The following is a 56,502-nucleotide window of genomic DNA, read 5'->3' on the forward strand; positions in this document are numbered from 1 at the left end:
GACACGCGCCCGCCCACCCGCGCGCTCGACATTCACCTGACCGCGAACATGGAGCGCTATATGTGGTCGTTCGACGGAGTGAAGCTGTCGGAGGGGGCGGAACCCATTGCCTTCCGCCATATGGAGCGGGTGCGCGTGACGCTGATCAACGACACGATGATGCCCCACCCCATCCATATCCACGGCCATTTCTTCCAGCTCGTGACCGGCGAGGACGCGGCGACCAATCCGCGCAAGCATACGGTCAACGTGCTGCCGGGCGGCAAGGTCAGCTTCGATCTGACCGCCGATGCGATCGGCGACTGGGCGTTCCACTGCCATATGCTGATGCACATGCATGCGGGGATGATGCGGGTCGTGACCGTCCGGCATGAAAGCGCCGCGGCATGATGCGCGCTCTGGCGATAACGCTGCTCAGCGTTGCGCTGCCGGCGCAGGCGCAGACGATGGACCATAGCCAGATGAACCATGGCGCGCATGAGATGCCGCAGGGCGAAACGCCTCCGGCCGCCGATCCCCATGCCGGTCACGCGATGGGCGATACGGACAGCGCCGTTCCCAATGGCACGCCCCCGCCCGTGCCGACCGATCATGCCGCCGACGCGCTCTACGATCCCGTCGTTATGGCCCGCGCCCGCGCCGCAATGGTCAAGGAAAGCGGCGGCATGATCTTTTCCCAACTGATGATCGACCGTCTGGAATATCGCGCGCAGGATGGCATCGACGGCTATCATTGGGAAGGCGAAGGCTGGATCGGCGGCGACGTTAATCGGCTCGCGATCAAGTCCGAAGGGGAGGGCGACATCGGTGGCGCGCTTGAAAACGCGGAGGTGCAGGCACTCTACAGCCGCGCCATCGATCCCTGGTGGAACATCGTCGGCGGCGTGCGGCAGGATTTCCGCCCGCAGCCTGAGCGCACCTATGCCACCATCGGGATCGAAGGCCTCGCCCCCTACTGGTTCGAGGTCGAGGGGCAGCTGTTCGTGTCGCAGAAAGGCGACGCGCATCTGCGGCTGGAGGGCAGCTATGACCAGCGCATCACCCAGCGGCTGATCCTGCAACCGGCGGTCGAGGTGAATCTCGCCGCGCAGGATGTGCCCGAAATCGGCGTCGCGTCGGGCCTGTCGGACATCGAACTGGGGCTGCGGCTGCGCTACGAGATAGCGCGCGAATTCGCCCCCTATGTGGGCATCAACTGGGAACGCAAGCTCGGCGACACCGCGCGATACGCCCACGCCGCCGGAGACCGGGCCTCCGCAACCAGCCTCGTCATGGGCGTCCGCTTCTGGTTCTGACCCCCGCGGCACAACATGCCGCCGCCTGACCCGATTTCATTACATTCGCGGCGACGAAGACGCAGCTTTATACGATAGCCCCGCGCGCATGGCCCTAGCTTCAGCGCGAACGGAAAGGGGTCGATGCTGCGCGTTTCAAGTCCATGTCGGCTTCTGCTCGTCTGCGCGGCGCTGTTCGCGACGCCCTCGCGGGCACAGGATGTGGACGGCGGCGCAACGCTGAGCGGCGGCTTCGACCTCATCGAAATGCGCGCCGACAAGGGCGGTGACATTTTCCTGTGGGACGCAACATTCTCCTATGGCGACGCGACTGACCAGCTGATGCTGGTCACAACAGGCGGAGGGCCATTGTCGGCGCAGATCGACCAGTCCGAAATCCGCGTCTTCTATGGTCGTACGGTAGGCAATTTGACCTGGCTGGCCGGGGTCCGCCACGACATCACCCCTGCCCCGCGCGACACCCATGCGATCGTCGGTGCGCAGGGATCGGTCGGCACGCGCCTGAGCTGGGAAACCTATATCTTCCTGTCCGACCGAGGCCGGTTGAGCGGCGAGGGGCAGGTGATCTACGCCATGCCGATCGCCGAGAAACTCTATATCGAGCCGCGGGTGGCGGCGGGATGGGCGGCGCGCAGCTGGATCGAACAGGGCGTGCGCGCCGGGATCGGAGAGGTGGAAGGGTCGGTGCGGCTACGTTATCGGCTGCGGCCCAAGATCAACGCCTACATCGGCGTCGCGCACGAGCGGCTGGTGGGCGGCACGCGCCGGCTGGCGGAGGAGCAGGGCGACACAGGGCAGGCGACCACGGCGGTGATCGGCTTCGGCTTCAGCCTCTAATAGCCCCTACCTCGCGCTACAACCCCGTCCATCGGCTCGTTCGCCTGATGCCGGCGAATATTGGCGATGAGTGCGCGCCCGGCGCTGTCCGCGCGGGTCATGCTGGCGACATGTGGGGTAAGCAGGATGCGCGGATGATGCCAGAAAGGATGACGGGGCGGCAGCGGCTCGGGATCGGTCACGTCGAGCATGGCCGCGGACATATGCCCTTCGTCCAATAGGGCGAGCAAATCCTGCGCCACAAGATGCCCACCCCGCCCCGCGTTGACCAGCATCGCGCCCTTGGGAAGGCGCGCGAGAAGATTGCGGCACACGATGCCGCGCGTGTCGGGGGTGAGCGGCAGCAGACAGAGGAGGATGCCGCAGTTCCTCAGAAACGCGTCCAGTCCGTCGGTCCCGCTATGACAGGCGACGCCCTCCACGTCATGCGGCGAGCGGCTCCAGCCCGACAGCGCGAACCCGAAGGGACGAAGCGCCCCAAGCACGGCCTTGCCCAATTGCCCCAGACCCATCACCCCCACCCGCCGCTGCTCGGCCGGCACGAGCTTGATCGGTGCCCAGCGCTGCTCCGCCTGTGCGGCGCGATAGGGGATGAGGTCGCGGTGCAGCGCCAGTACCGCCATCGTCGCATATTCGACCATGCCGGCGACGATGCCCGGCTCGATCATCCGCACCACATCGACATGCCGCGGCAGGCTTTCCATGTCGAACTGGTCCACCCCCGCCCCGATGGAGAAGAGCACTTCCAGGTTAGGGAGGCTGGCGATCAGGTCCGCCGACGGACTCCAGGCCGCGAGATAGCGGATGGTGGCGGGATCATAGGGTGTGGGCGGCGCGACGAAGCCGACGTCGGGCGCCTCCGCAGCGAAAATGTCGCGCCAGATCTGCCCGCGCGCAGGATCGGAGGTATAGAGCAGGGTCATGCGGGAGCCTTTCGGGGGATGCGGCGGCGCTGGGCGGTGGCGTGCCACCATATGATCGGGCCGCTGATCGCCAGAGCGGCGAGGGACAAGGCGACGACCAGCCAGACGGGTGGGCCAACTGGCGCGAGGAATTCGCCGCTATGGATCGGAAGCAGCGGCATCCAGAGCGCGCGGCTGGCCTGCGCGGGTTTCGCGCTGACGATGTGCGCCCCGGCGAGCGAGACAGCGACGACATGGACGGCGCGTGCATTGCGTTCGGGCGCATGGAAGTTGACGGTCAGCCGGTTGCTGCCGATCCTGATGTCTCGTAGCGCCGCGCCGGGAAAGGCGCTTTGCGCGAGCGCGAGTTCGCGATCGACCTGAGCAGCCGTCACGACAGCCGGAGGCGCGCTACCGCCGCTGGCGAAAAGATCGGGAAAGACGAGGAGAAAGCCCGTCGCGGAAAGCAGGATGAGAAAAGCTGCCGCGACGACCCCGAGCGTGCGGTGCGCCTGCCGCAGCACCAGGCGGGGCGACAGGCTCCAGCGGACCGCCAGCGCCTTCGCCGGATTGCGTTTCGGCCACCAATAGGCAAGCCCGCTGCCCGCCATCAGCAGCAAAGCAAGCCCGTTCAGCGCTATAACGGCCATACCGGCACGGCCGGATAGGAGCCGGTAATGAAGTTGTAGCGCCGCCTCTAGCGGGAAGCGCGAGAGGCCGCCAGCACGGAGCACCGCCCCGCCCGCCGGATCGACCGTCGCATAAACAGCTTCGCCGTCCGCGCGCGCCATGTGCGCGAACCAGGTCGATCGGCTCGTGTCTGGTGCGAACAGGCGCGTCACGCGTGCACCGGGAATCGCCACGCTCGCGAGCGCCATCGCCTGTCCCGCGCTGAGGATCGGACCATGGCCTCTGCTGGCCTGACCCGCCGGATCGAGCAACCGCTCCACCGGCCCGCGATAGAGGAGTAGCGCCCCGGTCATCGCCTGCACCAGCAGGAACAGCGCCATGATAAGGCCGGCATAGCGATGAAGGCGGAGCCATTGCGGCCGGGACATGGAATGCGCCTATAAACTGAAGCCATGCCGCCGGCGCAACAACGTCGGCGGCATGGCGCTTTATCAGAAGTTGAAGCTGGCCCGCACGCTGAACGATCGGGGCGTGCCGGGCGCGATCCAGAGCGCCGCATAGGAGCTGGCATAATATTTCTTGTTGAAGATGTTGTTCACATCGGCCGACAGCTTGATCTGGTCGGTGATGTTGAACGATCCCAGCACCTTGGCGATGGTGTAGCTCGGCAGGAAGAAAGTCGTCGCCGTCTCGCCCAGCCGACGGCCGACATGGGTGACGCCCGCGCCCAGCATCGCTTCATGATCGCCGACCGAGAAATTCTTGAACAGCAGAGCGTTGCCCTGATGCTTGGGAATGTTGATCAGCGGATCGCCCTTCCGGATTTGGAACCCGAAATTGGGATCGAGCGCGTTCGTTGCCCATTCGGCGTCGGTATAGGCATAGGTCAGGAACAGCTCGAACCCGGCGGGCAGCTTGGCATTGAGGTCGAACTCGATGCCTTTGCTCTTGGCCGAACCGACCGGCTTGGAGAAGCCCGCATTGGCCGGATCGGTCGTCAGCACATTGTCCTTCTTCATCTTGTAGAGCGATACGGTGCTGGTGATGCGCCCATCGGGCGTCACGAACTTCGCGCCGACTTCGTAGGATTCGCTGATTTCCGGCGCGAAGGGCTGGCCGTCGAAGCCCACGCCGCTATTCGGACGGAATCCCTTACCGTAGCTGCCGTAGAAGGACAGGCTGCGGCTCGGCTCGAACACTACGCCCGCCATCGGGCTGAATTTCGTGTAGGATTTTTGCGGGTTCGTGCCATTGGCGCGATTGGCGATGTCCTGGCTGAAATCATCATAGCGCCCGCCGAACCGCACCTTGAACTGCTCGGTGATCTCCACCTGATCCTGCGCGTAGATGCCCCAGGCCTTCTGGATTTCGGTCGCATTCTGGATCACCGTGGTCGGGACCGGCGCGGGGATGTTGTAGTTGGGGTTGAAGATGTCGATCGCATAGGACTGGTCGGCCGCGCTCGGGCGGTAGCGGGTCTGGAAGGTCTTGATCTTGAACTTGTCCCAGTCCGCGCCGATGCGGACATTGTGGACGATCGATCCGGTGTTCAGCTTGCCGCTGATCTCGCCCCGGAACACCATGTGGGTGGTGCTGTAATCGCGGAAGCGGCGCTGGCGCGAAAGGGTGCGGCCGTCATTGTCGAGCCGCTGGCGGCCGAGCACCAGTTCCGCGTCGCTGGAAAAGCCCTCGAACGTTGTGTCCTTGTAGCCAGCGCCCAGCATCAGCGTCCAATCCTCGCTGAAATCATGCTGATATTGCGCCTGATGGCCCAGCACCTCGACCTTGGTCGGGCCGTCATTGGGATTGCCCAGGAACCTGCTGTTGGGGACTGCGCCCAGATTGTAACTGATCGAGCCGTTGGCGTTGACGGTCGGGATCGCCACCACGCCGCGCTCGAAGGGCACTTCCTGGTTCACATATTCCAGTTCGTAGGTGAAAATGTCGGCGTCCGACAGCTTCGCCAGGAGGGACGGCGTAACCGTATATTTCTGCGTCTCAACCGTGTCGCGGAAGCTATCAGCCTGCTCGGACGATCCGTTGATCCGCACCGCCACGCTGTCCGACAGAGGCAGATTATAGTCGCCCTCAACCCGGTAGGTTTCCCAGCGCCCTGCCGATACGGAGAAGCTGCCGCCTTCCTTGAAGGTCGGCTTCTTGGTCACGATGTTGACTGTACCCCCCGGCTCGCCACGCCCGAACAGCGCGGAGTTGGGGCCTTTCAGTATCTCGACGCGCTCGACGTTCGATGCGTCGCGCGGGCCACCATAGCCGCGCCCGCCGTTGAAGCCATTGACCAGGAAACCGCTCGGGAAATTCTCGTCGCCGGCAAAGCCGCGAATGGCGAAGCTATCCCACAAGCCGCCGAAATTATTCTGCCGCGACACGCCGCTCGCCAGTTCGAGCGCGGTGTCGAGGCGAGTGATGTTGAGGTCGTCGAGCAGCTTTCCTTCGAGGAACTGCACCGCCTGCGGGATTTCCTTGACCGGCGTGTCGCCGAAATATTGCCGCTTGAGGCCGGTGACAAGGATGTCGCTCTCGGCGGCGGGCTCGGCCGGCGCCTGCGCCAGCGCGGCGGGCGCGGCGGACAGAGCGATGGCAGAGAGGGCGATGGCGGCGGAACCGGCAAGGAAGCCGAGACGGCTGACCGATGACATTCGCATGATGTGGTACCCCTTGTAAGATCGCTGTTCCCTGATGCCTGCGAAACGGGGGGCTGGCTCTTATGCCCGGGCGGACCTTTTTTAGGCCCTTCCGCGGAAGCCTTTGCCGGGGTGGCTTTCCACCTCTTGTTACAGATCAAGCTAGGGCCGGTTACGGAAATATTACCTCAAAATCGCATTACCCTCCGGCGCAATATTGTGAATCGGGGAAGTCCCACGGCACGAATATGCGGGGCATCAAAATTCCGAAACGTCAATCTTCCCGCCGCCGCCGAAGCGAGACAGACGATAGGGTTGGGGATCGACGATTGGGGTATCGCCTGACGCGATGTCCGCCACCAGATGCCCCGCGCCGGGACCGATGCCGAAGCCGTGACCGCTGAAGCCCGCCGCCAAAATGAAGCCTGGAATCTGCGGTATTTCGCCGATCACCGGCACGCCGTCCGGGGTGCTGTCGACGAAGCCTGCCCAGGAGGCCACCATGGGCACGGAGCCCAGCGCCGGTATCTGCCTGGCGGCGCGCTTCAGTGTCAGGCGCACCGTCTTGGGGTCGGCGAGCGGATCGAGGATGCGCACCCGCTCCATCGGTGTCGGGCCGTCGAGTTTCCAGCGCGACAGGCCCTCATGCCGACCGCGCACCCCGTGCAATCCGCCCGGCGACAAGCTGCGCCAGCGCTTGTTGAACATCGGCAGGAATTTATGCTGGTAGCGCAGGAATTGCAGCGTCGGATCGACTTTGGCCCGGCCGCTGATCGCCAGCGTGTGGCAGCCATCGTCGCGCCGGGTGAGGGACAGCGACTGGGTGTAGAAGGCGTCGGGCAGGTTGAGTCCGCTCGTGCCCACGGCCAGGATCGTCTGGCGCACCGTTGCCTGCGGAAAATCGACGCCCAGCTGGCGCATGAACGAAGATGCCCAGGCGCCGCCGGCGTGGATCACCAGCCGGGTCCGGATCGTGCCCCGCTCGGTCACGACGCCGCTCACCGCGCCGCCGCTGGTTTCAATCCCCCGCGCGGCGCAGGCCTGATGCACCGTGCTGCCCATCCGCATCAGCGCCCGCGCGACCGCCGGCACGGCGAGGCCCGGATTGGCGATGCCGTCATTTTGCGAATGGACCCCGCCCTTCCACCGCTCGCCGGTGAAGTTGGCATGACGGGTCGCCTCTTCCGACGACAGCATCCGCGTCGCCACCCCCACCGACCGCGCATAGTCGCCCCAGCGCGCCCAAGTGGCGAGTTCGTCGTCATTGTTGCTAACGTAGAAGAGGCCGCAGCGGCGGAAACCCGTATCCTCGCCCGTATCCTCGCCGAACGCCTGCCAAAGGTCGAGCGCCTTGGTAGCGAGCGGCAGTTCGCGCTCGTCGCGGTTCTGTTGTCGGCACCAGCCCCAGTTACGGCTCGACTGTTCGCCGCCCACCACGCCCTTTTCGACCAGCGCCACCTTGAAGCCGCGCTGCGCCAGATAATAGGATGTGAACGCGCCGATGATCCCGCCGCCGATCACGACGACATCGGCCTCAGCCGGAAGCGCGGGCGAGGACTCGATAAAACGCAGCGGGGCGGGCATGGAACGAATCTCCAGAAAGCGGGCAGTCAGGCGAAGCCGAGGATGGACTTCACCTCAAGATATTCTTCAAAACCGAAGGAGCCATATTCGCGCCCGTTGCCAGAGCGCTTGTAGCCGCCGAAGGGGGCATGCGAGTCCCAGGCGGGGTGATTGATATGCACCTGCCCGGTGCGGATGCGGCGGGCGACAGCGCGCGCTTGATCGAGGTCCGTTCCCTGCACATGACCGCCGAGGCCGAAGATAGTGTCGTTGGCGACTTCTACCGCCTGATCAACATCGTCATAGGGGATGATGACGAGGACTGGCCCAAAAATCTCCTCCTGCGCAATGCGCATGGCGGCGGTCACATCGGAAAAGATGGTCGGGCGCACGAAGAAGCCCTGCTCTAGGGTCAGGACTCGTTGATCACAGCCAGAAGATGACGGTGGCTGCGAGCGCGATGGCCGAGAAGAACGTAGTGGGGCATCGATCGTAGCGCGTGGCGACCCGGCGCCAGTCCTTTAAGCGGCCGAANCCTTACCGCCGATGCGATCGGCGACTGGGCGTTCCACTGCCATATGCTGATGCACATGCATGCGGGGATGATGCGGGTCGTGACCGTCCGGCATGAAAGCGCCGAAGCATGAGGCGCGCTCTGGCGATAACGCTGCTCAGCGTTGCGCTGCCGGCGCAGGCGCAGACGATGGATCATAGCCAGATGAACCATGGCGCGCATGAGATGCCGCAGGGCGAAACGCCTCCGGCCGCCGATCCCCATGCCGGTTGTTCATGGTGAAATTCAAGCTCAGCGCGAGGCGAACTGGCGTCCCCGTGCCGACAAGGCCCAGCGCTGTGGCGTCGCATCGGGCGCGGTCTCGCGCACGAAGCATTGCCCGCCCCGGCTGCGGATCGTCCGGCACATGGCGGTGGCGGCGTTCCTGTCGCCAAATCCGCTGATGGCCAGCCTGTGATAGGCCCGGCCGTTGACGGTCGCCTCGCTTGTCAGCACCGGAAAGGCGGCCAGGGTCGTGTTGCGGCCTGCCATGGCGAACCATTTTTCCTTGGCGACGGCGGCATTATCATAGGCGCCGAGTTGAACCACCCACTGGCTGGCGCTTGTACCCACCGGCCTCATGAAGGCTGCGCGCTGCATCTGCGCCACGGGCATGCGGCTGCCCGCCGCACGGATCTTGAGGCGGTTCTCTGAACCATAGGCCGCGACCCTGACCGGTTCAGGCAGTGCCTGGATGACCGGCACCGGCTGCTGGCCGGCCGTTTCCTCCGCCATTTGCATCGGCGAAATTGGCATCGCAGGTTCGCGCGCTGCACCAGCCATCTCGACTGGCGACGCAGGTGCCGCCAGCGCCAAAGCATCCGGCTGGCCGGGGTCGGCCTGGTTGATGGTCACGCCCACCAGCGCGGCGACACGAAGCGGTGCAAGCGAAGGCTCGGCAATCTGCGCCCAGTCCGAAATGCGCTTGTTGGCCGCAAGCGGCTCCATATCCATCCCCACGACCATGCGCGCATCTTTCCACCGCCCTGCCAGAGCATAGGCATAGGCAAGGTTCTGCCGCGTCCGCACGGTCGCGGACGGATCCTGGATCGCGGCGGACAGGATGCGTACGCCTTCAGCCGGATCGCCAGCAAGCGCCATGGCGAGGCCGTAGTCGCCGGCAGGAATGGTGTGGGCATGCGCGGCCAGCAGCTCGCGAGCCGCATCCGCCCGGCCCTGTGCCGTTTGCACGAGTGCCAGATTGACGAAGCTACCGGCATCGCCTCCGCCCAGCGAAATCGCATCCGAAAATGCGCTTTCGGCCGAAGCGAAACGGCCGGCAAGCAGATAGGCACGGCCCAGCGTCCGACGATAGGTCGCGTTCTGTGGGTCGAGGCGGACCGCGGTCTCCGCCGCCTCCACCGCTTTCCCGCCATTTCGGTCGGCCAGCGCCCTTTCCGCTGCGCCGGCTGACTTGGCGGCATCGCCCCTGGGCTCAACAACCGCAGCCGACGGGCGGAAAGCCGCCCCGGTGCAGCCGACCATCGTGGTGGCGACGAGCAGCGACGAAAGCGTCACGCTTTTGATTGTCTTGCGGTTCATCTTCCTACCCACTTCCATTATTGACCGTCGCCAACAGCTGGCAGCTGTTGAGCCAGCCGGTCGATTTCCGGCAGATCATCGAGATAATCGTCGAGCGCTTGCGTCACGATCTGCTGCGCCGATCGTCCGCTGACAGCGCAGGCGAGGCGAAGCTGCAGATGGCGATCGGCGTCCAGACGCAAGGTGAAGGCCGCCTTTCGCGACCGCGTAGGGGCCGGGGCGACAGCAGTCCTTCCCGCCAGTCGCCGCGCCAGCGTCTTGCGCTGCTGGATAACCTGCGGCTCGGTCACGGCAGCGGCCATGGGCGTCAGCCCGATCGGGGCGACAGCGTCTTCGACCGGCAACGGCGCGGGTTCGATGTCAAAGCCCATGTCGTTCCAGCCAAGATCGTCCTGCGCCATCCCGCCCGGCGCCCGACCGAACCCCAGCATCGGACGGCGCATCGCCGGTTGCGCGGCACCCTTGCGGGCCAGCAAGCCGGAGGTCAGGGAAGCGAGCGGTTTGGGTTCGGCCATGATGCGCGCCTCCTTCACTGGCTGATCACGCGGCGGCCGAAGCCCCCGCCGGTCGGACGGGCGGCGACGGTGCCGAGGCTGCCATGGGGCACGGAAAACACCGTGCGGCGAAAATTCTTCTCAAGCCGATCCGACACATAGGTCCACAGCGCCTGCACTTCAGCTGCCGAGCGACCCTTGGGATCGACCTCCATCACGGTGCGCCCGTCGATCATAGATGCGGCGAAATCCGTCCGGTGGTGCAATGTCACCGGGGCGACCGTGCCATGCTGAGACAGGGCCACGGCTGCCTCGGAGGTGATGCGCGCCTTTGGCGTGGCGGCATTGACGACGAAGATCAGCGGCTTGCCCGCCCGTTCGCACAGATCCACCGTAGCGCCCACGGCGCGCAGGTCGTGGGGGCTCGGCCGCGTCGGAACAACGATCAGTTCCGCAACGGATATGACGCTCTGGATGGCCATGGTGATCGCAGGCGGCGTGTCGATGACGGCGAGCTTGAAGCCCTGCTGCCGCAAAATCTCGAGATCGGCCCCTAAGCGGGCAACGGTGGTCTGCGCAAAGGCGGGATATTCCGCTTCCCGCTCGTTCCACCAGTCCGCAAGCGACCCTTGCGGATCGATATCGATCAGCACCACCGGGCCAGCGCCGGCCAGTTGCGCCTGAACAGCCAGATGGCCGGACAGGGTCGTCTTGCCCGATCCCCCCTTCTGCGATGCCAATGCCAAAATCCGCACGCGCGTCCCCCACCAAAATTCAGGTACGTCCGCAGTCGCACGACTGCGGCTAAAAATTGGTTAATTGCAGGCGAAGACCAACTGAGCCATCATGCCGGCGCGGAACGCATTGGCGCTAACGCGACATTAACTCTGATGGCGTAGGGCGTTGCTGGATGTCATGAGGCGCGGGAGCTTTGGCGCATGAAGCGGTTGACAGTGATCCTTGCGGCGACGGCTATGACCGGCCTGACCGCGCCAGTGCAGGCTGACGTCAAGACCGGCGTAGATGCCTGGCAGCAGGGCGACTATGCGAAGGCGATCGCCGAGTGGCGTCCCCTGGCGGAGGCGGGCGACCCGGATGCGCAGTTCAATCTCGGTCAGGCTTACAAGCTTGGCCGGGGCGTTCAGTCCGACATGCCAACCGCCATCAGCTGGTATCGCAAGGCGGCGCAACAGGGACATCTGCGTGCCGAGGACAGTCTAGGCCTGCTGATGTTCCAGCAAGGCGACCGGGCCGGAGCCATCCCCTATCTGGAGCGCGCCGCGTCTCGTGGCGAACCGCGCGCGCAATATATCGTCGGCACGTCCCTGTTCAACGGCGACGTCATCGGCAAGGATTGGGTCCGCGCCTATGCGTTGATGAGCCGCGCGTCGGCCGCAGGCTTGTCGCAGGCCACGGCGAGCCTCGAACAGATGGAAAAATATATTCCGGAGGACCAGCGGAGGCGGGGTGTAGCGCTTGCCGCCAGCCTCCAGACGGGCAAGAGCGTCAATACGGAAGCGGCTCCGGTCCCGGTGCGCATGGCGGCATCATCGAAGCCGTCCCGGCCCGCGCCGCAGAGCGCGGCGAACGCGCCCGCGTCGCCCAAGCCTCAGCCAGCTGCCACGCCAAAGACCCCAGTGCCGCCTTCATCCGGCAACTGGCGTGTCCAGCTGGGCGCCTTCAGCGAGGAGAGCCGCGCTCGAACCTTATGGAGCCAGCTGACGAAGAAGGTCGGCGGGCTTTCCGCCTATCAGCTCTATCTGGTCAAGGCCCAAGCAGTGACCCGCCTTCAGGCCGGCCCCCTTTCAAGCGCTGCCGAAGCGGCACGCTTGTGCGGCTCGATCAAGGCTGCCGGGTCCGACTGCATGCCCAGGAAGATGTGACCCGATTGCCCTTCTTCATGCCGCGCTGAACCGGTCGGCATTTGGCAAAGTGTCCTGATGCTGCAATAAGGACGGCCATGGTCGAACCTGTTACGGTGAAGGAAAGATGGGTCATATAGAGGCGCTGGTTGTCGCCAATTTGGGAGAGGAAGCCGGCCCAAGGACGCTGGCTGCCTTGGCGATTGACGGCGGATTGATGGCGGAACAAGGCGAAGCCGTTTCGCGCGCCGCCTTTGCCATGGCGCTCAACGTCGCATTGTTCCACGACCTGCTTGATCGGGTATCGAGCGGCGCAGCCTACGTCGCCGACGTGCTCGCAGGCGGGAAGAGGGTATTTTTCGATCATGGGGCACTGCGTACGGTGCGGTTCCCGGCCGGCCCGACCGGCGATCTTCCGCCTGGGGAAGACGCCTTCACCCGGATTCTGATACCGCTCGGATACGAGATGGCGGCAGTCTATCCGCTCGATCGATTGAGGATGACCGGCCGGGCGTACCGTCATCTGGATCATCCCGCCATCATCCCGCAATTCTTCCTGTCGGAACTTCATGTGGATCGCTTCGATGCCGAATTCGGGGACGTCGCCGAGCGGGTATTCGGAACGTCTCGTGATCCGCTCACCGGTCAGGCCAGGGATGTCCTGGTGCGCTATCGGGCCCAAGAACCTGTCTACTTCGCTGACGCGGTAAGCGCCCTGCCCTCCATCGTCGCGGCGTTCGACCGCCAGCACGAACCGCCCACATGGGAAGATTATCAACTGCTTCTGTCCCGATCCAACGAAGCCGCCTGGATTGCCACGGAAGGCAATGCGTTCAATCACGCCACCGACAGGGTCGATGATGTCGCGACGCTCGCCGAGCGGTTGAAGAGCGAGGACTGGCCCATGAAGGACAGGCTGGAAGTGTCGGCCACTGGCCGCGTCCGTCAGACTGCCTTCCGCGCCGACAAGGTGGAGCGCCTCTTTGCCGATGGCGAAAGCCGCTCCGTTTCCGGTTCCTTTTTCGAATTCATCAGCCGTGATCTCGATCCGGAAACCGGACGGCTTGATCTCGCCTTCGACACCGGGAACGCAACGGGTATTTTCGCGATGACCGCTATGCAGGAGAGCGTGGCGCGATGACGGACCTGCTGCAATCCTTTGACCCTGCGTCGGGCGAACTGGTTTGGGAAGGCGAGGTTGCACAGGCGAAAAACTGTCACGATGCCGTGGCGGCAGCTCGTCGCGCCCTGCCCGCTTGGCGGTCTCAACCGACGGACGACCGGATTGCCATAGCGCGCCGCTATGCGGATATCCTTCAGGAACGCCGCCGCGCGCTGGCAGAACTCATTTCGCGCGAAACCGGCAAGCTGCTCTGGGAAAGCGATGCCGAAGTGGGATCGATGATCGCCAAGGTTGAGGTGTCGGTCAAGGCTCATGCCGAGCGCACCGGCGAGCGGCAGAGCGACATGGCGTTCGGCCGCGCCGTCTTGCGCCATCGCGGGCACGGCGTGATGGCGGTGCTTGGCCCCTATAATTTTCCCGGCCACCTGCCCAATGGCCATATCGTCCCAGCGCTGATCGCCGGCAATGTCGTCATCTTCAAGCCGTCCGAAATCGCGCCCGCGACCGGCGCGGCCATGGCGGAAGCATGGCTGGCGGCAGGGCTGCCAAAGCATGTGCTCCAAGTCATACAGGGCGGCCGAGCCACCGGCGAAGCACTCGTCTCGGCGGACATTGACGGGCTCCTGTTCACCGGATCGGCGGGTGCAGGTTCGGCGCTGAGGCGGGCGTTGGTGGATCGCCCGCATGTCATCATGGCGCTGGAGCTTGGCGGCAACAACCCGCTGATCGCGTGGGATAGCCCCGAAGCCGCCGCATCGATCATCGTCAACTCGGCTTTCATCACGACGGGGCAGCGTTGCTCCTGCGCCCGTCGCCTGATCGTGCCCGATGGCGCTATCGGGGATGCGATCGTCGAGGCGACGGCGGCCATGGCGGCGCGGCTACCCGTCGCGGCCTGGACCGATGCGGGAGAGGCCTTCATGGGGCCGCTGGTGTCGGAACATGCTGCCTCCGCTGCGCATGCAGCCGTTGGCAATCTGGTAGCGCGAGGAGCCAGGAGCATCCTGCCCTTCTCGGCCATCGAGAGCCGCAGCGCCGCCTTCGTGACGCCCGCCATGTTCGACGTGACCGGGATAGACACGCCCGACGCAGAGATTTTCGCCCCTGTGTTGTCGGTCATTCGCGTTCCTGATTTCGACGCCGCGATGCAGGCGGCGAACGCAACCGCTTTCGGCCTCTCGGCGGGCCTTGTATCGCAAGACGAATATCTTTGGTCGCGCATGGTGGAGGAAAGCCGCGCGGGTGTGGTCAACCGTAACCGGCCGACCACCGGTGCGGCGGGCAACATGCCCTTCGGCGGATTGGGCGCATCCGGCAACCATCGGCCCAGCGCATATTATGCGGCCGATTATTGCGCGTATCCGATTGCCAGCTTCGAAGCAGAAACTGTGGAAGCCGTGCCGGTCAACGGGTTGAACATCCCGACATCATAGGGCATCGGCGGGCGGCGCACTATATGCGGAGGCGGCCGTGACCATGTCTGTTTTTCCATCCTGGGTTCTGACCCTGGTCTGCGCGGATCGCATCGGCATCGTCGCAGCAGTCAGTCGTTTCCTGGCGGAACGCGGCGGGTTCATCACGGACAGTCAGCAATATGCCGACCGCGAAGCGGGCCTGTTCTTCATGCGGGTCGCGTTCGAGGCAACCAATGATCGCGTGGCGGACACGGACACGCTGCGCGCCGATTTCGCGCCTGTAGGGTCTGCCTTTACGATGGACTGGTCCCTAACCGCCGCCGACCATCGCCCCCGCATGCTGATCGCCGTATCGAAAGCATCGCATTGCCTCGCCGACCTGCTGCACCGGTGGCAGACCGGAACCTTGGCGATCGACATCATGGGCGTGGTGTCGAACCATCCCCATATGCGCCGGATCACGGAATGGCACGGCATTCCCTATCATGAACTCCCCGCCAATGGCGACAAGGCCGCGCAGGAAGCGGCCCTGCTCGACATATTCGAGCGCACCCGGTCCGACTATCTGGTGCTCGCCCGCTACATGCAGGTGCTGTCTCAAGAAATGGTCGAACGACTCGCCGGACGCTGCATCAACATCCACCACAGCTTCCTGCCCGGCTTCAAGGGCGCGCGTCCCTATCACCGGGCCTATGACCGTGGGGTGAAGCTGATCGGTGCTACCGCGCATTTCGTCACGGCCGATCTGGATGAAGGTCCGATCATCGAGCAGGCGGTCGAACGTGTCGATCATCGCGCCAGTGCTGACGACATGATCCGCATCGGGCGGGATATCGAGGCGCAGGTGCTCGCCCGCGCCGTCGGCTGGATGGCCGACCGGCGCGTGCTGCTCAACAGGGGCAAGACCGTCGTATTTCGTTGATCGAGCGGTTACAGTCCGAGACGTGCCCAGAAATCGTCAGGTTCGATCGCCCGATCTGACTTGTTGAAAAGTTCGCGGGCCGTCCAGGACGAATGGGGCAGATATATGTGCCGGTCAGGCCGGAGGTCGCGTTGGCGACGGGCATTGGAACCATGGCGGATCATCGTCTTCTCCTTGGTAGGGGAACACGAAACCTGGCGTTGTCGCTTCGGAACCGTGCGCTTTAGCCGTTGGTGACGCGGAGCAAGCTGACATCCTTCAAAAGCCGCGGAGCACATTAAGCTCAACGCCCTGATCAGGCATTTCTCGGGAGAAGTCCAAATAGCTTTGCTTGGGAGCAGAGCAGGCGGGCTTGCACGCCGGCAACAGGATCGGGCCGACCGACCTACTCAGGCGATGATGCTGTAGAGAAACCAGCCGACGATGAGCAGGCTTGAAACTATGCAAACACGATCGCCGAAGATATCGATCCGGGACATCGGGCACCATCCTTCCACATGCGGGTGCTCTTCGTCACCTCGCAAAGAAAGATAGCGCAGCTTGAGCAAAACAAAAATTGCAAAGTTGCAAGTTCAATATTCGCAACATTGCAAGTGCCTGTGCGAGCTGCCTGCCGTTCAGCCTGCCGAATTGCGAACCAGAGCCTGCGTGGCTTCCTGCGGTCCGCGATAGGCCTGCTGCAGTTCCGCACTCCAGTAACGCAGATCCTCAAGGTCGATACGCGCGCCGGACACGGCGCACAGCACGAACTGTCCGGGCCGCACAATGTCGAAATCCGCGGCACCATAATGAAGCACCGCCAGTCCCTGAATGTCCGCCGCCATCAGTCGCCCGTCAGTATCCGATCGACCAATTGCTTAACGGTCGGCACGAACCCATTAGAATAGAAGGGGTCCTGCTTGAATTTGTATGCGCCATGTCCGGCGAAAAGCAGGTTCTTGTCCAAATCCCCGCCATGCACCGCTTCCTGGAGCGACTTCTGGATGCAGAAGCTCCGCGGATCGGCAAGGCGGCCGGTCGAATTGGTCTCGCTGTCCATCCAGCTGGAGAAGGCACATTGCGACAGGCAGCCCATGCAGTCGGTCTGGTCCTTCCGGATTTCCGCCTTTTCCTCCTCGTTGACGAAGACGAGCGTGTTATCCGGCGTCTTGAGCGCTGAGGTGAAGCCCTGTCCCACCCACTCGCGCGCCCGCGTGAGGTCGCCCAGCGTAACCCAAAAATTCTTGCCCTTCACGCCCACATCCAATTGATGGGTGTGATCGCCCGCCTGCTCGGTGCTAAAAGGAATCTGGCGTTCCGAACGCGCTTCCAGCTGCCGCAGGAACGGATTCCGGATCGCGGAACTGTAGAAGCCGGTAGGCGAAAAGCGGTGAAGCAGGACATCGCCCGGCTCCAGCTGCATCAGCCGTTCTTTCCACAATTGCGGTATGGGGCTTTCCTGCGTAAGCAACGGCCGGGTACCGAATTGGAAGGCGATCGCGCCCAGTTCAGGATTGTCGATCCAGTCGTTCCAGTCCTTCAGGTGCCAGACACCACCAGCCATCACGATGGGCACATCGTCCGAAATCCCGCCTTCGCGCATTGTGGCGCGCAGGTCACGGACGCGGGGGTAGGGATCCTGCGGCGCGTGGGGGTCTTCGGCATTCGACAGGCCGTTATGTCCTCCCGCAAGCCACGGATCCTCATAGACGACTGCGGCCAGCCATTCCGAAGCCTTTGAGTAAGCGCGCTTCCACAAGGCGCGGAAGGCGCGTCCTGACGAGACGATGGGAAGATAGGACACCCCATAGGATGCAGCAATTTCGCTGAGCTTATAGGGCATGCCCGCGCCGCAGGTGACGCCCGAGACCATGCCCTTCGTCTTTTCCAGCACGCCGTGCAGGACGCGCTGCGCCCCGCCCATTTCCCACAGCACGTTGATGTTGATCGCGCCTTTGCCGCCAGCAATCTCGAACGCGCGCTTCACCTGCTCAACCGCGCCGTCGATGGCGTAGGCGATCAGTTCCTCATGCCGGTCACGACGCGTGCGACCATGGTAGATTTGCGGAATGACGTTGCCGAAACTGTCGTAGCTGTCCGCATTCACGGCTGACACCGTGCCGATGCCGCCCGCCGCGGCCCACGCACCCGAACTCGCATGGTTGGAAACCGCAACGCCCTTTCCGCCTTCAACGAGCGGCCACACTTCGCGGCCACCATAGACGATGGGCTTCAACCCCTTGAACAACGACTTCTCCTGCAACAACAGCCCGGCCTCGCGACCGGATAAAGGCACGCCTATAGCAGCATTTGTCGACCATGACGAATTTTCGCGCGCCCTATCGCAAAATCATGGGGCTGGCCAGAGCTTGTCCGTAGAGCGCGGCATATGCCTCGAGCATGCCGGCTTCGGTAAAATCCCGGCTGGCTCTGAAGCGGTTTGCTTTGCCCAAGCGGAGCCTGAGATCGGCGCTCTCGGCCATCTCCGCCAGCGCATTCGCCAGTCCCGCTTCGTCCTGAACGATGTACGGGCAATTTTCCGGCGCCACCATGTTGGCGATGTCGCCGACATCCATCGACGCGACAGGTAGGCCGGCTGCCATCGCCTCTACCAGCGAGATAGGAAATTGCTCGCTGTCGGACGAGAGAGCGAAAATGTCGAACAGTCCCATGAAACGCCAGGGCCGATCCATGAAGCCCGCCATATGGATGTCGCTGAGCCCGCACGCGGCAGCCTCTCCAAGGATAGCTTCCCGCTCCGGCCCCTCCCCTACGACGACCAGCTGCAGCCGGTTACGGTGCGGCGCGACCGCGCGAACCAGGCGCGGGATATTCTTGACCGCCCTCAATCCCGCTAAGGTTCCGACCAGCAGTTTGCCCGGCGAGCGAATGAGGCCGGGGATGGCGTCGCTCGCTGGCGTACGGGCGTAGGAAGCGACATCTATGCCGTTGCGGATGAGGTGCAGCTTGTCCGCCGGCTGCTTCCAGATTGCGCGCGCGATTTCTTCCAGCCTGGCGGAGGGCACCACCATGCCATGCGCCGACTGCAGCGCCACGCGGCGGAACAAGTTTCGCTTGGTCTTCAGGCCATTGGCTTCATCGGCATTGAAGCCGTCCTCATGATGGATCAGGGGCGGCAAGCCGCGCTGCTTTGTCGCCAGGCGATGAGCCATGACCGCGTCCATCGCGCCCCAATTGTAGGTGAGGACTAGGTCATAGCGGCGCAGGAAAGCCCGGATGTCGCGATAGCGCGCAAGCCCGGGCTTGCCGGCAAAGGATGGACCTTCCGGAAAATCAACCGGTACGGCGGGATCGATCGCGTCGCGCGCGCTCATCGCCTCGGGATCGGCGCTCATGATGCTGTGCCGCAACCGGTCTCCCCAGACGTTCATCAAGCGAACCGCCCGAGCCTCCTTGCCGCCGAGAGAGAAACTGCCGTGAACGTGGAGAATATAGGGTTGTTCAGCCATGCAGCACGCGCGCCAGCAGCCGATCGATGGCGGCCGCGCTTTCCGGCTCGGCCAGCGTGGGTGCGTGACCAACCTCCGGCACGGTGACAAGCTCGGCGCTGTCGCCGATCTCAGACGCCATCCGGCGCGCGGTCGCATCACTCAGCAGGTCGGATCGCGCGCCCCGCAGCAGCAGCGTCGGGATGTCGCGAAACGCCTGCATCACCGGCCACATGTCCACCCCTGCTTCGCTGCCCATGGCGCGGATCGGCTCGGCGATCTTCATGTCGTAGTCCAGCACGATCCGCCCCCCGCTGTTCAGGCGATAGAGCCGCTTCGCCATGGCCAGCCAGTCTTCAAGATCATAGCCGGGGTAGACGTCCCCATTCGCGTCCGCCAGGGCGCGCGCCGCGTGAACCCAAGTCGGGTGCGATTGTCCCACGCCCACATAAGACCGGATTCGCGCCAGCCCGCCCTCATCCAGCACCGGGCCCACATCGTTGAGCAGCGCCCCGGCTAGCCATTCCCGATGCGTGGCGGCGATCAACATCGTGATGACGCCACCCAGTGAGGTGCCGATCGCGACGAACCGCGTAATGGCCAAGTCCGCTAACAGGCGGGTGATGTCCTGAAGATAGACCAGCGGGACATAGGTCATCGCGTCCTTGGCATAGGCGCTCTCGGCGCGCCCGCGCATATCGGGGCAGATGAGCCGCCACGAACCCGCAAGTCGGGCAGCCAATGGCTCGAAATCGCGTGCGTTGCGCGTCAGCCCCGGCAGGCAGAGCAAGGGCGGCCGGCTGTCGTCACCACCGTCATAGTCCCGGTAATGAAGCCGCAGGCCATCAGGCGACCACCAATATCCGTCTTTATAGCCGCTCAAGCTTGATCCTTCGGATGCCCACACCCCATATCGCCGTATGAGCCAGACCCTGCAAGCCGCCAATTACCGCCCGGCGACCGAAATCGATGCGCTGATGCCCGACATCGCAGCGCCGGTCGCGGCTGCGACGTTCCCGCAGACGATCCTGCGGTATCGAAACGACGCAGCGGCTGCATCCGTCGGGCTGGAAGGCCTGGACGATAGGGAGTGGATCGCTCATTTTGGGCGTTTTTCGCCGCTGGAGGGCAGTTTGCCCAAGCCGTTGGCCTTGCGTTATCACGGCCATCAGTTCCGTCACTATAATCCCGACATCGGTGACGGGCGCGGCTTCCTGTTCGCGCAATTGCGGGATGGAGAAGGCCGGCTCCTCGATCTGGGCACCAAAGGATCGGGCCAGACTCCCTATAGCCGGTTCGGCGACGGCAGGCTGACGCTAAAGGGCGGCGTTCGTGAGATACTGGCGACCGAAATGCTGCAGGCGCTGGGCGTCAACACATCCAAAACCTTGTCCCTTATAGAGACCGGCGAGTCACTGGAGCGCAACGACGAGCCGTCGCCCACCCGTGGGACGGTGCTGGTCCGGTTGAGTCACTCTCACATCCGCATCGGCACCTTCCAGCGTGCGGCCTTCCATGGTGACGGGCCGTTTCTTGAGCGTCTCGTGGATTACAGCCTGACCCGTCTTTACGGGCAGCATCCAGGACACAATCCGGCGGCGCAACTCTTGGACCATGTTGTCGAGCGCACAGCCGATCTCGCGGCCAGCTATATGGTGGCGGGCTTCGTCCATGGCGTGCTCAACAGTGACAATATCAATGTCACAGGCGAAAGCTTCGATTATGGTCCGTGGCGGTTTACACCGCATTGGGATCCGGGCTTCACCGCGGCTTACTTCGATCACGCCGGGCTGTACGCTTTTGGGCGGCAGGCCGAAGCGATCCATTGGAACATCGCGCAATTAGCCGTCAGCCTGCGAACGATCACGGAAGCCGAACCCTTGGTCGAGAGCCTTGAGCGCTTTCCGTCGCTTTATGCCGACGCCCTTCAGCGTCGCTTTTGCTGGCGGCTTGGTGTGGCAGGCGGCGACGCTGGCGGGATGACTGAGGCAGCCGTTCGCGGCATGATTTTGACGGACACGCCGATCGACCGCTTCTTTCATGATTGGCGTGGCGGACATCCGCTGGATTCCGCTGCCTATGGCGATGCTGCATGGAGCGCACTCCGGGACGCCATGGCAGAGTTCACCCCCTGCGCGGGTGCGCGGGATCATCCCTACTGGTCAGATCACACGCCCTGCTCCATGCATATCGATGAAGTGGAAGCGATCTGGAGCGCGATCGACGAGCGGGACGATTGGTCTCCACTGCATCACAAGGTGGCGGCCGTGCGGCGCATGGGCGACGCGCTCGGCGCTGTACCAGCTTTACCCTGAGGGCTGCCGATCCTCGCCCGTCCGTCTCGACTGGTGGAAGGAACAATAGCGCTCCGCGCCCGTTCCAAACGCTTGAAACGGGTAGGAGAGTGTCATGGTTGATGTACGTAACGATCCCTATGCAGACCGCGTCGTTGTGCGGCGGGGTGGCGCTGGACGCACCATCGCTATTATCGCAATCTTGGCACTTGCGGTCGTTGGCCTGCTGTTCGCCACCGGTTTCTGGAAGGCAGACGTGAAGGGCGGCGATATGCCCGAGGTGAGCGTCAAAGGCGGCGATTTGCCCAAGGTGGACGTGGATTCCAAGGCAGTGGTCGTCGGCACCAAGAAGGAAGAGATCGATGTCCCGACCGTTGGTGTAAAGGATAATGGCGGCGACTAATCCGCACTAAATCTCAAGTAAAAAGGCTCTTCATGTCGATGAAGAGCCTTTTTGCATTTTCGGGCGACCCGGACGGTCATTTTATCTTTAACTATTTTCCGCCATATCAGGCCCATGCCCGCTGACTTGCTGTCCCATGAACCTGCGACCGGCACCCTGTTATGGCAGGGCCAAGCGGGAGATGTGGACCAAGAGGTCGACCGTGCAACACGCGCGTGGCCGAAATGGGCAGCCCAGCCCATCGCGTACAGGATCGAGACGCTCCGCCGGTTCGTCAACGTCGTGCGCCGCCACGAAGAGGCTTTGGCTGACCTGATCGCGCGCGAAACCGGAAAGCCGTTGTGGGACGCCCGCAACGAAGTCGCCGCGGTGATCGGCAAGGTGGATATCAGCGTTGCAGCCTATTCGGAACGCACCGGCCAACGTCGCCTGGAAGCCAATCTGGGCGCGCGTCAGTCGGTGCGACACAAGCCCCATGGCGTCATGGCGGTACTCGGTCCCTATAATTCACCCGCGCACCTGCCAAACGGGCATATCATCCCCGCCTTGCTGGCCGGTAATGCCGTGGTCTTCAAACCATCGGAAAAGACGCCAGCGGTGGGTGAGATGCTGGTTGGTCTGTATCATGAGGCCGGCGTGCCCGCAGAGGCGATGAGGCTCCTGCAGGGCGGCCCCGAAATCGGCAAGGCCCTGGCCGTCCATCCCAATGTGAACGGCATACTTTTTACCGGCTCCGCGCAGACCGGGATCACCATCAACCGCCAATTCGCAGGGCAGCCCGCGAAGATCCTGGCTTTGGAAATGGGTGGCAACAACCCGATCATAGTCTGGGAAACGCCGGAGCTTCATGCCGCCGCGACGATCGTAGTCCAGTCCGCCTTCATGACCAGCGGTCAGCGCTGCACCGCCGCCAGTCGGCTGATCGTCAAGGACAGCATCGCGGACAAGCTCATTCCAGAGGTCAAGAAACTGGCCGACCGGCTCATCGTCGATCATCCTCATGCCGATCCGGCACCCTATATGGGGCCGGTGATCGACAATCAGACGGCGGATGGCCTCACCGAGAGCTTCCTCTACCTGATGAGCAACGGCGGCAAGCCGATCAAGCATATGGTACGCCCGCAAAAGGGGCTCCCCTTCCTATCACCGGCGATCATCGATGTGACAGCAATGAAGGAGCGGCCCGATGTGGAGCTTTTCGGCCCCCTGCTGCAGGTCATCCGCGTCTCCGACTTCGACACGGCAATCGAGGAAGCGAACAATACGCGCTATGGCCTCTCCGCTTCGCTGATTGGCGGCTCGCCGGAACAATATAATCAATTCTGGTCGAACGTTCGCGCGGGACTGGTCAACTGGAACCGCCCTACCACCGGCGCGGCGTCCAACGCCCCGTTCGGGGGTACTGGGATATCCGGAAATCACCGGCCCAGCGCCTATTATGCCGCCGACTATTGCGCCTATCCGGTAGTGTCCGCCGAGATCGAGACTCCACGCGCAGCCATCAGCCTGGGCCTGAAGGACATAGACGTCAGCGCCATGGGCGATTGAAGGCCAAAACTTTTCCTTACCGCCGCCATACCCATTCTGAATTGAACTGCCCCGCCGCTTTCGCCATGTGGCAACCATGGCTGATATTGCACCTGCTACAGTCTTTCTCGTCGGCGCAGGCCCCGGCGATCCGGACCTGCTGACGATCAAGGCCGCGCGCCTGATCGCGTCGGCGGACGTGATCGTTCATGATGGCCTGGTCTCGGCGGAGATATTGGCATTGGCATCGCCCGATGCCGATCTCATTTCCGTGGCAAAGCAGCGAAGCCGCCATTCCATGCCGCAGGAAGCGATCAACGCGTTGATCGTGGAACTGGCGCGGGAGCAGCGGAAGGTGGTTCGCCTGAAGGGTGGCGACCCCTTCATATTCGGGCGCGGCGGCGAAGAAGCGGCCGCTTGCCGAGCGGCCGGCGTACCGGTCGAAATCGTGCCGGGCATCAGCGCGGCGATGGGGGCCGCGGCGCAGGCTCAGCTCCCGCTCACGCACCGGCAGGCGTCAAGCGCAGTCAGTTTCGTCGCCGGTCAGTGCAAGGGCCTTAGTCAACAGGATTGGTCTGGACTGGCGGGGAAAGGCCGTACCCTCGTCATCTATATGGGTGTGGCGACGGCGGCCGACATCGCGGACAAGTTGATTGCCGATGGGGTATCGCCGTCGATACCGGTCGCCGTGCTGGAAAATGGTGCGCGGGCCGACATGCGGTCGCTTCGCACGCTGCTCGCCGATCTTGGTGACATGGTGCAGCGGGAGCAGGTAAAGAGCCCGGCGCTGATCGTGGTCGGCGAGGTCGCAGCCCATGCCATCGCGCAGGATGTTCTGACCGGCTGGTCGCAGGAATTTGGTTCGGAGATAGGTTCGTGAAGATACTGACCGGCAATGATCTGGTGACGGGGGACGTCATCTGGTGGGCAGGCGATGGCTGGTCGCGCCAGGTGAATGACGGCGTCGATGTCGGGCAGCATGGCGACGATCTGGCGCGGTCGGAGGAAGCAGCGCTGCGCGTCGTTGGCGCTTATGTGATCGACGCCACCCTCACCGAACAGGGCATTCGGCCGGCCCATATCAAGGACCGCATTCGCGCGCTGGGGCCGACCGTGCGCCCCGACCTGACCATCAAACCGAACGACGCCGATGCCGGCAATTGGGTGATCTGAGCCATGTATCGTTATGACAGCTATGACCAGTCGATGGTAGACGCACGGGTGGAGGAGTTTCGCGATCAAGTGCAGCGCCGCCTGTCGGGGGCGCTTACTGAAGATCAGTTCAAGCCGCTTCGCCTGATGAACGGCCTCTATCTTCAATTGCACGCCTATATGCTGCGCGTCGCTATTCCCTACGGCACCCTGTCCGCTCGGCAGATGCGCAAGCTGGGCGAGATCGCGGAAAAATATGACCGGGGCTACGGCCATTTCACGACGCGTCAAAACCTCCAATATAACTGGATCAAGCTGGCCGACGCGCCCGACATCCTGGCGGAACTGGCAAGCGTGGAGATGCACGCGATCCAGACCAGCGGCAATTGTATCCGCAATATCTCGTCGGACCAATATGCCGGCGTATCTGCCGACGAGGTAACGGACCCCCGCCCCTGGGCCGAACTGCTGCGCCAATGGTCCAGCTTCCACCCGGAATTCACCTATCTCCCGCGCAAGTTCAAGATTGCGGTGATCGCATCGGATGAAGATCGCAGCGCCATGCGGCTGCACGACATCGGCCTGAAGCTCGTCGCGCGGGACGGCCAGATCGGCGCGGAAGTCTATGCCGGCGGCGGTATGGGACGGACCCCCATGGTGGCCCCGCTTATCAGGGACTTTGTGGGCGAAGATGAGATTGTCTCTTATCTGGAGGCCTGTCTGCGCGTCTACAATCGCCATGGCCGCCGCGACAACAAGTACAAGGCCCGGATCAAGATCCTGGTCCACGAACTAGGGGTCGAGGAATATAAGCGCCAGGTCGAGGAAGAGTTCGCGCACATGCGGACCTTGGGGCTCAACCCGCCCATTGAGGAACTCGACCGCATTCGCGCTTTCTTCGCGCCGCCCGCCTATGAAACCGGACTTGCGGAAGATATCGACCGGAGCGACCCTGCCTTTGCTCTGTGGGTGGACCGTCAGGTCGCGGCGCACAAGGTGCCCGGCTATGCGATCGTCAACATCAGCCTGAAACCGCTGACCGGCATCCCCGGCGACGCGTCGGCCGATCAGATCGCGCTCATGGCGGACCTGGCCGAACGCTATTCACTCGATGAGATCCGCGTCACTCATGCGCAGAACCTCGTCCTGCCGCACGTCAAGAAGGCGGATCTCCACGCCATCTGGCAGGCGCTGGACGATGCGGGACTGGCGGAAGCCAATCTCGACCTCATCACCGACATCATCGCCTGCCCTGGGCTGGATTATTGCGCCCTGGCCAATGCGCGCTCCATCCCGCTGGCGCAGAAAATCGCGCGGCGTTTCGCCGATACGGAGCGGCAGGCGGAATTGGGCGAGCTCAAGCTCAAGATTAGCGGCTGCATCAACGCCTGCGGCCACCATCATGCCGGCCACATCGGTATCTTGGGGGTGGACCGTAAGGGCGTGGAGAATTTCCAGCTGCTGCTCGGCGGATCGGGTGCGGAGGACGCGTCGCTCGGCCAGATCACCGGACCTGGCTTCTCCGAAGACGGGGTGGTCGATGCGATCGAGAAGGTGACAGACATCTATCTCGCCCAGCGCGAACAGGGCGAGCGCTTCCTCGACACCTACCGCCGCATCGGCATGAAGCCCTTCAAGGAGGCGATCTATGGTTGAGTTCCTGTCCTTCCGCGATGGCGAAACGGCGCAGGAACCGGCGGTGACGGTCGAATCCTTTACCGGGCAATCCAACGCCACTGCGGTTCGCATCGAGCCGGGCGAGGACGCACGCGAACTGCTGCCGCATCTCGACCGGATTTCGCTCGTCGAGGTGAACTTCCCCGTTTACGGTGACGGTCGTGGCTATTCCGCTGCCCGTATCCTGCGCGAGGCGGGATATCAGGGCGAGCTTCGCGCGGTGGGCGACGTGCTGGTCGATCAGCTCAACGCCATGCGCCGCTGCGGCTTCGACAGCTTCCATCCTGACAAGGCGCTGGACGATGAAGCGGTGGCGCGTGCGCTCAGCCGCTACGCCGACGTTTATCAGAAAAGCATCGATGGCCGTCAGCCCGTATGGGCCAAACGCCATCCGGAGAAAATCAATGGCTGATCCTGCCCGCCGGATCGACGTCATCGATGCCCGCCCTGCCTTCACTCAGGCGGATGCGGACGCGTTGAACGCGCGCTTCGAAGGCGTGGATGCCCTCACCATGCTGAAGACTGTCTTTGCCGAAGGTCTGGCCGGCAAGGTTGGGGTCGTGTCCTCGTTCGGCACCGAAAGCGCCGTGCTGCTCGATCTCGTGGCGAAGGCTGATCCGACGGTTGACGTGATCTTCGTGGATACGCTCAAGATGTTCGCGGAAACGCTGAACTACAGGGATCTTCTGATCAAGCGCCTAGGCTTCACCAACAGCCGCACGGTTTCGCCTATTCCCGAAGTCATCGCCGCAAAGGACGAAACGGGGCTGCGCTGGTCCTACGACCCCGATGGCTGCTGCGAGATTCGCAAGGTCGAGCCCATGAAGCGGGCGAAGGCCGGATTGGACGCTTGGATTTCCGGACGGAAAGCCTTTCAATCGGTGACGCGGCAGAACCTTCCCCGGTTCGAGGTCGAGGACGGGCGCCTCAAGATCAATCCGCTCGGCGACTGGACGAAGGCCGACCTGGAAGCCTGGTTCACCGAACATGACCTGCCCCGCCACCCGCTGGAATCGCAGGGCTATCTGTCGATCGGGTGCGAGCCGTGCACGTCGAAAGTGCTGCCGGGCGAAGACCCGCGTGCGGGACGGTGGCGCGGCTGGGACAAGGTGGAGTGCGGTATTCATTCTCCCGTCACGCCGATTACCCCAGTCGATCCTGACGACCCGGCAAACCAGCCGGTATTCTGATCGGCCAATCCATTCAGGCTTCGCAATAGAGTTGCAAGGTGCTGGACGGACCATGGCGGACGCGCGATAGACTCGCTCCCTGTTTCCAAAGACATAAGGGAGTCGCCCATGGATCGCCGCCAATTTCTGACCAGCACCGGCGCGGTTGCGATAGCGGGTGCCATGCCGCACGCCCTTGCCCAGACCGCCGGCGCGGACGACGCGCGGCTATCGGCAACCTTCGCCGCCATTTTCGAACGGCAGCTCGACCTGTCTCCCACGATGGTCACCAGCCTCGGGCTCGACAAGGGCGGGCGCGCCGGAGCCAAGAGCCAGCTGGACGACAACAGCAAATCCGGAACGATGAAGAAGGTGGCGGCCGCTCAGGCGGCTCTGCAGGAACTGGACGGCTACAAGAACGCACGCCTTTCGGACGCACAGCGGCTCAACCTGGACGTCATCCTCTATTCGCTGGATCAGCAGACCGTGCCCGCCAAATTCGGGCTCAACAGCGTCCAGCGCCCCTATCGCATCTTCCAACAGGGCGGCAGCTATTTCCAGACGCCCGACTTCCTCAACACCGCGCACACGATCAACGCGGCAGCCGATTGCGATGCCTATATTGCCCGACTCAACGCCCTCGCTCGCAATTTGCGGACCGATACGGCGCTGCAGCGAGACGAGGCCGCGCGCGGCTATCTTGCGCCTGGCTGGTCGCTCGATCTGACGTTGGGCCAGTTGAAGAAACTGCGCGGGCAGCCTGCGGCGGACAGCTCCATCGTGCAGTCGCTGATGAAACGCGCGGCCGCCAAGAATATCGCCGGCGACTGGCAGGCGCAGGCGACAGCGATCGTGGAAAAGGCGATCTATCCAGCGCTGGACGAGCAGATCGCCGCCATTGAAGCGCTGAAAGGCAAGACCGCGGCCGGCGACGGCGTATGGCGGACGCCCCGCGGCAATGAAATCTACGCGGCGGCGCTCAAACAGGCGACGACCACGGACCTGACCGCCGACCAGATTCACGCCATGGGTGTTGAGCAGGTGGCCGACATCAGCGCGCAACTGGACGCCATCCTCAAGGGTGCCGGACGCAGTGGTGGCACGATCGGCGAACGGCTTGCCGCGCTCAACGTCGATCCCTCGCAGCTTTACGCCGACAGTCCGGAAGGACGGGCGGCACTGCTGGCGCAGCTCAATCGCGACGTCGACGCAATGCGGGCGAAGCTACCGCGGGCCTTCGCCACCATCCCCGACACGCCGCTGGAAATCCGGGCGGTGCCTGTGGAAATTCAGGATGGCGCGTCGAACGGCTATTATAACCGCGCCGCGCTCGATGGGTCGCGGCCCGCCATCTACTTCATCAACCTCAAGGATGTCGGCGACTGGCCGAAATATGGCTTGCCCTCGCTCACCTACCATGAAGGCGTGCCGGGCCATCACCTTCAGATTTCGACGGCGCAGACCGCGGGCGACGTGCCTATGCTGCGCAAAACGGCCTTCATGAGTGCCTATACCGAAGGGTGGGCGCTCTATGCCGAGCAACTGGCCGACGAGCTGGGCGGTTATGCGACACCGCTGGACCGCGCCGGCTACCTCCAGTCCTTCCTGTTCCGCGCCGCGCGCCTCGTTGTGGATACCGGTATTCACGCCAAGAAATGGAGCCGCGAACAGGCGACGGACTATATGGTCCAGACCACCGGGTTCGCCCGCCCGCGCTGCCAGCGGGAGGTCGAGCGCTATTGTACTCAACCGGGACAGGCGACCAGCTACAAGGTCGGACATGGAGTCTGGGCCAAGGCGCGGACCGCCGCCCAGGCGCAACTTGGAAAATCGTTCGATATCAAGCAGTTTCACGCCATCCTTGAGGAAGGCGCGATGCCGTTGTCGATGCTGGAAAAACGTGTCGCCGATCGCGCCAGGGCGGCGCAGGGTTGACAACCGCCATTCCCCGGCACCACCGGGGAATGGCCTTGCCTTCATTCGTAGCTCAAATCCTCATAGCCGTCATCGGCAAGGTCGGAGAAACGCGTGATCTTCGCGTCGAACTTCATACGGATGCGTCCCGTGGAGCCATGACGCTGCTTCGCCACGATGACTTCCGCCTTGCCGTAGATGCGATCCATATTCTCCCGCCACGCGGCATAGGCGGCTTCGTCTTCCACCTTAGGCTCCTTTGCCGCTTCATAATAATCCTCTCGGAACACGAACCAGACCATGTCGGCGTCCTGTTCGATCGACCCGGATTCGCGAAGGTCTGACAGTTGCGGCCTTTTGTCTTCGCGCTGCTCCACTGCGCGGCTTAGCTGCGACAGCGCCAGCACCGGCACATGAAGTTCCTTCGCCAACGTCTTGAGACCGCGCGAGATTTCGGAAATTTCATTGACACGATTGTCGTTGCCGCGCCCTGTACCCTGCAACAGCTGGAGGTAATCCACGACGATGAAGCCGATGTCATGACGACGCTTCAATCGGCGGGCGCGGGTGCGCAGCGCCGCGATGGTGAGGCCCGGCGTATCGTCTATATAGAGCGGCAGTTCCTGCAAGTCGCGCGCCGCGCGCGACAGGTTCTGGAAATCGGCGCGGCTGATCTTGCCCATGCGCAGGGCCTCGCCGCTGATGCCCGACTGCTCGGCAAGGACGCGGGTCGCCAGCTGATCGGCGGACATTTCGAGCGAGAAGAAAGCGGTTTTCGCGCCCATATTCTTTTCGGGCGGAATCCCGTCGGCATTATCCCGGACCCAGCGGGAGGCGGCATTATAGGCGATGTTGGTGGCGAGCGAGGTCTTGCCCATGCCCGGACGGCCGGCCAGGATCATCAAATCCGAATTGTGCAGACCGCCGATCTTGGCATTGAGGCTATTGATGCCCGTCGTGATCCCGGAGACATGGCCGCCGCTGTTCAGCGCACGCTCGGCGACTTGCACCGCCATGGTGGAGGCTGCCAGGAAGCTCTTGACCGATCCTGTTTCGCCCTCGCCCTCCGATACCTTGTAAAGCGCGACCTCGGCTGCCTCAATCTGCTCGCGCGGGTTGACGTCCTCACTGGTATCTAGAGCATTTTCAACCAGTTCCCTGCCGACACTGACCAGCTGTCGCAGCAGGGCAAGGTCGTAGATCTGGCTGGCGAAATCGCGCGCGCCGATCAGCGCGGCGCCGTTGCCGGTCAGTTGCGCCAGATAGGCAGCACCGCCCAATTCCTTCAACGCCGGATCCTGCTCCAGCATGGGCTTCATGGTAACCGGGTTGGCGACCATGTCCTTGTCCAACAGTCGCATGATCGCGTCATAGATCCGCCCGTGCAGCGGCTCGAAGAAATGCTCCGCCTTGAGCTTGAGCTGCACGTCTTCCGCAATGCGGTTGTCGATCATGATCGCGCCAAGCAGCGCGGCCTCCGCCTCGACATTGCGGGGCAATTCAGTGCCCCCCGCCTCGGGCGGCGTGATTTTCAGAAGTTCGACCATGCGCTCTCTTTCCTCCCCTGCACCCGCGCGCGCAAGGGGGCCGGAGGAAAGCTTTCTGTGGATAAGTCCCACTTGCATTTCATGGCGCACCGTCCCACTGACTGATCGCTCCATCATGGCCGATCCCCGCATCATAGACATTCAGCTCGATCAGCGCACGATTTTGTGGCGGAATGCGGATGTCGAGCAGGAGCGGCGGATCGCGATCTTCGATCTGCTCGAAGACAACCGCTTCGCACCGCAGCGCTCTCATGCGGATGGCTATGCGGGCCCGTATAAGGTGCTGCTTCGGGTAGAAGAAGGACGGCTGGTGATAGAGATCAGCCGGGAAGACGGCAGCGCTCTGGAAGCGGTCATCCTGGGTCTTGGCCGCTTTCGTCGGCCGATCCGCGATTATTTCGCCATATGCGACAGCTATTATCAGGCCATCAGCAACGCCTCGCCCCAGCAGATTGAAACCGTCGACATGGCGCGCCGAGCCATCCACAATGAGGCTGCCGAGCTGCTGAGAGAGAGGCTCGAAGGGAAGATAGAAGTGGATTTCGATACGGCGCGGCGCTTGTTCACGCTGATCTGCGTGTTGCACATCAAGGGGTAGGCTCATCAGGGTCACGACATTCGGGGGCATGCTGGTCCGCATGGGGGCGGGACTGGCGGTGATCGCGGTGCTGATTGCGGCGCTGTGGCTCTATACTCGCGCATGGGCACCGGACCGAGCCGACTACGCCGTACAAGGCGTGACCATCGACGGCGGCAATGGCCATGTCGATTGGGGAACGCTGGCAGCACAAGGCGCGGACTTTGCCTATATCGGCGCAACTGGCCGCAATGGCGGCCGTGATCCGACCTTTGCCGCCAACTGGCGAGGCGCGCGAGGCGTGGGCATACGATATGGCGCACTGATGGACTACAGCCTTTGCCGCAGTCCGACCGACCAGGGAACGACGTTCATGACCACGGTGCCGCGGGACAACGCCGCCTTGCCGCCCGCCATCCGCCTGGCCTTCGATCCTGCCTGCGGCACACGCCCGCGGCGCGACCAGTTGCTCTCTGACCTCAACACGCTGGTCAATTTGGTCGAGAGCCATGCCGGAAAGCCCGTGCTGCTCAACGTCACGGAAGATTTCGACGAGGTCTACGACGTCGGGTCGGGCATCAACCGGACATTGTGGCTGGACGCGAACTTCTTTCCGCCCGATTATGCGTCGCGATCATGGGTGATGTGGACAGCCACGGACATGCGACATATCGACGGAGCCAACGGCCCGGTGCGATGGAATGTGGTGGCGCCCTGATGCGTGATGAACAACGAGTGAGACAGTTGATTGCCGCCGCGTGCGAGGCCATGGCCAACGCACATGCGCCTTATAGCCGGTTTGCAGTCGGGGCTGCCGTCCGGCTGACCGATGGCAGCTTCGTGGTCGGGTGCAATTTCGAAAATGCGAGCTATGGCCTGTCGCTCTGCGCTGAAACGGTGGCACTGGCAGCGGTTAACGCGCGGGGCCGCCTTGCCGATGTGGAAGCAGTTGCAGTCGTTGGGGGTGCGATAGACGCCGAGGAACAGGCGCTCGTCACCCCCTGCGGCCGCTGCCGCCAGATCATGAACGAAGCCGAACAGATGGCCGGGCGCACCCTTTCCATCTACTGCTCGACTCCCAGTGGTGACCGCATCCTCGACCTTCGCGTCGCCGACCTGCTTCCCTATGCCTTTGGCCCTGCCGACCTCGGTATTGGCCCCACGACAAAGAGCTGAGACATATGGCCATTCTTTCCGACAAGTGGATACGCGAACAGGCACAGTCGACCGGCATGATTGAGCCGTTCGTCGAAAATCAGAAGCGCGACGGATGCATCAGTTACGGCCTGTCGTCCTACGGATACGACGCCCGCGTGGCCGACGAATTCAAGATCTTCACCAATGTAGATAGCGCCGTGGTCGATCCCAAGGATTTCGCCGCCAACAGTTTCGTGGACCGCAAGACGGACGTCTGCATCATCCCGCCCAACAGCTTCGCGCTCGCCCGCACGGTGGAATATTTCCGGGTGCCCCGGGACGTGCTGGTCATCTGCCTTGGCAAATCCACCTATGCGCGTTGCGGCATCATCGTGAATGTGACCCCACTGGAGCCAGGCTGGGAAGGTCATGTCACGCTCGAATTTTCCAATACCACTCCCCTGCCCGCCAAAATTTACGCCAATGAGGGGGCGTGTCAGTTCCTCTTCCTCCAAGGCAATGAACCATGTGAGGTGAGCTACGCCGATAGGGCGGGCAAATATATGGGACAGCAAGGCGTCACGTTGCCTCGGCTCTAGCCGCTGCTGAAATCTTCATAAGGCTATTGGCAACATTTTATGTCGCCAAACTGTCATTCGCTGTAGCGGAATGTCTCCTAAACTTCGTTTTGGGGCATTGAGCGGCTTGAAGGCCGCCACCAATCAGGGGAACAGACAATGCCGATGCGCCAATTGCTGGCGGGGGTTTCCCTCGCCATATGCCTTGCTTCGCCCAGTCAACTTCTCGCGGCGCCGTCGACCGACGCCAGCCTAAGCCAGCGCCACCGGTTCGACATTCATGTCCAACCGTTGAGCGGCGCGCTTCGGCAATTATCCACCCAATCGGGGGTCCGCATCCTCTTCCCCTATGACGAAGTCGCATCGATCCGCAGCCGTCGTATTCAGGGGTGGATGTCGACGCAGCAGGCGCTCTCCCGCCTGCTTGCAGGCACGGAATTGCGGTCGTCGGAAGCAGGCGTCGGCGTCATAGCCCTTGCCGTTCCGTCTAATCGTGGCGTAGCCTGGCGAAATCCGCTGGCACTCCAGCTTGCGCAAGCGAGCGTTCCAGGCGCGACGGGCACGGCGGTCGGCATGGCACCCGCGCCTGAACCAGTGGAGGATTCGACCCCCATCATCGTGACAGGCACGCGCACCACGACCCGCACGGTTGCCGAAAGCCTGGCGCCGATCGACGTGCTGGGCCAGAAGGATCTAGAAGCGAGCGGCAAGCAATCGGTGCGAGACCTGCTCGGCACGCTCGTCCCATCTATTAACGTGTCCAACAACGGTGCCGGGGCGAGTTGGGCGGTACGCACCCTGTCGCTTCGCGGCTTGGGCGGCGACCAGTTGCTTGTGCTCGTCAACGGCAAGCGGCGTCACAACAGCGCCACGCTGTTCATCAACGGGTCGGTGCAGAACGGACAATCCCCGCCGGACCTGGACCTGATCCCCGGGAACGCCATCAGCCGGATCGAAGTGCTTCGCGACGGGGCGTCGGCCCAATATGGTTCGGACGCGATCGCCGGGGTGGTCAACGTCATCCTAAAGAACGACACGTCCGGCGGCGCAGCGCTGACGCTGGGCAGCACGGCCGACAATGGTGGATGGCAGGGCCGCATTCAGGCTGACCAGGGTTTCTCGCTCGGCCCCGATGGCGGTTATGTGCATATCTCCGGCGACGCGGTGCTGCAGGACAACACGGTCGTCGCGGGCTCGCCCATCGCCTGCGCCGGCCCGGCGAACTGCACGGGCCTCAACGCCTGGTATCCTTCGGTGAACCGCGTCGCCGATCCGCGCAATACCAGCGTGAACCGCTACCGCGCCAAATATGGCCAGCCGCAGGTGATCGGGGGCAATATCGGCTATGACGCCATGCTGCCGGTCGGTGACGCGTTCGAGCTCTACAGCTTCGGCACCGCTTCCAAGCGCCATGCCGCCGGCTGGCTGACCTATCGCTTGCCCGCCGCGAACAACAATATCTATACCACCTATCCGGAAGGCTATATTCCGCGCATCCATGTCCGGGACGAGGATTATCAGGTCGCGCTGGGATTACGGGGCGAGATTGGCAGCGGCGTGAATTTCGATCTGTCGAGCAGCTATGCGCGGGACAAGGTCGGTTACAGCCAGACGACCACGCTCAACCCTTCGCTCGGCACGGCAAGCCCGACCACCATGTATCTGGGCAACATCCAGTTCGACGAGTGGGTGACGAACCTCGACCTGACAAAGGAGTTCGACCTGGGTCTGGCCAAGCCGGTCGCCCTCGCCGTCGGCGCGGAATATCGCGAAGACACGTTCCACATCCGGCCGGGCGAACCGGCCTCCTATATCAATGGCGGCTACCGCTTCCCGGCGGGCCATCATCTTGCAGGGCAATTTGCCGCCGGCATCGGATCACAGGGCGTCAGCGGCTTTCCACCGGAAGGATCGGGCAAATGGAGCCGCAACAACTGGAGCGCCTATGTAAACATTGAGGGCGCCATCGTAGAAGGCGTTGAGTTCGGCTTGGCCGGGCGGCACGAGGATTATTCCGACTTCGGCACTACCGATACGGGCAAGGCGTCGATCCGCATCGAACCGGTGCGTGGCATCGCTTTGCGCGGCACGGCGAGCACCGGGTTCCGCGCTCCCACGCTCCAGCAGCAACATTATGCCTCCGCATCCACTATCGGCGTCGTCATCAATGGCGAGAATGTGCTCCGTCCGGTACAGGCGCTTCCCGTCGACAGTCCCGCTGCCCGCGCCCTGGGCGCTGTTCCGCTGAAGCCCGAGAAGTCCACCAATTTCTCGGCCGGGATCGTGCTGACCCCGGCGCCCAACCTCAACCTGACCGTCGACGCCTATCAGATCAAGGTGAAGGACCGCATCCTGCTGAGCGAGACGTTGCAGGGCCCGGCGGTCGTCAACATCTTGCGCGCCAACGGAATTCAGGAAGTGTTCGGCGCGCTGATCTTCTCCAACGCCGCAGACACGCGCACCCGCGGTCTGGACATCGTGGGCACATACCGCGCTGGCCTCGGCGACATGGGGCTGGCGACGATCAGCCTCTCCGCCAACTTCAACCGGACGAAGTTCACCCATATCGACCCACCCGTCACCGGCGGGGCAGGCGTCGCCTTTATCGGCCGCGCACGCCAGGGCGACCTGTCGGAGGGCACGCCACGCGACAAGTTCATCGCCAACATCCTGTGGGAAAAGGACGCGTTCAACCTTAATCTGCGCGCGACGCGCTACGGCAAAATCTATGCCCGGGCTGGCGCCACCAGCCTCGTCACGTCAGACTGGGTCGCCTGCACGCCTGCTTCTTCCACCTGCACCGCGCAGTTTGTGGATAATGTCGTCGATCCCAAGGTGATCCTTGACCTCGAAGCCGGGGTGAAACTCACCAAGGGGGTCAAGCTCTCGGTGGGCGCGAACAACCTGCTCAACACCTATCCTTCCAAGCTCAAGCCCGCCAGCCAGGTCGCGGGTAACCTGTACAACGCCTATGCGCCGTACGGCATTAGCGGCGGCTTCTATTATGGAAGGCTGAATCTCGAGTTCTGACGAGAAAGCGTAGTTCCCGCTCGCGCCTGCATGGGTACGAGCGGGGCCGGCACCGATCTGAACCAAAAAAGGCCGACGTCGATGCGACGCCGGCCTTTCATCATGAATCTCCGAAGAAGAGGGTGTCAGGCGACCTTGGCCTGCTGCTCCGGCAGCTCGTCAGGATCGCGCAGCACATAGCCGCGACCCCAGACGGTCTCGATATAATTGTCCCCGCCGCACGCCAGCGCCAGCTTCTTGCGCAGCTTGCAGATGAAAACGTCGATGATCTTCAATTCCGGCTCGTCCATTCCGCCGTACAGGTGGTTCAGGAACATTTCCTTCGTCAGCGTCGTGCCCTTGCGGAGCGAGAGCAGCTCCAGCATGGCATATTCTTTGCCGGTCAGGTGGACGCGATTGCCGTCGACCTCGACCGTCTTCGCGTCGAGATTGACCGACAACTTGCCGGTGCGGATCACCGACTGCGAATGGCCCTTCGACCGGCGGACAACCGCATGAATACGCGCGATCAGCTCTTCGCGATGGAAAGGCTTGGTCACATAATCGTCCGCACCGAAACCGAACGACCGGACCTTGCTGTCCATTTCGCTGATGCCCGACAGGATCAGAACCGGCGTCTGGACCTTGGCCGCGCGCAACTTTTTCAGCACGTCATAGCCGTGCATGTCGGGCAGGTTCAGGTCGAGACAGATGATGTCATAATCATAGAGCTTGCCGAGGTCCAAACCCTCCTCGCCAAGGTCGGTGGTATAGACGTTGAAGCCTTCGGTCGTGAGCATAAGCTCGATCGCCTTGGCGGTGGTCGGTTCGTCCTCGATCAGCAGCACGCGCATGTGAAGCCCCTTGTCCGTCGCAGTCCCGTTCACCCACCAGAACGGCTTGCGTTCAAATTCATTAACCAAAAAACTTCTGAAGGACAAAGGTTAATTATTCGCTAACCGGCAGGAATAGGCGAGTCGTGCAGTTTCGAATCTATTTACGAACAGTTGAGGCCGAAACATTCCTTGATGAGTCAATATTAAATCGGCTGCGAAACGAGGCTAGAACGCCCGCGGTCCTTGTGTTGAAGCGAATAATTTTCTCGCATCAGCAGCCATGATGCCGCGCCAGGAAATCGAGCAGGGCTTCTACCCGGGCGGGCCTCAGGCGCGACGGTGGCGTCACGAGATGAAGGCCGAAGGGCGGCGGTCTCCATTCCAGCAAAATCTCTTCCAGTTCGCCTTTCGCCAGCGCCTCTCCAACAATGAAGTCGGGCAGTCGGGCGATGCCGACACCCTGCCGCAAGGCGGGCAACATGGCTTCGCCGCTGTTGACCGTAAGGCGACTGCGCACCTGCACCGCGACATTTTGCTGACCCGGCCCTGCAAAGCGCCAGACGTCCGGGGTCGTCACGTTGGAATAGCAAAGACAGTCATGCGCGGACAGGTCGGACGGATGTCGGGGCCGTCCCCGCCCGTCGAGATAGGCGGGCGAGGCGATCACATGCATGGTGACGTCGGACAGTCGGCGCGCGCGCAGCGAACTGTCAGGCATGTCGGCAATGCGTATCGTGGCGTCGAGCCCCATTTCGACGATGTCGATCCGCGCATCCGACAGGTGCAGGTCGACGTCCACCAGGGGATTGGCCTTGGTGAATTCCGCCACCAGCGGCGCGACACGCAGAAGGCCGAACGTCATAGGCGCGCCAAGCCTTACAACGCCGGACAACTCCGACGTCTCGTCCTTCGCCGCCTCTTCCGCCGCCTGCCCCTCGGCCATGATACGTCGCGCGTGGTCGGCGAGACGCTTGCCGCTCTCCGTGAGCGACAGTCGGCGGCTCGTCCGGTTGAAGAGACTGGTATCAAGATGCTCTTCCAGCCGAGTCACCGCCTTGGACACCGTAGCCTTGGACACGCTCAGAGCCTTGGCCGCGTCGGTGAAGCTCCGGTGTTCGACCACGGCCGCGAACATGGCCCATGCCTCGAAATCAGGTAGGCGCATAAAGAAACAATCCGTTTCATACCGGCTTGTTTATGAAACAATCCTGAGGACTAAATTGTAGAAACGCAAGGTGGAAGCTGCCGCTTCCGCAACGAAAAGGATCGATAATGACCACGACCACCGCGAGCCGCATCGAGCGCCGCCCTTTCGCGTCGCTGGGCCATGCTGATCATGGCTGGCTCAACGCCCGCCACCATTTCTCCTTCGCCGACTATTATGACGAAGAGCGGATGCACTGGGGTGCGATCCGGGTCTGGAACGACGATGAAATCGCTCCGCGATCCGGTTTTCCGCCGCATCCCCATGCCGACATGGAGATCATAACCTATGTCCGCACTGGCGCGATCACGCATCAGGACAGCCTCGGCAACAAGGGTCGCACCGCCGCCGGAGACGTGCAGGTCATGTCCGCCGGCACCGGCATCCGCCACGCGGAATATAATCTGGAGGATGAAACCACCACGCTCTTCCAAATCTGGATCATGCCATCCGTCAGGGGCGGTCAGCCCAGTTGGGGTGCCAAGCCATTCCCCAAGGGCGACCGGTCCGGCAAGCTGGTCGTTCTTGCCAGCGGGCACGATGACGATCGGGAGGCACTGCGCATTCGGGCCGACTGCCGCCTTCTGGGCGGCACGATCAAAGCCGGTGAGAGCGTAACCTATGAAAGTGCGCCCGGCCGCCATCTCTATATGGTCCCAGCGACTGGCCGCATCGAGATAGATGGCCAGACTTTCGAAGCGCGCGATGGAGCGGCAATCATCGGCGGCGATCCGATCACCATCACGGCGATCGAGGACGCGGAGATCGTGCTCGTCGACAGCCTTTGACCTGACCGGCCTGCCCCGCCCAACTTCGGGGCGGCCGCGGCCGTCCGCACCCCCTTCTCCCATGCGGGCGGCCCCCTTTCCTTCCCCCAACGACTTTTCGAGGAGACTAAACATGGCTAAGGTGCTGGTTCTCTATTATTCGTCCTACGGCCATATCGAAACGATGGCGAAGGCAGTGGCTGAAGGCGCCGCTGCTGCTGGCGCGCAAGTCGACATCAAGCGCGTGCCCGAAACCGCGCCGCTTGAAGTGGCCAAGAATGCCCACTTCAAGCTGGATCAGGACGCGCCAGTGGCGACCGTGGCGGAGCTTGCGGAGTATGACGCGATCATTATAGGCACCGGCACACGCTTTGGCCGCATGTCCAGCCAGATGGCGGCTTTTCTCGACCAAGCCGGCGGCCTATGGGCGCGCGGCGCGCTGAATGGGAAAGTGGGCGGCGCGTTCACATCGACCGCTTCACAGCATGGCGGGCAGGAAACGACACTCTTCTCCATCATCACCAACCTCCTTCACTTCGGTATGGTGATCGTCGGCCTCGACTATGGCCATACGGAACAGATGGGCGTGGACAAGGTCCGCGGCGGCGCGCCCTATGGCGCGACGACCATCGCTGATGGCGACGGCAGCCGCCAGCCCGCGCCAGAAGAGCTTGAAGGCGCGCGCTACCAGGGCCGCCGCATCGCGGAGACGGCGATCAAGCTGCACGGCTGATCCGAGCGTCTTCGTAAATTGCAGAAGCCCGGTGCCTTCGCTGCTGGCACCGGGCTTTTTGCCCCATCCTAAAGCAGCCAGCGGCTTGCCTTTGGCGAGCAGCTTATGGCCTTCCACAGCCCCCAAGGAACAACGAGCGCGACCGCGAACAAAGCATATTTCGACAGGTAAGGCGTCAAGTAGTGGATCACCGCCACATGGCAGTACATGATCACCATCGAAGCCCGGCCGAGGGCGGCGAGCAACCCCGCACCCGGTGCTATCAAGGCTGACAGCCGGAATGTCAGAAATGATGTCGCCACCGCCGCGCCAATCGACAGAAGGGGCCAACCATAATCTGCCGCTTTCATGTTCAGCGTCGGAAACAGTCCCCCTAGCCCGCAGAGAGCAAGAGCGAGCAGCGGCAGAACCATCCAGTTCCGCCACCGGATGCGCGGCCAGACAGCGCCGATCCACAGTAGAATGAACGCCATCGGGACCGTGATCAGCCCAAGCGGTGACGCGCTCGCCCATCCTGACACGCAGGAGGCGATCGCCATCGCTATCAGCGGAAGGGTCCATTCCCGATCCAGCGGATCGGGGAGTCGCGCCGACACCAGATTGAAGAGGATGCGCGCTATCATGAGGCAGGGGACGAACCAGAAAATGGTATAAGGCCCCCGCAACCACGACCCGCCCAGCAGGATCGGCAGGATATCTTCCGGCCACTGGTCGAACACGGGCCGCTGCCCCTTGATCCGCTCGACAATCTGATCAACGCAGACGAGCAGTATCAGATAGACCGCATAGGGACGCATCTGACCGAGCAATTGGCGCCTGGTGAACGCGCCCACCGGGTGCGGCCGCGACAACATGCCGGACAGAAGGAAGAACAGCGGCATGTGGAAGGAGTAGATCGCGTCGCGCACCGGACCGTGCGTCCACACATGGCCTGCCACGACGGCAACGATGCCGATCCCGCGCGCGACATCGACCCAGTCAAGGCGAAATTGCGCCTGCGGCCTGCCCTGCCCTCTGTTGTCCATCGCCACCCTGCCCTATAGGATGGCCGGCCAACGTCAATTCCCCCCTTCGATCGGAAGATCCTTTTGCCTTTGCTGACCGACCATGTGCTGTTCATTGATGGAGAGGCGCTGATCATCGACAAGCCCGCCGGCTTGCCGGTCGATGCCCCGCGCGACGGATCGATGTCGCTCGAAAATCATCTGTCGTCGCTGACGTTCGGCTTCCAGCGCTGGCCTCTCCCGGTGCATCGACTGGATCGCGACACCAGCGGATGCCTCCTGCTGGCCCGCAATCCCAAGGCGCACAAGCGGTTCGCGGGCGCATTCGAAGCCGGAACTGTAACCAAGCGATACATTGCCGTTGTCGGCGGCGTACCGGAAGAAGAGGAAGGCACGATCGCCCTGTCGCTCAAGAAGGTCAGCAGCCCAAGCCAGGGCTGGCGCATGATCGCGGCCAAGGCGGGCAAGCCCGCGGTAACGCACTGGCGCAAGCTGGCGGCACGCGACGGTCGCGCGCTGATCGCCTTCACCCCCGAAACAGGCCGCACGCATCAGATCCGCGTCCATGCCGAACACGGGCTTGGCTTTGGCATATCGGGCGACCCCGTCTATGGCGATGGCGCTGGCCCCATGCTGCTGCACAGCCGGTTCATCAGCGTTCCGCGCGGCGGCAAGCCGCCGGCGGAGGCCACTGCGCCACTGCCCGCCACTTTCCTTGCTGCCGGTTTCGGCCCTGAGATGCTGGACGATGCCGGACTTTGAAATCCCGGAAGACGCGCTGGAAGAGCGTTTCATCACCGGCGGGGGGCCGGGCGGCCAGAATGTGAACAAGGTCGCGACCGCCGTCCAACTGCGCGTCAACCTGTTCAAGCTCGGCTTGCCGGTCCACGCCTATCGCAAGATCAGGACGCTCGCCGGTTCCCGACTGACGTCCGCCAACGAAATCGTCATCCAGGCCAATCGGTTTCGCACGCAGGAAGCCAACCGCCAGGATGCCCGAGACAGGCTGGCGGAGATGATCGCGAAAGCGCATGAACGCGATGCCCGGCGCATCGCCACGAAGCCCGGCAAGGCAGCCAAGGCCAGGCGGGTCGATGCGAAGAAGGCCAGGAGCTCCGTCAAGGAAGGACGCGGCAAGGTGCGGCTGGATTGATAAGCGCTATGGTTCTGACGCGATCCAGCGCCTATATGTCGCGCCATGTACGATTTTGCCCCCGTTGATACGGCCGACAAGCAGACCCTCCACGACGATCTTCTGTCAGCTGCCAAAGCGCTGACGGCGGGGGAACCCGATGCGGTCGCCAATATGGCAAATCTGGCGGCGCTTGTCTGGCAGTTCCTGCCGGACCTCAACTGGGCCGGCTTCTACCGGATGGTGGAAGGAGAACTCGTCCTGGGGCCTTTCCAGGGCAAGCCCGCCTGCATCCGCATCCCACTGGGCCGCGGTGTATGCGGCACTGCCGCCGCGACGCGCGCGACGCAGCTCGTTGAAGATGTGCACGCCTTTCCGGGGCACATTGCGTGCGACGCCGCCAGCGCTTCGGAAATCGTGGTTCCCATCATCCATGAAGGCGAACTGATCGGCGTGCTCGATCTGGACAGCCCCTTGCCCGCGCGCTTCGACGCGGTCGATGCCCTGGCGCTGGAGAAGCTGATGGCGGCGGTCGCAGCGCGCCTTCGCTGATCTAAGCGGCAACCGAAGATTTGCCATCGCCCCGTTTCGGGACAGGTGCAACCGCCGCAGGGTGACGCACGCCGGATCAACATGCTAAACGTCGCGTTAGGGAGTTGAACCGCCTGCCTTGAAGCGCGCGGAATCGAGGGAGCATCGACGATGAGGATTGCGGGCCTTCTGCTGATTGGCGCGACCCTCCTGCCCGCTGCCGCCGGTGCAGAACCGGGCGGCCCGGCGCATATGGGGACGGGAATGTCGCGTCCCGCCGGTGGCGCATGGACCGGCGGGCATCGGTGGGGTCCGCGCCATAATGGCCGCTGGTATGCCGGGTGGCGCGCGCCAGGCGGATGGAACGGCTATCGCCGCCCTGTCTATGGATATGTCCTGCCGCGATACTGGGTCAGCCCGAACTACTATATCGCCAATTCCAGGGCCTATGGTCTTCCTGCGCCAGCCTATGGCTATGGCTGGTCGCGCTACTATGACGATGCCGTCATGACCGACCGTTGGGGCCGCGTGTATGACTACCGCACCGGCATCGACTGGGATCGCTATGAAGGCGGCTACGGGCCGGATGAAGCCGGGTATGGAGGCGAACCGCGCCGCGACAATGGCGGCGGCGGCGCGGCGGTCGGCGCCGTGGTAGGCGGGATCGCTGGCAACCGCATTGCCGGCCGTGGCAATCACACCTTGGGTACTCTGGTCGGCGCAGGGGTCGGTGCTGTTGCCGGCGCGGCGATCGACAAGGCGGAGGACCGGGGCCGGGCGTTGCCGCCGCAAGGCGAGCGGCCCGGCGCGGCCTATGATGATTATGTCGATGACGGCGTCACCAGCCAGAATGATTTTGAGGGGCGCTGGACCGGCACATGGACGACGGACGACGGCCGGAAGGTCAGCGGCACGTATGAAGGGCGTTTTGAAGGCGAAGTGCGGGGCGCAGGCGTTGAGTACGACACGCCGCCCTATGACGGACTGCCGCACTGGTCGAACTCGGGCATGGGGGCGCCTGCGGGCGGATATATAGCGAACGGCTATTATTACCCGGCACCTATCGTGACTACCGTCACCGTACAACCCGCGACGACGACGACGACCACGACCACCTACCTCACCAAGAAGGTCCGTTATCTGAAGTTGGCGCCGGGCAGAACCGTCCGGCATTGCCGCTGCAAATAGTTCATTCCTGAGCGGCGATGAGGGCGCGGGTCGCTTCTAGCGGAAGCGGCCGTCCGAAATAATAGCCCTGGGCCACCATGCAGCCGAGCGCCAACAGATGGTCGGCCTGCACACGCGTCTCAACGCCCTCGGCAACCACTTCCATGCCGAAACTGCCGCCAAGCTTCACGATGGCATCGACGATGGCGGCATTGCCTTCGTCCCGCTCCACATCCTGGACGAAGCTGCGGTCGATCTTGATGACGTCGACCGGATATTGTTTCAGATGGCTGAGGGATGCAAAACCCGTCCCAAAATCGTCCAACGCCAGCCTGACGCCGGCATCGGCGAAGTGACGCATGGCGCGCGCGACCTGATCGCCACCGTTGTCCAGCAACACGCTTTCCGTGACTTCGATCTCGAAATGCGCGGCCGGAATGTCCATTCGGTGCAGGTGATCCAGGACGCGATCGGAAAAATCACCCTGTGCGAAATCGGCGGGGGAAGCGTTGATCGCCACGCGGCCCGGATTCAGACCTTTGCGTAACCAGAACCTGAGGTCGGCCGTGACGCTTTCGAGCATCTGCACGGTCAGTGCCACCGCCAGCTCGCTATGGAGGAACGCGGCGGCGATCGCGCCAGGCAACTGGATGCCGAGGCGGGGGTGACGCCATCGCAGCAAGGCTTCGAACCCGAGCAGGCGGCCGGTGCGCATATCCACCTTGGGCTGATAGTAAGGCACGACCAGCCGGTCGGCGACGATCTCCCGCGCCATATGGATCATGGATGTGCGCTGCTGGGCTTCGGCCCGCAACTCCGAATGAAACATCGTCAGCCGGGCGCGTCCGCCGCGCTTCGAGGCATAGAGGGCCAGGTCCGCCGCCTTCAGCAAATCGTCCGCGCGATCCGCATGATCGCCAAAGATCGCCCCGCCGATGCTGACACCGAATTCCAGTAGGCGACCCTGATGGGCAACCGGAGTCCGGCATCCCTCCATCAGATCACGGCTCAAGGACTCAAGCCCGGCCTGGCTGTCGATCGTCGGCGCGATCAGGCCGAATTCGTCGCCGCCAAGCCGACCAAGCACGGCGTCGGCCGGCGCGACAGCAGAGAGTTTTTCCGCAAAAGCGCAGAGCAGTGCGTCTCCCGCATCATGACCCAGCGCATCATTGGTTCTCTTCAGATCGTCGACGTCCAGCATCAGCAGCCCAAACCGGTTGCCCTGCTTGTGCGCCTTCGCCGCCAATGTCTCCAGCGAGGCCTGCCACAATGTGCGGTTCGGCAGGCGCGTCATGGAATCATGGGTCGCCGCCCATCGAATGCGCTCCTCCGCGTTCCGCTCTTCAGTGACGTCGAGGTAGGTCACGATGATGCGGGATAGTGCGCCGCCATCCGTTCGGGTCGTCCACCCGGTGCTCCTGATCCAGCGCAGGGCACCATTGTCGGCGCGGTGAATGCGCAAGGTCGCCTCGAAATGGAGCGGCACCGTTCCTTGCGCGACCGCATCGAGCATTTGCTTGAGCCGGTCGCGATCCTCAGGATGCACCAGACTGAGCGCCAGTTCGGTCGTCGCGGGCTGGTCGGCGGAAATGCCCAGCATGTTGCGAAACTCGGCCGACCATGTCCGCACGCCCGTTGTGCAATCGAAATCCCAGATGCCCAGACGCGCCGATTGGATGGCCAGTCGGAACCGTTCCTCGCTCTCGCTGAGCGCGCTGCGCGCCAGCTTTTCGGCATGCACGTCCTCCAGCGTCCCGTACCAGCGGACCACCCGGCCGTCCGCGTCTTTCCTGGGCGCTGCCCGAGCGCGCATCCACCGATATCCTCCATCCCGCAGCAGGACGCGATATTCGATGTCGACCGGCGCTCCGCTGACAAGATTGCCAGTCCAGACGGCGATGGTCCGTTCCATGTCATCGGGATGAAGCGCGCCGATCCAGCCAGTACCGAGTGCTTGGTCGGGGCGCATGCCGGTCAATTCGAACCAGCGCGGTCCAACTTCCTGGATGCTGCCGTCCGGGCCAGCCGTCCACGGCACCTGCGGGCTGAGTTCGAACGACCAGCGATAATGCTCCCGGCTTTCCGCCAGAGCCTTTGACAAATCGCCGGCTGCGTTGCAGTCCTCCATATGTTCCAGGGTGCCGCGCCAGCAAATTGAGGAGTCGGGTTCGTCAACCCGTTCCAGCTTCACGCGGAACCAGCGCCGCCGCTCATTATAGCCGCGGATTTGAACAAGCAGGGGCTCATCCTGCGTTTGAACCAACGCGGCGTGCAGCACATTCCGTCGATGCTCCGCGGTCAGCAGCGTCATCCAGCCCAGTCCGGCAGGGTCCGCAGCGAAACAAGTCCGCGCATGCGCGCACCCCTGCTCCAGTAAAATCAGCCGACCTCGGCGATCAGCCGACCAGCACAGCGGCGGCGGCCGATCCAACCGGGACAATGTAGACAGGTCATTCGCCGGCAGCAGCGCATCTGGAAAACAGAGGCCAGTATCCAGCGCGCTGCGCATTCCGGAAAATCGATGATCTGCCAAGCGGTCCATGAGCCGCCCAAATCCTTCCGCACTGGTCCTCACCAACTGCGGAAATTAGCGCAAGGAGTTAAAGAAATTCATACCGCTGCGGCGGAGTTACCGCTAACCTGGATTAGCGTCGAAGAACGGCCGCCAGTTCTGTAGGAAGCGATTGTTCGTGCTGCGCGTGCGATTGCCGCGACGCGTCCTGATCCTCCGGATTGAACCGGACCCATCCATGGCGACCGAGCTTTTCCAGCGGCTGGTAGCGCACCTTATATTGCATCCGCTGCGACCCTTCCACCCAGTATCCGAGATAGACATAAGGCAGGCCGGCGGCGGCCGCGCGGACCAGATGGTCCATGATGATATAATTGCCCAGGCCGGGACGATGCTCCAGCTCGGTATCGAAAAAGCTGTATATCATCGACAGGCCGTCACCCTGACGATCGGTGAGGCATGCCCCCACCAACTTGCCCGGACGGCCATCGGCATCGGGCTCGCGATATTCGATCACATAGCTGTCGACCGGGGTTTGCTCGACCATGTCGGCAAAATCCATCTCGTCCATTTCGGTCATTCCGCCGCCCGGATGCCGGGCCTGGAGATAGCGCCGAAGAAGCGCATACTGCTCCTCGGTGGACCATGGCTTGCACGCCGTGACATGCAGGTCGCTGTTCCGGCGCAGCACCTTGCGCTGGGTTGCGTTGGGCCGGAATTGCTTCGCCAGGACGCGCACCGACACACAGGCGGAGCAATCAGCGCAACTGGGTCGATAGGCGACATTCTGGCTGCGCCTGAACCCGATGCGGCCAAGCGCGTCGTTGAGTTCCGACGCGTTGTCGCCGCTCAATTCCGTGAAGACCTTCCGCTCGTTCTTACCCGGAAGATAGGGGCAAGGACTGGGGTTGGTGACGAAGAAACGGGGGAATCGAAACGGCGCGGTCATGCCCCGCCCTCCGATTCCATCTTCATCCTCATTGCGTCCATCGTCGGTTTATGGCGTCACGTCGCCCGGCTGAAAAGGGCATTTACCACGAAAATTGCAGGGCATCGGCTTTCATGCGACTTCAATGGGAGCGACTTCATATCCCGCTTCGCGAAGCGCGGCGATAAGCCTTTGAAGATGGGCACCGTCGCGCGTTTCGCACTCGACATCCAGGCTAAGGCCCTTGGCCGGCAGATTCGTGAAGATGCGCTGATGCGACAGCTCCAGGATGTTCACGGCTTCCTGGTCGAAGATGCGCGCGACATGAAACAGGGCGCCGGGACGGTCCTGAAGGATGATGCGCAGACGGGCGAGACGGCCCGAGCGCGCAAGATCGCGCAACAGCACATTGGCCAGCAGGCGCGTGTCGATATTGCCGCCCGTCAGCACCAACCCGACATTGCGGCCGACAAACTGCTCGCGATAGGTCAGCAGCGCCGCGAGGCCCGCAGCGCCCGCGCCCTCCACGACCGTCTTCTCGATCTGCAGAAGCAGGCTGACGGCCTCCTCCAGCCGCCGCTCCGACACCAGCAACACCTCGTCCGCCAGCCGTTCGACCACGCGGCGGGTGATATCGCCCGGTTGCTTGACGGCGATGCCTTCCGCCAGCGTGTCGCCGTCGCAGGCCAGATCGCCGCCCTTGATGAAGCTGTACATCGACGGATAAAGCTCGGCCTGGACACCGACCATCCGGATGTCCGGCTTCATCGCCCTGGCCGCAGTCGCCATGCCGGAAAACAAGCCCCCGCCGCCGATCGGCACGACCAACGTGTCGATCTGCGGCGCATCCTCCAGCATCTCCAGCGCCACGGTGCCCTGCCCCGCCATGATGTCCGGCTCGTCGAAGGGATGGATAAAGGTCAACCCCTGCTCCACCTCCAACTTGCGCGCGTGGGCGTAGGCGTCGTCGAACTTCTCGCCGAATTGCACGACCGTGGCGCCGTGGCCGCGGGTCTGCGTCACCTTCACGATCGGGGTGGTCGTAGGCATTACGATGGTCACCGGAACGCCTAGGCGCTTGCCATGATAGGCAAGCCCCTGCGCATGATTGCCGGCCGAAGCGGCGATCACGCCCTTTTCCTTCGACGCCTCGTCCAGTTGCAGCAGTCGGTTGAGCGCGCCGCGCTCCTTATAAGCAGCGGTGAACTGAAGATTTTCGAACTTCAGATAGATGCTGCACCCCAGCATGTCCGACAGCGTCTGGCTGATCAGCGTCGGCGTTTTCACGATCGAACCTGCAATGCGGGTCCGCGCCGCAAGAACGTCGTCAACGGTGATGGGCAGCGGCAGAGCGCTTTCGATCCTGGCAAGCGTGTTCATGCGCGCGCCGTAAAGCAAAATTGCGGCGGAAGAAACTGGCACTGGTCGAAAACTCGCCCTATGGCGGTTCGAACGCAGCAAATGTACGAGGCTTATGGCTAATATCGCGTTTATCGGTCTGGGCGTCATGGGTGGCCCGATGGCGGGACATCTGGCGAAAGCAGGCCATAGTCTCACGGTTTACAACCGCTCGATCGGCAAGGCGAAAACCTGGACCGAAACCTATGGCGGCACGGTCGCGATCACGCCTGCCAAAGCGGCCGAAGAGGCGGATATCGTCATCAGTTGCGTCGGCAATGACGATGACCTGTCGCAGATCACATTGGGCCGCGACGGCGCATTCCGTGCGATGCGCGAAGGCAGCCTGTTCATCGACCACACCACCGTTTCGGCGCGCATAGCCCGGCAGTTGTTCGTGGAGGCCGAGAGCCGCGGCATTCATAGCGTCGATGCGCCCGTCTCCGGCGGACAGGCGGGCGCTGAAAACGGCAAGCTGTCCGTCATGTGCGGCGGCAGCGAGCCTGCGGTCGCCGCCGCGCGGATCGTGATGCAGGCCTATGCCGCCCGTATCATCCATGTCGGCGCGGCCGGTGCGGGGCAGACGACCAAGATGGTGAACCAGATCTGCATCGGCGGCGTGCTGCAGGGGCTGGCGGAAGCGCTGCGTTTCGCCCAGGCAGCCGAACTCGACCTCGACAAGGTGTTCGACGCCGTGTCCGGCGGGGCGGCGCAAAGCTGGCAGATGGAAAATCGCTGGAAAACCATGGCGCAGGACAGTTTCGACTTCGGCTTCGCGGTCGATTGGATGCGCAAGGATTTGGGCCTCGCTCTGGAAGAAGCCCGCGCAAACGGCGCCAGCCTGCCGGTGACGGCGATGGTCGATCAGTTCTACGCCGATGTGCAGGCCATGGGCGGCGGCCGACAGGACACCAGCTCGCTGGTGCGCAGGATGACGCGCGCATGAGGATATCCCGGCTGGCAGCGATCGCCATGATGGCGTTGCCCACCCCCGCCCTTGCCTCCGGCGTGATCGACAATGTGAACGGCATCGCGCTGGACGCCAACGGGCGGATCGTCCGCTTCGGCGCGCTCCAGATCGACGATGAGGGCAAGGTCGAAAAGCTGATCCAGGGTCGGTATCAGGAACCGGAATATAGGCCCAAAAAGCCGAAGAAGGGCCAGCCATGGCCGGAACGCCCCAAAGGTCCTACCTTCAAGCTGGACGCCGGGGGCAAGACGCTGATCCCCGGCCTGATCGACGCGCACGGCCATGTGATGGGCTATGGCCTCTCCCTCGTCACGCTCGATCTGTCCGAAACAACTTCGTTGGCCGAAGCTCAGGCCAAGATCCGCGCCTATGTCACCGCCAATCCGGGCCTCAAGTGGATCATCGGCACGGGCTGGAATCAGGAGAAATGGGGCCTTGGCCGCTTCCCGACGGCAGAAGAACTCGATGCGGCCATTCGCGACATGCCGGTATGGCTGGAACGGGTGGACGGCCATGCCGGCTGGGCCAACAGCGCGGCGATCCGTGCCGCGGGCATTACCGCAGCGACCAAAGCACCGGCGGGCGGGCGCTTCGAAATAGCCGCGGGCAAGCCGGCAGGCGTGTTCGTCGACAAGGCGATGGACCTGATCCAGAAGGTGGTGCCGCCCCCTGCTCCCAAGGACCGGGACATCGCTCTGGAAAAGGCGCAGCGCGCGCTCCTGGCCCAAGGCGTCACCGGCATTGCCGACATGGGCACCAGCATCGAGGATTGGCAGGCGTTCAGGCGCGCGGCGGACCGCGGCGCGCTGCGCGTGCGGATCATGTCCTACGCTTACGGGCTCGACAATATGATCGCCATCGCCGGGCCGGAACCTACGCCCTGGCTCTATGATGATCATCTGCGCATGGGTGGGATCAAGCTGCTGCTCGACGGCGCGTTGGGATCGCGCGGCGCATGGTTGCGCGCCGATTATGCCGACGCACCCGGCCAGCGCGGGCTGCCGATGATCCCGGATACCCAATTGCGCAACATCATGAGCCGCGCGGCAATGGACAATTTCCAGGTGGCGGTCCACGCGATCGGCGACGCGGCCAACCGCGAAGTGCTGAACGCCATTGAGGAGTTGAACGACACCTACAAGGGCGAGCGGCGCTGGCGGATCGAACATGCGCAGATCGTCGATCCCGCCGATCTGCCGCGCTTCAAGCCGCTGGGGGTCATCGCATCGATGCAGCCGGTGCATGAGGCGTCGGACTGGCGCATGGCGACGGCGCGCCTCGGCGAAGCGCGCCTTGCCGGCGCCTATGCGTGGAAGACGATGCTGAACAATGGCGTACCGCTTGCGTTCGGATCGGACGTGCCGGTTGAGAGCCCCAACCCGTTTTCGGGCATCGCCGTCGCCATGAGCCGCGAGGACGTAAAGGGCGAGCCGGTCGGCGGCTGGATGCCCGCGCAGCGGGTGAGCTTCGAGGCGGCGCTGGACGGCTTCACGCGGCAGGCGGCCTATGCGGGCTTTGCGGAAAAGAAGTTCGGCAATCTGGCGGTGGGGCAGCGCGCCGACTTCCTGCTGATTGACCGGGACATTTCGGCCGCGCAGCCCACCGAAATCCGCCAGACGCAGGTGCTGGAAACCTGGATCGGCGGCAAACGCGTCTATGTGAAGGGGCAGGACGTCGGCAGCTCGCCGCTCAGCGCGACTTCGCCGGATTCCACACGGTAACCGTGCGGCCCGTCATTGCGCGAGCCACGCCTTGTAGCGTCGCGGCATAGGCGATCAGCACATCCACCAGCGCCGCGAAGGGTCCGCTCTTCGCCCGCACGCCGATCCAGATGACGAGGCCGACCGCAATCGCGCCGCTCATATAGAGGACCGGCGACAGGCGCATCGCCAGCGCGCCGGCGGCTGCAGCGCCGATGAGGATGAAGACGCCGCCGAACCAGCGGACGATCTTGCGTGATGCATATTTGAAGCGGTCGATCGCCGCCATCCGCCTGAGTTGTGGGCGCAAATGGCCGTGCGTGTGCCAGGATCGAGCCGCGATCCGTACCTTGCGCCGATATTCATCCTGGCGCGCGGTCACCAATCGCTCGCGGGCAATGACATCCCTCGCCTTTACGAGCCGCTTGCCCGCGAAGATCACGGCCATGGATACGGTAAGGTCATCCAGCACGCCGTCGGGAAAAGTCGGGTACAGGGGTTTGCGGATCGAGAAGATGGAACCGTCCGCCCCCAGCACATTGCCGGTGCGGGATTCCTCATCCTTCAGGCGCTCCTCGATCCGCCAGTAGAGCGACCCTATCGAAGCGGTGGCGCTCTCGTCCGCGCCGACATAATGCAGCGACCCCAGCACGCCACCGACGTCCGGATCGGCATAGCGAGCCAGCAGCCGCCCGATCGCTTCTTCGTCCAGCAGGACGTTGGCGTCGGTGAAGATGAGCACGTCGCCCGCCGCCCGCGCGGCGAGCTGCTTCATGCCGTGCGCCTTGCCGCTGCGACCGGGGCCACGGACGAGCGTCACGAGATCGCCCTGCGCTGCGATAAGGTCGCCGGTGCCGTCCGTGGACCCATCATCGAAAGCGAGGATTTCAAGGCTGGGGTGCAGCCGCTTCAACGTTGCCAGATTGGCCAGCTTTTCCGGCATGGCCGCCGCCTCGTTATAGGCGCAGAAGAGAAGCGACGCGCTCGAGGGCGCGGTGGAGACTGGATGTTCCGGCCTGGACGGCAGCAATCGCAGGATGAGAGGATAAAAGAGGAAGGGCCAGGCGACCGCCACCAGGCAAAGCAGCACTATGGCTGCCAGGAACAGATCGATCGTCATGCGTCAATACGCCTTGTGGTGGACGAGCACGCCCAGCGTCGCCACGATGATGCGCAGATCGCGCCAGATCGACCAGTCGCTGACATATTCCAGGTCGGACTGAAGCCGGTCGATCAAGTCCTGATGGTGATCCGTCGCGCCCCGATGGCCGCGCACCTGCGCCAGGCCCGTCATGCCCGGCTTGATGCAATGGCGGGCCCAATAACGCGCATCGACCTCCCAATAGAGAGTGTCGCCCGCTTTTGCGGCAGCGGCGTGAGGACGGGGGCCGACGATGCTCATGTCGCCCTTCAACACGTTGAAGAGTTGCGGCAGCTCATCGATGCTTGTCCTGCGCAGGAAGGCACCCACCGGCGTCACGCGATCGTCGTCCCGCCGGGTCAGCGTCGCGGCCTGATGATCGCTCGCCTCCGTCCGCATCGACCGGAACTTGTAGATGGAAAAGGATCTCGCATCCTTGCCGATCCGCGGCTGGCGGAAGAGGATGGGGCCGGCGCTGGTGAGCTTCACGGCAAGCGCGGCTGCGATGAGAATGGGCGACAGCAGCAGAGTCGCGACGCCGGCGACCAGCAGATCGAACAGGCGTTTGACCAGCCGATCGCGAAACTGGAGCGGACCGCCGGCGACGATGATCGTGGGCTGGCCGTCAAATTCGTCCACCCGCGCAGGCGCGAAGCGGAGCAGTTCGGGCACAACGATCTCGCCGCGTGCCGACAGCGACTTGAGCGCTGCCGACCAGTCGTCCATCCGCTCCAATGGACAGGCGACAATCACCCGTTCCGCCATGCCGACCGCTGCCGCCAGCCGCGCGGCCATGTCAGCGTCGTGCCGCTCGGGATGGAGGTTCGCCGCGTCGGCGCGGATCAGCTCGACATGGCGGCCCGCTACGACATCCACGCCGTCGAGGATGACGGCGGTCAGATGCGGCACATCGCCAAGCAGCCTGACCGCGAGCCGGGCGACCGCGAGCCGCACCAGCGCCAGAGCCACACCGCCCAGCCCGAGGCCCGTGATGAATGTCAGACGCGACAGTTGCTCGGCGATCTTGCCCAGATAGACGATCAGCAGCATCAACAGCGCCGCCTGCGCCAATGCCCAGAGCGCGCGCGAGATGCCGCGCCGAACCCGGTCCAGCGTGTTGATGCCATAGGCCCCGCCCTTCACCGCCAGCAGGGCGTAAAGCGGCGCGACCATCGCGAACATGACGATGCCGTGCGGCTTGCCGGGCTCCCCCCACAACGCGCCGAGCACCAGCCAGTTGGCCGCGAGGAAAGCGCAGAACAGTCCCGCCATGTCGCCCGCGAGGCACAGCGCATAAAGCCGCAGGCGCACGATTTCCTTGGAGACGGTCACGGAAGGGCCTTGCATCATCATGAAGCTGTTTCGTTGGCACCGCGCGCGACCGGTGGCAAGGGGCGACGCTGGATGCAGTCACTCGCCGCGGCGTAACATCCCGTCACGACCCGAATATGCGCCCGAGCGCCTTGTCCAGCATCAGCAATTGCCAGAGCAGCCGCCCATGGTCGGCGACGCCCGCGCGATGATCGGCGGCGACCTTGGCAAGGCGGCCTGCATCGAACCAGCCGGTGCGTGCGAGCGCCGATCCGCCCGCGATCGCTGTCGCCTCGCCTGCCAACGCGCCGCGGAACCATGCGCTGATCGGCGTTACGAACCCCATTTTCTGGCGGTACAATATGTCTTGCGGCAGGAAGGGCTCCATCGCCTTCTTCATCAGATATTTGCCGCTGTTGCCGCGTATCCGTTGCTGGACCGGAAGACGGGCGGCGAATTCCACCAGTCGGTGATCGAGCAGAGGCTCGCGCGCTTCCAGGCTAACGGCCATGCTCATACGATCGGTCTTGGTCAGGATGTCGCCGGGCAGCCAGATGCGCAGGTCGGCATATTGCGCCCGGTCGAGCGGGTCGCGCGCGGGCGCTTCGGCCATCGCCTTCACATAGCGATCCTCGGCGCGATAGGCGCCAAGGCGGCTCTTCATGTCCTGGCCGTAGAGGCGGTGGCGCAGGGCATGAGGCGTCACGCCGACCGAGGCGGCGTAGGCCTCGCCGCCTTCCCCGGCGAGTTCGAGGAAGGTGGACTTGGCGCGCAGCGGGCGCGGTGCCCAATCCGCCTTGGGATACCAGCGGCCCAACGTCCCGAACAGCGGCTGGCGCACGGAGACGGGGATCATGGCGCGCAGCTTTTCCCCCTGCATCTGGAAACGGTGGCGGCGATAGCCTGCGAAAGCCTCGTCCGCGCCGTCGCCCGACAGGGCCACCGTCACCTGCTCCCGCGCCAGCTCGCATACCCGATACGTAGGCAGAGCCGATGGATCGGCAAAGGGTTCGTCGAAATGGGCCGCCAGCGTGTCGATCAGGCTGAAATCGTCTGGCGAGACGATGCGGGTGCGATGATCGGTCGCGAAACGGCGCGCGACCCGATCGGCATAGGCGGTCTCGTCCAGGCTCGCGACATCGAAGCCGATGGTGCAGGTCTTGACCGCGCGGGAGGATGCTTCCGCCATCAATGCAACGACGCTGCTGCTGTCGACCCCACCAGACAAAAATGCGCCGAGCGGCACGTCGGCAACCATACGCGAACGCACCGCCTGCCGCATCAGTGCGACCAGTTCCTCCTCCAGCGCCTGAGGGTTCGCCTTCGACCGATCGGCGAAGCTGATGTCCCAGTAGCGTTGCGGTTGAGACAGAGGCCGGCCGCGCACCAGCCGCAACGTCTCGCCTGCGCCCAGCTTACGGACGCCCGCGACCAGGCAGGCATCGTCGGGGATGTAGCCATAGGCCATATAATCTTCAACCGCGGACAGGTCCGGCGCGCGGCGCAGCAGCGGATGCGCGAGCAGGCTCTTCAACTCCGATCCGAAGATCAGGCTGCCGTCCGAGAGAAGCGCATAGTGAAGCGGCTTCACCCCCAGCCTATCGCGCACCAGCCACAACGCCTGCGCCCGCGCGTCGAACAGGGCGAAGGCAAACATGCCGTTGAAGCGGTGGACGCACTCCTCGCCCCATTGGCGGTAGCCGTGCAGGATGACTTCGGTATCGCTGTGGGTGCGGAAGACGTGGCCCTTCGCCTCCAGTTCGGCGCGAACCTCGGCGAAATTGTAGATCTCGCCGTTGAAGACGACGGCGAGGCTCTCGTCTTCCGTCAGCATCGGCTGCGCGCCGCCGCCGAGATCGATGATCGAGAGGCGCAGATGGCCGAGGCCCACGCCCGGCGCGGTCCAGATGCCGCTGCCGTCCGGGCCGCGATGCGGCATGACGTCCAGCATCGCGCGCACCCGCGCCTGATCGACGGGTTTCGCCGTTTCGAGATGGAAGATGCCCGCTATGCCGCACATGGCATAACCCCCTAGCGGATGCCGGCGACGCGGTCAGCCAAAAGCTGAACGTCGCCCAAGTCTTTCAGAAAAGCGTCGATGGCGGCATCGGCGGGCCGGCCCTCCGCCTCCTCCGCCGACACGAGGATGGCGACGGCACGCTGGTCCTGCCCCAGCAACCGGGACTTGAGGGTCGCGAGCTTGACCTGGGCCGGGTTGCCAGTGGGCGGGTTGCGGCCAACGACATAGAAGCTGACGACATGGCGGACGACCGGACCCGGCGCGGTGATCTGCTCGCCCCGTCCTTGAGCGGGGGAACGGCCCGGCGAGGACCATACCCACTGGCTGTCGGGATCGGCCGCGCCCTGCCCGAAGCCGACCAGTTCGCGCCCTTCCTCCTGCCGGTCGAAAACGGCAATGGCGAGATCGACGACATGCCCCTGCCCGTCGCGATAGCGGCCCCGGGTCAGCATATCGGCGCCGTCGAAGCGTGGTTTCCAGGGATAGGCTTGGGGAGCTTCGGTGCGGGACCACGCATTGATCGCCGGCAAGGCGGGCGCCGGCGGCAAGGGATCGGCGGTGGCGGCGGTCGCCGCGAGCCAGGCTGGGGCGGCGGCGATAATCGCAAGGGCAAGGGCGGCGACTGTACAACTGTCCGAGGCCTTCGCCTTTCTCGCGCCAAGTGTATCCGCGTCGAACCAGGGATCGCCGGGCTTCCGATCGAAAAACGGCCATGCGGCGACCATGACAATCGCCATGACGATCGCGAAGAAGACCCAGCCATAGACGACATGGTCGAAACCGACCGCAGCGTCCACCGTGGTCAAATGGGCGACCCAGATGGTCGCGAACGCCCGCACCCCGTTGGCCGCCACCGACAGCAACAACGCGCCGCACAGAAAAATCGCCCGCCGCAGCCAGCTTTTGAAGCAGACATTGCAGACCAGCACGCCATAGGCGGTCATCGCGATCAGGAA

52 protein-coding genes and 3 pseudogenes (1 of these 55 only partly in view) are annotated in these 56,502 nt (G+C 63.5%); 31 read left to right on the top strand and 24 right to left on the bottom strand.

Translation table 11 applies throughout. From position 1 onward, the window contains the following. From ACFQ24_RS00080 to ACFQ24_RS00090, 3 genes are all read left to right on the top strand, one after another. Positions 1-390: multicopper oxidase domain-containing protein (locus ACFQ24_RS00080; RefSeq protein ID WP_380908142.1), on the top strand; the 390-nt coding region annotated here is incomplete at its 5' end. Continuing rightward, positions 390-1,295, top strand: coding sequence for a copper resistance protein B (locus ACFQ24_RS00085; protein WP_380908558.1), 906 nt, complete (start codon positions 390-392; stop codon positions 1,293-1,295). The genes ACFQ24_RS00080 and ACFQ24_RS00085, both read left to right, overlap by 1 nt. 123 nt (positions 1,296-1,418) lie before the next feature. Then, entirely contained in the window at positions 1,419-2,132 is a 714-nt protein-coding gene (locus ACFQ24_RS00090) for a copper resistance protein B (protein ID WP_380908144.1), read from the top strand. On the opposite strand, the gene ACFQ24_RS00095 is transcribed toward ACFQ24_RS00090, so the two are convergent. The 6 genes and pseudogenes from ACFQ24_RS00095 to ACFQ24_RS00120 all read right to left on the bottom strand — a co-directional run. After that, positions 2,129-3,055, bottom strand: a complete 927-nt coding sequence (locus tag ACFQ24_RS00095; protein WP_380908146.1) for a 2-hydroxyacid dehydrogenase — start codon at positions 3,053-3,055, stop codon at positions 2,129-2,131. The two genes, ACFQ24_RS00090 and ACFQ24_RS00095, sit on opposite strands and share 4 nt — an antisense overlap. Further along, the gene (locus ACFQ24_RS00100; protein WP_380908148.1) at positions 3,052-4,092 is read right to left on the bottom strand and encodes a PepSY-associated TM helix domain-containing protein; all 1,041 of its coding nucleotides are present in this window, start codon (positions 4,090-4,092) and stop codon (positions 3,052-3,054) included. Before ACFQ24_RS00100 ends, ACFQ24_RS00095 begins: the two co-directional genes overlap by 4 nt. 63 nt (positions 4,093-4,155) lie before the next feature. Beyond that, positions 4,156-6,327, bottom strand: a complete 2,172-nt coding sequence (locus ACFQ24_RS00105; protein ID WP_380908150.1) for a TonB-dependent siderophore receptor — start codon at positions 6,325-6,327, stop codon at positions 4,156-4,158. A gap of 237 nt (positions 6,328-6,564) precedes the next feature. Then, positions 6,565-7,890 (bottom strand): NAD(P)/FAD-dependent oxidoreductase, encoded by a 1,326-nt coding sequence (locus ACFQ24_RS00110; protein WP_380908152.1) that lies wholly within the window; start codon positions 7,888-7,890, stop codon positions 6,565-6,567. 26 nt (positions 7,891-7,916) lie between these two features. Beyond that, positions 7,917-8,279 (bottom strand): annotated as a pseudogene (locus ACFQ24_RS00115) (aldehyde dehydrogenase family protein); the annotation flags it as partial. Between the two features lie 16 nt (positions 8,280-8,295). Beyond that, positions 8,296-8,403: pseudogene (locus tag ACFQ24_RS00120) on the bottom strand (IS5/IS1182 family transposase); the annotation flags it as partial. A 2-nt stretch (positions 8,404-8,405) separates the two neighbouring features. On the opposite strand from ACFQ24_RS00120, the pseudogene ACFQ24_RS00125 reads away from it, so the two are divergent. Beyond that, positions 8,406-8,516 (top strand): annotated as a pseudogene (locus ACFQ24_RS00125) (multicopper oxidase domain-containing protein); the annotation flags it as partial. Then, the gene (locus ACFQ24_RS00130) at positions 8,513-8,665 is read left to right on the top strand and encodes a hypothetical protein (protein ID WP_380908154.1); all 153 of its coding nucleotides are present in this window, start codon (positions 8,513-8,515) and stop codon (positions 8,663-8,665) included. The pseudogene ACFQ24_RS00125 and the gene ACFQ24_RS00130, both read left to right, overlap by 4 nt. A 9-nt stretch (positions 8,666-8,674) precedes the next feature. On the opposite strand, the gene ACFQ24_RS00135 is transcribed toward ACFQ24_RS00130, so the two are convergent. The 3 genes from ACFQ24_RS00135 to ACFQ24_RS00145 are packed head-to-tail and all read right to left on the bottom strand — an operon-like array spanning position 8,675 to position 11,213. Next, positions 8,675-9,964 carry an SPOR domain-containing protein gene (locus ACFQ24_RS00135; RefSeq protein WP_380908156.1) on the bottom strand — a complete coding sequence of 430 codons (1,290 nt, stop codon included), beginning with the start codon at positions 9,962-9,964 and terminating at the stop codon, positions 8,675-8,677. A gap of 17 nt (positions 9,965-9,981) precedes the next feature. Continuing rightward, positions 9,982-10,479, bottom strand: coding sequence for a hypothetical protein (locus ACFQ24_RS00140; RefSeq protein ID WP_380908158.1), 498 nt, complete (start codon positions 10,477-10,479; stop codon positions 9,982-9,984). 14 nt (positions 10,480-10,493) lie between these two features. Continuing rightward, positions 10,494-11,213: an AAA family ATPase gene (locus ACFQ24_RS00145; protein WP_380908160.1), complete on the bottom strand. Its 720-nt coding sequence runs from the start codon at positions 11,211-11,213 to the stop codon at positions 10,494-10,496. Between the two features lie 183 nt (positions 11,214-11,396). On the opposite strand from ACFQ24_RS00145, the gene ACFQ24_RS00150 reads away from it, so the two are divergent. The 4 genes from ACFQ24_RS00150 to purU all read left to right on the top strand — a co-directional run bounded on the left by ACFQ24_RS00150 (position 11,397) and on the right by purU (position 15,780). Continuing rightward, positions 11,397-12,341, top strand: coding sequence for an SPOR domain-containing protein (locus ACFQ24_RS00150; RefSeq protein ID WP_380908162.1), 945 nt, complete (start codon positions 11,397-11,399; stop codon positions 12,339-12,341). 106 nt (positions 12,342-12,447) lie between these two features. Continuing rightward, a complete protein-coding gene (locus ACFQ24_RS00155) occupies positions 12,448-13,461 on the top strand; it encodes a 2-oxoadipate dioxygenase/decarboxylase family protein (protein WP_380908164.1) in 1,014 nt (337 codons plus the stop codon). Next, a complete protein-coding gene (gene astD / locus ACFQ24_RS00160; protein ID WP_380908166.1) occupies positions 13,458-14,876 on the top strand; it encodes a succinylglutamate-semialdehyde dehydrogenase in 1,419 nt (472 codons plus the stop codon). The genes ACFQ24_RS00155 and astD (ACFQ24_RS00160) overlap by 4 nt, the downstream gene beginning before the upstream one ends. 43 nt (positions 14,877-14,919) lie before the next feature. After that, entirely contained in the window at positions 14,920-15,780 is an 861-nt protein-coding gene (purU, locus tag ACFQ24_RS00165) for a formyltetrahydrofolate deformylase (RefSeq protein WP_380908560.1), read from the top strand. 617 nt (positions 15,781-16,397) lie between these two features. On the opposite strand, the gene ACFQ24_RS00170 is transcribed toward purU, so the two are convergent. The 4 genes from ACFQ24_RS00170 to ACFQ24_RS00185 all read right to left on the bottom strand — a co-directional run bounded on the left by ACFQ24_RS00170 (position 16,398) and on the right by ACFQ24_RS00185 (position 20,091). Further along, entirely contained in the window at positions 16,398-16,604 is a 207-nt protein-coding gene (locus ACFQ24_RS00170) for a DUF2093 domain-containing protein (protein ID WP_380908168.1), read from the bottom strand. Beyond that, positions 16,604-18,007, bottom strand: a complete 1,404-nt coding sequence (locus tag ACFQ24_RS00175; protein WP_380908562.1) for an NAD(P)H-dependent flavin oxidoreductase — start codon at positions 18,005-18,007, stop codon at positions 16,604-16,606. Before ACFQ24_RS00175 ends, ACFQ24_RS00170 begins: the two co-directional genes overlap by 1 nt. Positions 18,008-18,098: 91 nt before the next feature. Continuing rightward, positions 18,099-19,229 carry a glycosyltransferase gene (locus ACFQ24_RS00180; RefSeq protein WP_380908170.1) on the bottom strand — a complete coding sequence of 377 codons (1,131 nt, stop codon included), beginning with the start codon at positions 19,227-19,229 and terminating at the stop codon, positions 18,099-18,101. After that, the gene (locus ACFQ24_RS00185; protein ID WP_380908172.1) at positions 19,222-20,091 is read right to left on the bottom strand and encodes an alpha/beta fold hydrolase; all 870 of its coding nucleotides are present in this window, start codon (positions 20,089-20,091) and stop codon (positions 19,222-19,224) included. The genes ACFQ24_RS00180 and ACFQ24_RS00185 overlap by 8 nt, the downstream gene beginning before the upstream one ends. A 37-nt stretch (positions 20,092-20,128) precedes the next feature. Here ACFQ24_RS00185 and ACFQ24_RS00190 point away from each other — a divergent pair, with 37 nt between their 5' ends. The 9 genes from ACFQ24_RS00190 to ACFQ24_RS00230 all read left to right on the top strand — a co-directional run bounded on the left by ACFQ24_RS00190 (position 20,129) and on the right by ACFQ24_RS00230 (position 29,365). Continuing rightward, positions 20,129-21,523, top strand: coding sequence for a protein adenylyltransferase SelO family protein (locus tag ACFQ24_RS00190; protein ID WP_380908174.1), 1,395 nt, complete (start codon positions 20,129-20,131; stop codon positions 21,521-21,523). Positions 21,524-21,617: 94 nt separating this feature from the next. Further along, positions 21,618-21,905, top strand: coding sequence for a hypothetical protein (locus ACFQ24_RS00195; protein ID WP_380908176.1), 288 nt, complete (start codon positions 21,618-21,620; stop codon positions 21,903-21,905). Between the two features lie 114 nt (positions 21,906-22,019). Beyond that, positions 22,020-23,453: a succinylglutamate-semialdehyde dehydrogenase gene (astD, locus tag ACFQ24_RS00200; RefSeq protein WP_380908178.1), complete on the top strand. Its 1,434-nt coding sequence runs from the start codon at positions 22,020-22,022 to the stop codon at positions 23,451-23,453. A 76-nt stretch (positions 23,454-23,529) separates the two neighbouring features. Beyond that, complete coding sequence (cobA, locus tag ACFQ24_RS00205) at positions 23,530-24,312, top strand: uroporphyrinogen-III C-methyltransferase (protein ID WP_380908179.1); 783 nt, start codon at positions 23,530-23,532, stop codon at positions 24,310-24,312. Continuing rightward, on the top strand, positions 24,309-24,605 hold the full coding sequence (locus ACFQ24_RS00210) for a DUF2849 domain-containing protein (protein WP_380908181.1): 297 nt from the start codon (positions 24,309-24,311) through the stop codon (positions 24,603-24,605). Before cobA ends, ACFQ24_RS00210 begins: the two co-directional genes overlap by 4 nt. Before the next feature lie 3 nt (positions 24,606-24,608). Then, a complete protein-coding gene (locus ACFQ24_RS00215; RefSeq protein WP_380908183.1) occupies positions 24,609-26,240 on the top strand; it encodes a nitrite/sulfite reductase in 1,632 nt (543 codons plus the stop codon). After that, positions 26,233-26,673 carry a DUF934 domain-containing protein gene (locus ACFQ24_RS00220; RefSeq protein ID WP_380908185.1) on the top strand — a complete coding sequence of 147 codons (441 nt, stop codon included), beginning with the start codon at positions 26,233-26,235 and terminating at the stop codon, positions 26,671-26,673. The genes ACFQ24_RS00215 and ACFQ24_RS00220 overlap by 8 nt, the downstream gene beginning before the upstream one ends. Beyond that, positions 26,666-27,451, top strand: coding sequence for a phosphoadenylyl-sulfate reductase (locus tag ACFQ24_RS00225; RefSeq protein ID WP_380908187.1), 786 nt, complete (start codon positions 26,666-26,668; stop codon positions 27,449-27,451). Before ACFQ24_RS00220 ends, ACFQ24_RS00225 begins: the two co-directional genes overlap by 8 nt. 108 nt (positions 27,452-27,559) lie before the next feature. After that, complete coding sequence (locus tag ACFQ24_RS00230) at positions 27,560-29,365, top strand: DUF885 domain-containing protein (RefSeq protein ID WP_380908189.1); 1,806 nt, start codon at positions 27,560-27,562, stop codon at positions 29,363-29,365. A gap of 41 nt (positions 29,366-29,406) precedes the next feature. Here ACFQ24_RS00230 and ACFQ24_RS00235 read toward each other — a convergent pair whose 3' ends face one another. After that, the gene (locus tag ACFQ24_RS00235) at positions 29,407-30,891 is read right to left on the bottom strand and encodes a replicative DNA helicase (RefSeq protein WP_380908191.1); all 1,485 of its coding nucleotides are present in this window, start codon (positions 30,889-30,891) and stop codon (positions 29,407-29,409) included. Between the two features lie 115 nt (positions 30,892-31,006). Here ACFQ24_RS00235 and ACFQ24_RS00240 point away from each other — a divergent pair, with 115 nt between their 5' ends. The 5 genes from ACFQ24_RS00240 to ACFQ24_RS00260 all read left to right on the top strand — a co-directional run bounded on the left by ACFQ24_RS00240 (position 31,007) and on the right by ACFQ24_RS00260 (position 36,213). Beyond that, a complete protein-coding gene (locus ACFQ24_RS00240; protein WP_380908193.1) occupies positions 31,007-31,489 on the top strand; it encodes a UPF0262 family protein in 483 nt (160 codons plus the stop codon). Positions 31,490-31,517: 28 nt separating this feature from the next. Continuing rightward, entirely contained in the window at positions 31,518-32,186 is a 669-nt protein-coding gene (locus ACFQ24_RS00245) for a GH25 family lysozyme (protein ID WP_380908195.1), read from the top strand. A gap of 17 nt (positions 32,187-32,203) precedes the next feature. Beyond that, positions 32,204-32,644: a cytidine deaminase gene (locus ACFQ24_RS00250; RefSeq protein WP_380908197.1), complete on the top strand. Its 441-nt coding sequence runs from the start codon at positions 32,204-32,206 to the stop codon at positions 32,642-32,644. Positions 32,645-32,649: 5 nt separating this feature from the next. Beyond that, entirely contained in the window at positions 32,650-33,204 is a 555-nt protein-coding gene (gene dcd / locus ACFQ24_RS00255; RefSeq protein ID WP_380908199.1) for a dCTP deaminase, read from the top strand. Between the two features lie 138 nt (positions 33,205-33,342). Next, a complete protein-coding gene (locus ACFQ24_RS00260; RefSeq protein WP_380908201.1) occupies positions 33,343-36,213 on the top strand; it encodes a TonB-dependent receptor plug domain-containing protein in 2,871 nt (956 codons plus the stop codon). Positions 36,214-36,338: 125 nt separating this feature from the next. Here the strand turns inward: ACFQ24_RS00260 and ctrA are convergent, their stop codons facing one another. Then, positions 36,339-37,046, bottom strand: a complete 708-nt coding sequence (ctrA, locus tag ACFQ24_RS00265; RefSeq protein WP_066767510.1) for a response regulator transcription factor CtrA — start codon at positions 37,044-37,046, stop codon at positions 36,339-36,341. Positions 37,047-37,299: 253 nt separating this feature from the next. Continuing rightward, positions 37,300-38,193 carry a LysR family transcriptional regulator gene (locus ACFQ24_RS00270; RefSeq protein ID WP_380908203.1) on the bottom strand — a complete coding sequence of 298 codons (894 nt, stop codon included), beginning with the start codon at positions 38,191-38,193 and terminating at the stop codon, positions 37,300-37,302. 107 nt (positions 38,194-38,300) lie between these two features. Between ACFQ24_RS00270 and ACFQ24_RS00275 the strand changes: the two genes are divergently transcribed. Further along, on the top strand, positions 38,301-39,020 hold the full coding sequence (locus ACFQ24_RS00275) for a pirin family protein (RefSeq protein WP_380908205.1): 720 nt from the start codon (positions 38,301-38,303) through the stop codon (positions 39,018-39,020). A gap of 112 nt (positions 39,021-39,132) precedes the next feature. Then, a complete protein-coding gene (gene wrbA, locus ACFQ24_RS00280; RefSeq protein ID WP_380908207.1) occupies positions 39,133-39,732 on the top strand; it encodes an NAD(P)H:quinone oxidoreductase in 600 nt (199 codons plus the stop codon). A 68-nt stretch (positions 39,733-39,800) separates the two neighbouring features. Here the strand turns inward: wrbA and ACFQ24_RS00285 are convergent, their stop codons facing one another. After that, on the bottom strand, positions 39,801-40,757 hold the full coding sequence (locus ACFQ24_RS00285) for an acyltransferase family protein (RefSeq protein WP_380908209.1): 957 nt from the start codon (positions 40,755-40,757) through the stop codon (positions 39,801-39,803). A 63-nt stretch (positions 40,758-40,820) separates the two neighbouring features. Here ACFQ24_RS00285 and ACFQ24_RS00290 point away from each other — a divergent pair, with 63 nt between their 5' ends. From ACFQ24_RS00290 to ACFQ24_RS00305, 4 genes are all read left to right on the top strand, one after another. Beyond that, the gene (locus ACFQ24_RS00290; RefSeq protein WP_380908210.1) at positions 40,821-41,498 is read left to right on the top strand and encodes an RluA family pseudouridine synthase; all 678 of its coding nucleotides are present in this window, start codon (positions 40,821-40,823) and stop codon (positions 41,496-41,498) included. Continuing rightward, positions 41,485-41,889, top strand: a complete 405-nt coding sequence (gene arfB / locus ACFQ24_RS00295) for an alternative ribosome rescue aminoacyl-tRNA hydrolase ArfB (RefSeq protein WP_380908212.1) — start codon at positions 41,485-41,487, stop codon at positions 41,887-41,889. The genes ACFQ24_RS00290 and arfB overlap by 14 nt, the downstream gene beginning before the upstream one ends. 45 nt (positions 41,890-41,934) lie before the next feature. After that, positions 41,935-42,420, top strand: a complete 486-nt coding sequence (locus ACFQ24_RS00300) for a GAF domain-containing protein (protein WP_380908214.1) — start codon at positions 41,935-41,937, stop codon at positions 42,418-42,420. Positions 42,421-42,570: 150 nt separating this feature from the next. Then, positions 42,571-43,587, top strand: a complete 1,017-nt coding sequence (locus ACFQ24_RS00305) for an RcnB family protein (protein ID WP_380908216.1) — start codon at positions 42,571-42,573, stop codon at positions 43,585-43,587. Position 43,588: 1 nt separating this feature from the next. Here ACFQ24_RS00305 and ACFQ24_RS00310 read toward each other — a convergent pair whose 3' ends face one another. The 3 genes from ACFQ24_RS00310 to ACFQ24_RS00320 all read right to left on the bottom strand — a co-directional run bounded on the left by ACFQ24_RS00310 (position 43,589) and on the right by ACFQ24_RS00320 (position 48,386). Next, complete coding sequence (locus ACFQ24_RS00310; protein WP_380908218.1) at positions 43,589-45,877, bottom strand: putative bifunctional diguanylate cyclase/phosphodiesterase; 2,289 nt, start codon at positions 45,875-45,877, stop codon at positions 43,589-43,591. A 334-nt stretch (positions 45,878-46,211) separates the two neighbouring features. Then, on the bottom strand, positions 46,212-47,027 hold the full coding sequence (locus ACFQ24_RS00315) for an arginyltransferase (RefSeq protein WP_380908220.1): 816 nt from the start codon (positions 47,025-47,027) through the stop codon (positions 46,212-46,214). A 111-nt stretch (positions 47,028-47,138) separates the two neighbouring features. After that, entirely contained in the window at positions 47,139-48,386 is a 1,248-nt protein-coding gene (locus ACFQ24_RS00320) for a threonine ammonia-lyase (protein ID WP_380908222.1), read from the bottom strand. 94 nt (positions 48,387-48,480) lie between these two features. Between ACFQ24_RS00320 and ACFQ24_RS00325 the strand changes: the two genes are divergently transcribed. Continuing rightward, a complete protein-coding gene (locus ACFQ24_RS00325; protein ID WP_380908224.1) occupies positions 48,481-49,350 on the top strand; it encodes an NAD(P)-dependent oxidoreductase in 870 nt (289 codons plus the stop codon). Next, positions 49,347-51,095: an amidohydrolase gene (locus tag ACFQ24_RS00330; RefSeq protein WP_380908226.1), complete on the top strand. Its 1,749-nt coding sequence runs from the start codon at positions 49,347-49,349 to the stop codon at positions 51,093-51,095. Before ACFQ24_RS00325 ends, ACFQ24_RS00330 begins: the two co-directional genes overlap by 4 nt. Here the strand turns inward: ACFQ24_RS00330 and ACFQ24_RS00335 are convergent. The 4 genes from ACFQ24_RS00335 to xrtA all read right to left on the bottom strand — a co-directional run. Then, complete coding sequence (locus tag ACFQ24_RS00335) at positions 51,064-52,194, bottom strand: glycosyltransferase (protein ID WP_380908228.1); 1,131 nt, start codon at positions 52,192-52,194, stop codon at positions 51,064-51,066. The genes ACFQ24_RS00330 and ACFQ24_RS00335 overlap by 32 nt on opposite strands. Before the next feature lie 3 nt (positions 52,195-52,197). Further along, a complete protein-coding gene (locus ACFQ24_RS00340; protein ID WP_380908230.1) occupies positions 52,198-53,568 on the bottom strand; it encodes an exopolysaccharide biosynthesis polyprenyl glycosylphosphotransferase in 1,371 nt (456 codons plus the stop codon). Positions 53,569-53,650: 82 nt separating this feature from the next. Continuing rightward, entirely contained in the window at positions 53,651-55,546 is a 1,896-nt protein-coding gene (locus ACFQ24_RS00345; protein ID WP_380908232.1) for an XrtA/PEP-CTERM system amidotransferase, read from the bottom strand. 11 nt (positions 55,547-55,557) lie between these two features. Then, positions 55,558-56,502, bottom strand: the 3' portion of a protein-coding gene (xrtA, locus tag ACFQ24_RS00350; protein ID WP_380908234.1) for an exosortase A. It continues 588 nt past the right edge of the window; 945 of the gene's 1,533 nt are visible here — the last part of the coding sequence; its start codon lies off the right edge, out of view; it ends in the stop codon at positions 55,558-55,560.

Origin of the sequence: Sphingobium olei (genome assembly GCF_042678845.1) — a bacterium.
GTDB lineage: Bacteria > Pseudomonadota > Alphaproteobacteria > Sphingomonadales > Sphingomonadaceae > Sphingobium > Sphingobium olei.

Bases quoted from the DNA above. Each gene is read 5' to 3' on its own strand.
- ACFQ24_RS00085 (WP_380908558.1), top strand. From the start codon at position 390: ATGCGCGCTCTGGCGATAACGCTGCTCAGCGTTGCGCTGCCGGCGCAG.
- ACFQ24_RS00090 (WP_380908144.1), top strand. From the start codon at position 1,419: ATGCTGCGCGTTTCAAGTCCATGTCGGCTTCTGCTCGTCTGCGCGGCG.
- ACFQ24_RS00095 (WP_380908146.1), bottom strand. From the start codon at position 3,055: ATGACCCTGCTCTATACCTCCGATCCTGCGCGCGGGCAGATCTGGCGC.
- ACFQ24_RS00100 (WP_380908148.1), bottom strand. From the start codon at position 4,092: ATGTCCCGGCCGCAATGGCTCCGCCTTCATCGCTATGCCGGCCTTATC.
- ACFQ24_RS00105 (WP_380908150.1), bottom strand. From the start codon at position 6,327: ATGCGAATGTCATCGGTCAGCCGTCTCGGCTTCCTTGCCGGTTCCGCC.
- ACFQ24_RS00110 (WP_380908152.1), bottom strand. From the start codon at position 7,890: ATGCCCGCCCCGCTGCGTTTTATCGAGTCCTCGCCCGCGCTTCCGGCT.
- ACFQ24_RS00130 (WP_380908154.1), top strand. From the start codon at position 8,513: ATGAGGCGCGCTCTGGCGATAACGCTGCTCAGCGTTGCGCTGCCGGCG.
- ACFQ24_RS00135 (WP_380908156.1), bottom strand. From the start codon at position 9,964: ATGAACCGCAAGACAATCAAAAGCGTGACGCTTTCGTCGCTGCTCGTC.
- ACFQ24_RS00140 (WP_380908158.1), bottom strand. From the start codon at position 10,479: ATGGCCGAACCCAAACCGCTCGCTTCCCTGACCTCCGGCTTGCTGGCC.
- ACFQ24_RS00150 (WP_380908162.1), top strand. From the start codon at position 11,397: ATGAAGCGGTTGACAGTGATCCTTGCGGCGACGGCTATGACCGGCCTG.
- ACFQ24_RS00155 (WP_380908164.1), top strand. From the start codon at position 12,448: ATGGGTCATATAGAGGCGCTGGTTGTCGCCAATTTGGGAGAGGAAGCC.
- astD (WP_380908166.1), top strand. From the start codon at position 13,458: ATGACGGACCTGCTGCAATCCTTTGACCCTGCGTCGGGCGAACTGGTT.
- purU (WP_380908560.1), top strand. From the start codon at position 14,920: ATGTCTGTTTTTCCATCCTGGGTTCTGACCCTGGTCTGCGCGGATCGC.
- ACFQ24_RS00170 (WP_380908168.1), bottom strand. From the start codon at position 16,604: ATGGCGGCGGACATTCAGGGACTGGCGGTGCTTCATTATGGTGCCGCG.
- ACFQ24_RS00180 (WP_380908170.1), bottom strand. From the start codon at position 19,229: ATGGCTGAACAACCCTATATTCTCCACGTTCACGGCAGTTTCTCTCTC.
- ACFQ24_RS00190 (WP_380908174.1), top strand. From the start codon at position 20,129: ATGAGCCAGACCCTGCAAGCCGCCAATTACCGCCCGGCGACCGAAATC.
- ACFQ24_RS00195 (WP_380908176.1), top strand. From the start codon at position 21,618: ATGGTTGATGTACGTAACGATCCCTATGCAGACCGCGTCGTTGTGCGG.
- astD (WP_380908178.1), top strand. From the start codon at position 22,020: ATGCCCGCTGACTTGCTGTCCCATGAACCTGCGACCGGCACCCTGTTA.
- cobA (WP_380908179.1), top strand. From the start codon at position 23,530: ATGGCTGATATTGCACCTGCTACAGTCTTTCTCGTCGGCGCAGGCCCC.
- ACFQ24_RS00215 (WP_380908183.1), top strand. From the start codon at position 24,609: ATGTATCGTTATGACAGCTATGACCAGTCGATGGTAGACGCACGGGTG.
- ACFQ24_RS00220 (WP_380908185.1), top strand. From the start codon at position 26,233: ATGGTTGAGTTCCTGTCCTTCCGCGATGGCGAAACGGCGCAGGAACCG.
- ACFQ24_RS00225 (WP_380908187.1), top strand. From the start codon at position 26,666: ATGGCTGATCCTGCCCGCCGGATCGACGTCATCGATGCCCGCCCTGCC.
- ACFQ24_RS00230 (WP_380908189.1), top strand. From the start codon at position 27,560: ATGGATCGCCGCCAATTTCTGACCAGCACCGGCGCGGTTGCGATAGCG.
- ACFQ24_RS00235 (WP_380908191.1), bottom strand. From the start codon at position 30,891: ATGGTCGAACTTCTGAAAATCACGCCGCCCGAGGCGGGGGGCACTGAA.
- ACFQ24_RS00240 (WP_380908193.1), top strand. From the start codon at position 31,007: ATGGCCGATCCCCGCATCATAGACATTCAGCTCGATCAGCGCACGATT.
- ACFQ24_RS00245 (WP_380908195.1), top strand. From the start codon at position 31,518: ATGCTGGTCCGCATGGGGGCGGGACTGGCGGTGATCGCGGTGCTGATT.
- dcd (WP_380908199.1), top strand. From the start codon at position 32,650: ATGGCCATTCTTTCCGACAAGTGGATACGCGAACAGGCACAGTCGACC.
- ACFQ24_RS00260 (WP_380908201.1), top strand. From the start codon at position 33,343: ATGCCGATGCGCCAATTGCTGGCGGGGGTTTCCCTCGCCATATGCCTT.
- ctrA (WP_066767510.1), bottom strand. From the start codon at position 37,046: ATGCGCGTGCTGCTGATCGAGGACGAACCGACCACCGCCAAGGCGATC.
- ACFQ24_RS00270 (WP_380908203.1), bottom strand. From the start codon at position 38,193: ATGCGCCTACCTGATTTCGAGGCATGGGCCATGTTCGCGGCCGTGGTC.
- ACFQ24_RS00275 (WP_380908205.1), top strand. From the start codon at position 38,301: ATGACCACGACCACCGCGAGCCGCATCGAGCGCCGCCCTTTCGCGTCG.
- wrbA (WP_380908207.1), top strand. From the start codon at position 39,133: ATGGCTAAGGTGCTGGTTCTCTATTATTCGTCCTACGGCCATATCGAA.
- ACFQ24_RS00285 (WP_380908209.1), bottom strand. From the start codon at position 40,757: ATGGACAACAGAGGGCAGGGCAGGCCGCAGGCGCAATTTCGCCTTGAC.
- arfB (WP_380908212.1), top strand. From the start codon at position 41,485: ATGCCGGACTTTGAAATCCCGGAAGACGCGCTGGAAGAGCGTTTCATC.
- ACFQ24_RS00300 (WP_380908214.1), top strand. From the start codon at position 41,935: ATGTACGATTTTGCCCCCGTTGATACGGCCGACAAGCAGACCCTCCAC.
- ACFQ24_RS00305 (WP_380908216.1), top strand. From the start codon at position 42,571: ATGAGGATTGCGGGCCTTCTGCTGATTGGCGCGACCCTCCTGCCCGCT.
- ACFQ24_RS00310 (WP_380908218.1), bottom strand. From the start codon at position 45,877: ATGACGCTGCTGACCGCGGAGCATCGACGGAATGTGCTGCACGCCGCG.
- ACFQ24_RS00315 (WP_380908220.1), bottom strand. From the start codon at position 47,027: ATGACCGCGCCGTTTCGATTCCCCCGTTTCTTCGTCACCAACCCCAGT.
- ACFQ24_RS00320 (WP_380908222.1), bottom strand. From the start codon at position 48,386: ATGAACACGCTTGCCAGGATCGAAAGCGCTCTGCCGCTGCCCATCACC.
- ACFQ24_RS00325 (WP_380908224.1), top strand. From the start codon at position 48,481: ATGGCTAATATCGCGTTTATCGGTCTGGGCGTCATGGGTGGCCCGATG.
- ACFQ24_RS00330 (WP_380908226.1), top strand. From the start codon at position 49,347: ATGAGGATATCCCGGCTGGCAGCGATCGCCATGATGGCGTTGCCCACC.
- ACFQ24_RS00335 (WP_380908228.1), bottom strand. From the start codon at position 52,194: ATGACGATCGATCTGTTCCTGGCAGCCATAGTGCTGCTTTGCCTGGTG.
- ACFQ24_RS00340 (WP_380908230.1), bottom strand. From the start codon at position 53,568: ATGATGATGCAAGGCCCTTCCGTGACCGTCTCCAAGGAAATCGTGCGC.
- ACFQ24_RS00345 (WP_380908232.1), bottom strand. From the start codon at position 55,546: ATGTGCGGCATAGCGGGCATCTTCCATCTCGAAACGGCGAAACCCGTC.